At 65.9% G+C, this 42,777-nt stretch carries 35 protein-coding genes; 24 read left to right on the forward strand and 11 right to left on the reverse strand.

Annotated features, from left to right (window positions below):
* The first annotated feature begins 151 nt into the window (after positions 1-151).
* Positions 152-853, forward strand: coding sequence for a DUF2334 domain-containing protein (locus ON44_RS03600; protein WP_040686353.1), 702 nt, complete (start codon positions 152-154; stop codon positions 851-853).
* Between the two features lie 115 nt (positions 854-968).
* Here the strand turns inward: ON44_RS03600 and gad are convergent, their stop codons facing one another.
* Positions 969-2,381, reverse strand: a complete 1,413-nt coding sequence (gene gad / locus ON44_RS03605; RefSeq protein WP_040686354.1) for a glutamate decarboxylase — start codon at positions 2,379-2,381, stop codon at positions 969-971.
* 228 nt (positions 2,382-2,609) lie between these two features.
* Here gad and ON44_RS03615 point away from each other — a divergent pair, with 228 nt between their 5' ends.
* A complete protein-coding gene (locus tag ON44_RS03615) occupies positions 2,610-3,974 on the forward strand; it encodes a dipeptidase (RefSeq protein WP_040686356.1) in 1,365 nt (454 codons plus the stop codon).
* Between the two features lie 73 nt (positions 3,975-4,047).
* Here the strand turns inward: ON44_RS03615 and ON44_RS03620 are convergent, their stop codons facing one another.
* Positions 4,048-4,692, reverse strand: coding sequence for an MBL fold metallo-hydrolase (locus tag ON44_RS03620; RefSeq protein ID WP_040686357.1), 645 nt, complete (start codon positions 4,690-4,692; stop codon positions 4,048-4,050).
* A gap of 95 nt (positions 4,693-4,787) precedes the next feature.
* On the opposite strand from ON44_RS03620, the gene purS reads away from it, so the two are divergent.
* A complete protein-coding gene (gene purS / locus ON44_RS03625) occupies positions 4,788-5,027 on the forward strand; it encodes a phosphoribosylformylglycinamidine synthase subunit PurS (protein WP_040686358.1) in 240 nt (79 codons plus the stop codon).
* Positions 5,028-5,103: 76 nt separating this feature from the next.
* Positions 5,104-5,781, forward strand: coding sequence for a phosphoribosylformylglycinamidine synthase subunit PurQ (gene purQ / locus ON44_RS03630; RefSeq protein ID WP_040686359.1), 678 nt, complete (start codon positions 5,104-5,106; stop codon positions 5,779-5,781).
* A gap of 62 nt (positions 5,782-5,843) precedes the next feature.
* On the opposite strand, the gene ON44_RS03635 is transcribed toward purQ, so the two are convergent.
* Complete coding sequence (locus ON44_RS03635) at positions 5,844-6,920, reverse strand: substrate-binding domain-containing protein (RefSeq protein WP_051181463.1); 1,077 nt, start codon at positions 6,918-6,920, stop codon at positions 5,844-5,846.
* A gap of 49 nt (positions 6,921-6,969) precedes the next feature.
* On the opposite strand from ON44_RS03635, the gene ON44_RS03640 reads away from it, so the two are divergent.
* Positions 6,970-7,395, forward strand: coding sequence for a MarR family winged helix-turn-helix transcriptional regulator (locus tag ON44_RS03640; protein ID WP_040686360.1), 426 nt, complete (start codon positions 6,970-6,972; stop codon positions 7,393-7,395).
* A gap of 334 nt (positions 7,396-7,729) precedes the next feature.
* Positions 7,730-9,028: a M18 family aminopeptidase gene (locus ON44_RS03645; RefSeq protein WP_040686361.1), complete on the forward strand. Its 1,299-nt coding sequence runs from the start codon at positions 7,730-7,732 to the stop codon at positions 9,026-9,028.
* Between the two features lie 198 nt (positions 9,029-9,226).
* Here the strand turns inward: ON44_RS03645 and ON44_RS03650 are convergent, their stop codons facing one another.
* Positions 9,227-10,522 (reverse strand): glycosyltransferase 87 family protein, encoded by a 1,296-nt coding sequence (locus ON44_RS03650; protein WP_051181475.1) that lies wholly within the window; start codon positions 10,520-10,522, stop codon positions 9,227-9,229.
* Between the two features lie 177 nt (positions 10,523-10,699).
* Here ON44_RS03650 and purL point away from each other — a divergent pair, with 177 nt between their 5' ends.
* Together purL and ON44_RS03660 are read left to right on the forward strand one after the other, a co-directional pair.
* The gene (gene purL / locus ON44_RS03655; protein ID WP_040686362.1) at positions 10,700-12,994 is read left to right on the forward strand and encodes a phosphoribosylformylglycinamidine synthase subunit PurL; all 2,295 of its coding nucleotides are present in this window, start codon (positions 10,700-10,702) and stop codon (positions 12,992-12,994) included.
* Entirely contained in the window at positions 12,991-14,769 is a 1,779-nt protein-coding gene (locus tag ON44_RS03660; RefSeq protein WP_051181464.1) for an alpha/beta hydrolase, read from the forward strand. The genes purL and ON44_RS03660 overlap by 4 nt, the downstream gene beginning before the upstream one ends.
* 57 nt (positions 14,770-14,826) lie before the next feature.
* Here the strand turns inward: ON44_RS03660 and ON44_RS03665 are convergent, their stop codons facing one another.
* Positions 14,827-15,117 carry a YiaA/YiaB family inner membrane protein gene (locus ON44_RS03665; protein ID WP_040686363.1) on the reverse strand — a complete coding sequence of 97 codons (291 nt, stop codon included), beginning with the start codon at positions 15,115-15,117 and terminating at the stop codon, positions 14,827-14,829.
* A 300-nt stretch (positions 15,118-15,417) separates the two neighbouring features.
* Here ON44_RS03665 and ON44_RS03675 point away from each other — a divergent pair, with 300 nt between their 5' ends.
* The 3 genes from ON44_RS03675 (at position 15,418) to ON44_RS03685 (ending at position 18,590) form a co-directional block, all read left to right on the forward strand.
* Positions 15,418-17,166 carry an alpha/beta hydrolase gene (locus ON44_RS03675; protein ID WP_040686365.1) on the forward strand — a complete coding sequence of 583 codons (1,749 nt, stop codon included), beginning with the start codon at positions 15,418-15,420 and terminating at the stop codon, positions 17,164-17,166.
* The gene (locus ON44_RS03680) at positions 17,163-17,816 is read left to right on the forward strand and encodes a CPBP family intramembrane glutamic endopeptidase (protein WP_040686366.1); all 654 of its coding nucleotides are present in this window, start codon (positions 17,163-17,165) and stop codon (positions 17,814-17,816) included. The genes ON44_RS03675 and ON44_RS03680 overlap by 4 nt, the downstream gene beginning before the upstream one ends.
* 411 nt (positions 17,817-18,227) lie before the next feature.
* The gene (locus ON44_RS03685; RefSeq protein WP_040686367.1) at positions 18,228-18,590 is read left to right on the forward strand and encodes a sterol carrier family protein; all 363 of its coding nucleotides are present in this window, start codon (positions 18,228-18,230) and stop codon (positions 18,588-18,590) included.
* 170 nt (positions 18,591-18,760) lie between these two features.
* On the opposite strand, the gene ON44_RS03690 is transcribed toward ON44_RS03685, so the two are convergent.
* Positions 18,761-19,828: an acyl-CoA dehydrogenase family protein gene (locus ON44_RS03690; RefSeq protein WP_245566997.1), complete on the reverse strand. Its 1,068-nt coding sequence runs from the start codon at positions 19,826-19,828 to the stop codon at positions 18,761-18,763.
* A 10-nt stretch (positions 19,829-19,838) separates the two neighbouring features.
* Positions 19,839-21,092, reverse strand: a complete 1,254-nt coding sequence (locus ON44_RS03695) for a YhgE/Pip domain-containing protein (protein WP_040686382.1) — start codon at positions 21,090-21,092, stop codon at positions 19,839-19,841.
* Positions 21,093-21,308: 216 nt separating this feature from the next.
* Here ON44_RS03695 and purF point away from each other — a divergent pair, with 216 nt between their 5' ends.
* The 6 genes from purF (at position 21,309) to purM (ending at position 29,966) form a co-directional block, all read left to right on the forward strand.
* Positions 21,309-22,868: an amidophosphoribosyltransferase gene (gene purF / locus ON44_RS03700; RefSeq protein WP_051181476.1), complete on the forward strand. Its 1,560-nt coding sequence runs from the start codon at positions 21,309-21,311 to the stop codon at positions 22,866-22,868.
* 393 nt (positions 22,869-23,261) lie between these two features.
* Positions 23,262-24,818 (forward strand): ABC transporter substrate-binding protein, encoded by a 1,557-nt coding sequence (locus tag ON44_RS03705; RefSeq protein WP_051181467.1) that lies wholly within the window; start codon positions 23,262-23,264, stop codon positions 24,816-24,818.
* 119 nt (positions 24,819-24,937) lie between these two features.
* Complete coding sequence (locus tag ON44_RS03710; RefSeq protein ID WP_245566998.1) at positions 24,938-25,948, forward strand: ABC transporter permease; 1,011 nt, start codon at positions 24,938-24,940, stop codon at positions 25,946-25,948.
* A 35-nt stretch (positions 25,949-25,983) separates the two neighbouring features.
* On the forward strand, positions 25,984-27,072 hold the full coding sequence (locus ON44_RS03715; protein ID WP_085998476.1) for an ABC transporter permease: 1,089 nt from the start codon (positions 25,984-25,986) through the stop codon (positions 27,070-27,072).
* A complete protein-coding gene (locus tag ON44_RS03720; protein WP_085998473.1) occupies positions 27,069-28,754 on the forward strand; it encodes an ABC transporter ATP-binding protein in 1,686 nt (561 codons plus the stop codon). The genes ON44_RS03715 and ON44_RS03720 overlap by 4 nt, the downstream gene beginning before the upstream one ends.
* Positions 28,755-28,886: 132 nt before the next feature.
* Positions 28,887-29,966, forward strand: coding sequence for a phosphoribosylformylglycinamidine cyclo-ligase (gene purM / locus ON44_RS03725; RefSeq protein ID WP_040686369.1), 1,080 nt, complete (start codon positions 28,887-28,889; stop codon positions 29,964-29,966).
* A gap of 336 nt (positions 29,967-30,302) precedes the next feature.
* On the opposite strand, the gene ON44_RS03730 is transcribed toward purM, so the two are convergent.
* The 4 genes from ON44_RS03730 to ygfZ form a co-directional block, all read right to left on the reverse strand.
* Positions 30,303-30,515, reverse strand: coding sequence for a DUF3073 domain-containing protein (locus tag ON44_RS03730; RefSeq protein WP_040686370.1), 213 nt, complete (start codon positions 30,513-30,515; stop codon positions 30,303-30,305).
* Between the two features lie 175 nt (positions 30,516-30,690).
* Positions 30,691-31,635: an asparaginase gene (locus ON44_RS03735; protein WP_040686371.1), complete on the reverse strand. Its 945-nt coding sequence runs from the start codon at positions 31,633-31,635 to the stop codon at positions 30,691-30,693.
* A complete protein-coding gene (locus ON44_RS03740) occupies positions 31,632-32,411 on the reverse strand; it encodes an MOSC domain-containing protein (protein ID WP_083897636.1) in 780 nt (259 codons plus the stop codon). Before ON44_RS03740 ends, ON44_RS03735 begins: the two co-directional genes overlap by 4 nt.
* Positions 32,411-33,526, reverse strand: a complete 1,116-nt coding sequence (gene ygfZ / locus ON44_RS03745; RefSeq protein ID WP_040686388.1) for a CAF17-like 4Fe-4S cluster assembly/insertion protein YgfZ — start codon at positions 33,524-33,526, stop codon at positions 32,411-32,413. Before ygfZ ends, ON44_RS03740 begins: the two co-directional genes overlap by 1 nt.
* A 310-nt stretch (positions 33,527-33,836) precedes the next feature.
* Between ygfZ and ON44_RS03750 the strand changes: the two genes are divergently transcribed.
* The 7 genes from ON44_RS03750 to ON44_RS03780 all read left to right on the forward strand — a co-directional run bounded on the left by ON44_RS03750 (position 33,837) and on the right by ON44_RS03780 (position 42,751).
* Positions 33,837-34,754, forward strand: a complete 918-nt coding sequence (locus ON44_RS03750; RefSeq protein WP_040686372.1) for an aminodeoxychorismate lyase — start codon at positions 33,837-33,839, stop codon at positions 34,752-34,754.
* A gap of 175 nt (positions 34,755-34,929) precedes the next feature.
* Positions 34,930-36,414, forward strand: a complete 1,485-nt coding sequence (locus tag ON44_RS03755; RefSeq protein WP_040686373.1) for a cytochrome ubiquinol oxidase subunit I — start codon at positions 34,930-34,932, stop codon at positions 36,412-36,414.
* 9 nt (positions 36,415-36,423) lie between these two features.
* A complete protein-coding gene (gene cydB, locus ON44_RS03760) occupies positions 36,424-37,455 on the forward strand; it encodes a cytochrome d ubiquinol oxidase subunit II (RefSeq protein WP_040686374.1) in 1,032 nt (343 codons plus the stop codon).
* Positions 37,456-37,457: 2 nt separating this feature from the next.
* The gene (locus tag ON44_RS03765; RefSeq protein ID WP_040686375.1) at positions 37,458-39,419 is read left to right on the forward strand and encodes an ABC transporter ATP-binding protein/permease; all 1,962 of its coding nucleotides are present in this window, start codon (positions 37,458-37,460) and stop codon (positions 39,417-39,419) included.
* A gap of 74 nt (positions 39,420-39,493) precedes the next feature.
* Complete coding sequence (locus ON44_RS52295) at positions 39,494-41,500, forward strand: ATP-binding cassette domain-containing protein (protein WP_040686376.1); 2,007 nt, start codon at positions 39,494-39,496, stop codon at positions 41,498-41,500.
* A gap of 291 nt (positions 41,501-41,791) precedes the next feature.
* Complete coding sequence (locus tag ON44_RS03775) at positions 41,792-42,229, forward strand: hypothetical protein (RefSeq protein ID WP_040686377.1); 438 nt, start codon at positions 41,792-41,794, stop codon at positions 42,227-42,229.
* A 180-nt stretch (positions 42,230-42,409) separates the two neighbouring features.
* A complete protein-coding gene (locus ON44_RS03780; RefSeq protein ID WP_218007516.1) occupies positions 42,410-42,751 on the forward strand; it encodes a Uma2 family endonuclease in 342 nt (113 codons plus the stop codon).
* The last annotated feature ends 26 nt before the right edge of the window (positions 42,752-42,777 follow it).

A 42,777-nucleotide genomic window follows, 5' to 3' on the forward strand; every position in this document is an offset into this window, starting at 1 on the left:
GATGAGGAGGAGTGGAACTGACAGAGCGCTGAGCAGGGCTGTCTTCACGCCGGACATCCTAGGGGAGAGGTGCCGCGGGTGTGGCGCAGTGTTCGTCGGCGGGTCATCCGCCCTGCACGCCGAGTACATCTGCGGCTGGCACCGTAAGGCCATGAACGCTGAGCTGATCGTGTCGATTTCCGGGATCCGGGACACCACGCGGGACGCGGCTATCGAATTCGCGGCCGAAATGGATCGCCGCGATGTGCGGCTTTCGCTGCTGGTCGCGCCCCGGTTGAAGGGTAGCTACCGGCTGGTGGAAGATCCGGCGACGCAGTCGTGGCTGCGCGGTCGGCGGGCCCGGGGCGATGCGATCGTGCTGCACGGCTACGACCAGGCGGCGACCAAGCGCCGCCGAGCCGAATTCGCCACACTGCCCCGGCACGAGGCGCGCCTGCGGCTGACCGCGGCGGATCGGGTGCTCGAGCAGGTGGAACTGCGCACCCGGCTGTTCGCGCCGCCGCGCTGGGATGCCTCGGCGGGCGCCATCGAGGCGCTGCCCGAGGCCGGTTTCCGGCTCGCGCTCGGGCTGACCTCGATTCTCGATCTCGAGCGCAATATCGCCCAGAAGGCACGCGTCTACGGCATGGGCGAGGGTTTCCGCACCGAGCCCTGGTGGTGTCGTGCGCTGGTGCTCGGTGCGGCCAGGACCGCGCGTCGCGGCGGTGTGCTGCGGCTGGCCGTTTCCGCCGCTCAGCTCGGCCGTTCCGGTCCGCGGCAGGCGATGCTCGACGCGGTCGATCTCGCTTTGTTCCACGGCGCGGCCAGCGACGTGTACCGCTGGGAGCCGTTCGCCGCCGTCAAGGCGGCCTGATCGGGTCCGCCGGAAGCCGTGCAGGGGTGTGGTCGGCACCGCCCGCACGAGGCGCCGCCGCCCGTAATGGCGTGACCGGGCGGCGGCGCGCGGCGTAATCGACTCTCCACCAGCGTTATTCGGTGCTGCGCCGGACGGGTTTCGCTTTTCTGCTCGGCACGGCCGCGGTCGCGTTATGCGTGAATCCGCCCGCTTCCTCTCGGGTGAGCGGTTTGGTGTGTGGATGCTTATCCAGTTGCGCCATACCGCGCGCGATATCGGCGAGCAGTAGGTCGGCCATATCGATGCTGAATCCGTGCCGGACCAGTGCGCGCATGATCGTCTCGTTCTCGCGGTCGGCGGGCAACGGATACGCGGCGATCAGCCACCCCCTCGTCCGCAGCCGATCCGATAGTTCGTAGAGATTGAATCCGACATCCTCCGTCAGCCGCCACGACACCGCCGCGATGCCCCGATGCGGATTGCCGTCGTGGATCATCTCGAACGGACCCAATTTCAGCAGGCCATCGGCCAGATGCTGGGCGACGTGGTAGAGCTGGGACTGCAGGCGGGCGTATCCGGTGTGGCCGAGCCGGATGAATTCGTAGTACGAGGTGATCACCTGCCCGCCGGGGCGGGAGAAGTTGAGATTGAAGGTGGCCATGCTGCCGCCCAGGTAGTCCACATTGAAGATCAGCTCCTCGGGCAGATCGGCGGCCTCGCGCCAGATCGCCCAGCCCGAGCCGAGTGGCGCGAGCCCGGTCTTGTGGCCGGAGGCATTGATCGATTTGACCCGCGGTAGCCGGAAATCCCAGATCAGATCCGGTGCGGTGAACGGCGCGAGGAATCCGCCGCTGGCGGCGTCGACATGGATGGGGATATCCAGGCTGCTGACCTCCTGCAGCCGGTCCAGCGCCTTGCTTATCTCGGCGACATCCTCGAACAGGCCGGTGTAGGTCTGCCCGAAGGTCGGCACCACCATCATGGTGTTGTCGTCGCAGTAGGCGGATACGTCGTCGGGACGCATGGTCAGCCGGTCCCCGCGCAGCGGAATCTGCCGTATTTCCACATCGAAATAGCGCGCGAACTTTTCCCAGCACACCTGCACCGGGCCGCAGACGAAATTCGGGGTTCCGGTGCCGCCACCCTTGCGCCAGCGGAATTTGGCGGCCAGACCGCCGAGCATCGCGGCCTCACTCGAGCCGGTGGTGGAGGTGCCGTGCGTGCCTCCCGGATCCGGCGCATGCCACAGATCGGCGACCATCCGCACACACCGCCGCTCCAATTCGGCGGTCTGCGGGTATTCGTCCTTGTCGACGATGTTCTTGTCAAGGCATTCGTTCATCAGCCTGCGCGCCTGGTCGTCCACCCAGGTGGTGCAGAAGGTCGCCAGATTCATCCGGGAGACGCCGTCGAGCATCAGCTCGTCGTGCACGATCTCGTAGGCGACCTGCGGGATCAACTCGTTCATCGGAAATCCGGCCTTCGGCGCCGAACGGCGCAGGCCCGGCAGGGCGAATAGGTCGTCGGGCTCCAGTCCTTCTGTCATCGAACCGCCTCCGAATATGGATCGCGTGATGTTTGCGAAACAGTGGCAACCAGCGTCGACGCTTCAGCATGTCACAGCGGCGACCGGATTTTCGGTGTTCCGATCCGGACGACACAGACCGATCGGTCGGCTGATTTCTTCGTATGCACCGAGCGGTTCTGCCAGAGTGGGCGTGCGGCATGCGGCCGCTTCCGTGTGCTGGATCGGATCTGAAATGAGGTTTCGCAGATGATCGACGACTCCCACATCGCGGCGCTGCGCCAGCGGGTGGCCGCGCTGATGCCGCAGGCGAAAACCGATCTCACCCAACTGGTTTCGTTCAAGTCGGTGGCCGATCCGCGACAGTTCCCGCTGGAGGAGTGCGACCGGACCGCGCAGTGGGTGGCCGACGCGTTCGCCGGTGCGGGTCTGACGAAGGTCGGTCTGCACGAAACTCCCGATGGCAGTAAGGCCGTCATCGCCTCGCGTCCCGCGCCGAACGGCGCGCCGACAGTATTGCTCTACTCCCACTACGACGTGCAGCCGCCGCTCGACGACGATGCCTGGCGCACCCCGGTCTGGGAGCTGACCGAGAAGGACGGCCGCTGGTACGGGCGCGGCAGCGCGGACTGCAAGGGCAATATCGTGATGCACCTGACCGCGCTGCGGGCCCTCGGCGCGGAGTTGCCACTCGGCGTGACGCTGGTCGCGGAGGGTTCCGAGGAGCAGGGCACCGGCGGACTCGAACAATTCGTCGAGGCCAATCCGGAGCTGTTGCGCGCGGATGCGATTCTGATCGGCGACTGCGGCAATGTCGCGATCGGTGTGCCGACCTTGACCGAGACCCTGCGCGGCAGTGTGAACGTTGTCGTCACCATCGAAACCCTCGCAGGGCCAATGCATTCCGGCATGTTCGGCGGTCCCGCACCCGATGCGCTCGCCGCGCTCGTCTACCTGCTCGCCTCCCTGCGCGACGAACACGGCAACACTACGGTGGCCGGACTGCCCAATGATCAGCGCTGGACCGGCGTGCAGTACTCGGAGGACCAATTCCGCGCGGACGCAGGCGTACTCGGCGGCGTCGAACTCGTCGGTGACGGCACCGTCGCCGATATGCTCTGGGCGCGACCGGCTTTGACGGTGGTCGGCATCGACGCACCGAAGGTGGTCGGCTCGGCGATGGCCATCCAGCCTGCCGCGCGAGCCCGGCTCAACCTGCGCATTCCGCCGGGCACCGATCCCGACCAGGCGCTGGAACTGCTGACCGCGCACCTGCGGGCGCATACGCCGTGGCGCGCAAAGATCACCGTGGAAACCGAGGCGACCGGCGCACCGTTCCGATCGGCCAGCGGCGGCCCCGCGCGCACCGCCATGGAAGCCGCACTCACCGCCTCATACGGCCGCGCGACCACCACACAGGGCCAGGGTGGCTCGATCCCGCTGTGCAACGTCTTCGCAGATACCTACCCGCACGCCGAGATCATGCTGCTTGGCGTCGAAGAACCCAAATGCCTCATCCACGCCCCCAACGAAAGCGTCGACCCCTCCGAAATCGAACATATGGCCCTCGCGGAGGCACTCTTCCTCAGCACCTACGCCGAACAGGTCCGCTGAGAGGGTGCTGGACACCTGATCACCATGTATCCCGTTTGCCACCGGGGATACATGGTGATCAACATTCCGAGAGTCAGAGGTCGCGCTGGGTCTCGGGGGAGATGACGGTGAATTCTGTGGCGGCGGGGCCCATTTCGGCCAGGCGACCGAAGTAGATGCCCTGGGCTTCGGGTTGGATGATGCCGAAGTGGATGGGGAAGGCGGTGCGGGGGGCGACCGCGCGCAGGTAGTCGACGGCCTCGCTGATGCGCATCCACGGTGCGGATGCCGGGATGGCGAGGACGCCGACCGGTACCGGTGGCACCCAGAGCGAGTCGCCGGGGTGCACGAGTTGGGCGGGATCGTCCGGGGTGCCGAGTTGGAAGACGGTGTTGTCGATCACCGGGATCTCGGGGTGGATCACCGCATGCCTGCCGCCGCCTCCGGTGATCTGGAGGTCGCCGAGGGTGATCACATTGCCCGCGTGCACCGGCTCCCACGGTTCACCGCGCTGCTGTGCGGTCTGGGGGTCGCTGAACAGGCGCGCATTCGGGTTGTGGTCGAGTAGCACCTCGATCCGGCTCGGATCGATATGGTCGGGATGCTGGTGGGTGACGGCGATGGCGTCCAGGCCGGTAATGCCCTCGAATCCGTGTGAGAAGGTGCCCGGATCGAACAGCACCTTCTTGCCGTGCAATTCGACGAGGATGCAGGAGTGGCCGAAGTGGGCTATGCGCATGGGGCCATGCTATTTGACTCGACCCCGACCGCAGCTCGGACAACCTGGACAACTACGCTGCTCAGGTAACCCCAACACCACCTGAGGAGCAACGCGTGGCACGAGTCGTGGTCGAGGTGATGCCGAAGGCCGAGATCCTGGATCCGCAGGGTCAGGCCATCGCCGGCGCGCTCCCGCGCCTGGGATTCGCCGGAGTGTCGGATGTACGGCAGGGCAAGCGATTCGAACTCGATGTCGACGACAGTGTCAGCGACGCGGAGCTCGAACAGATCGCCGAGGCGCTGCTCGCCAACACCGTGATCGAGGACTGGAAGGTCGTGCGGGTTTCAGCATGAGCGAGCGTAGCGAGCGAATCGAAAACACAGCCGCCTTCGCGGGCATGACGGAGCCGAGCGCCAGCGAGGCGCAGTCATGACCGCGCGAATCGGGGTCATTACCTTTCCCGGGACGCTCGATGATGTCGACGCGGCGCGGGCGGTCAAGCTTGCTGGTGCCGAGGCGGTCAGCCTCTGGCATGCCGATGCCGATCTGAAGCAGGTCGACGCGGTGGTCGTGCCCGGCGGCTTCTCCTACGGTGACTACCTGCGCGCCGGTGCCATCGCCCGGTTCGCCCCGGTAATGGGTGAGGTCGTCAAGGCCGCGGGTCGGGGTCTGCCGATTCTCGGCATCTGCAACGGTTTCCAGGTGCTGTGCGAGGCCGGTCTGCTGCCCGGTGCGCTGACCCGCAACGAGGGTCTGCACTTCGTCTGCCGTGACGAATGGCTGCGCGTCGAAACCGCGAATACCGCATGGACCTCGCGCTTCGAGCCCGGTGCCCAGATCCTCATCCCGGTCAAGAACGCCGAGGGTCGCTACCAGGCCTCCGAGCGGGTACTCGACGAACTCGAGGGCGAGGGTCGGGTGGTCTTCCGCTATGCCGGCGACAATCCGAACGGCTCCCAGCGCGATATCGCGGGCATCGCCTCGGCCGATGGCCGGATCGTCGGCCTGATGCCGCATCCGGAACACGCCACCGAGCCACTGACCGGTCCGAGCGACGACGGCCTCGGGCTGTTCCTCTCGGTACTCGACACTCTGGTCGCTGTGTAGTTGGCCGCGCCTGCGGCGCGGCGTGTTCGCGGCCCCTTGTGTCTCGCGGTAAGTCACCCAACTCAAGTGATCCGGGCGAGGATGTCGAAATCGACGCCGTCGGCCAGCGCGATATAGCCGTGCTGTTGGGCCTGGTTTCCGATGAATCTTCGGGAACCGCCAGGGGTTTCGAGTTGCACACCCTGATCGAGGGCCGCGTGCACGTCGGGTACGTCCAGTGCGCCGACCGTCTCGCCGATCGCGCGCAGGGTGTGGATCGCCTCGTAGCTCATATTGCTGAAGCTGGTCAGTGCGGGTGCGAAGGTGCCGTGTAGTCGGCGGTAGCGAGTCAGCCGGTCGCGGCCGTCGTCGCTGCGTGGGTCGACGAAGAAGCTCGATGCCACGTAGAAGTTGTGGTTGGCCTCGGGGCCGCCGGTCAGCAACACATTCTCGTCGGCGGCCGGGCTGATGCGCAGCAGTGTGTCGGCGCGTCCGGTCGCGGCGAACTGCCGATTGAAGCGGGAGACATCCGCGCCGACCATCAGGATGATGACGGCGTCGGCCTGGTCCAATGCGGGATTGTTGAGGAATTCCCCGAAGTCCGGTGCGCCGAGCGGGACGAATCGCTCCAGCACGATGGCGCTCGGATCGGTCAGGCTGCGCCGTACCGCTTTGGCCGATTCGCGCGGCCAGATGTAGTCGTTGCCGATGATCGCCCAGCGGCGCACACCGTGTTCGCGTTCCAGCCAGTGCACGGCGGGCAGGGTCTGGCCTGCCGGATGTTCCCCGAGCATCAGCACTCCGGGTAGCTCATTGGTGAGGCCCTCGTGTCCGGTGGCGAAAAGGTAGGGCACTCGACTGGCATTGGCGCGCGCTACCGCTAGTCGCACCGCCGAGGTGTGCCAGCCGGTGATCGCGTGCACCATTCCGGTGGCGAGCAGCGCCGAAACCTCCTCGGCGACCTCGCGCGGATTCCGGCCACCATCGATATTCGTGGTACGAATTTCACGGCCGAGGAATCCGGCGCCGGCATTGATTTCGTTGACCGCAAGGGAAATCGCGGCATCGCAGGATGCCGCGACGATACCGCCCGGTCCCTGCATCGGAACTATGTTCAGTATCTCGATCGTGCCGTCTGGGCTCTCGCCGAACGCTGACATTCGGTACTCTTCTTCTCGTTCGAGCGAAATTCATGGCAGGCAGGAAATAATGACGACCATTGTAAGTGGATATTCCACGCTGCATGGTGCGCTGCGTGCCGCGGAACGGCGTTGGCTGGATCACCTCGACGCCGCCCTGTGCGCCAGGCAACTAACAGCCGATCAATGGTCGATGCTGTCGAATCTGTCCACCGAGTTCGGGATCACCATGAGTGAGCTCGCGGCCAGGTCACAGCTACCGCCGTCATCAGCGACCAGGCATGCCGATGCCCTCGCCGAACGCGGCCTGATCTTCCGGGTGGCCGCCGAGGACGACCGCCGCCGCATCCTGATCGGCCTGAGCAGGCTCGGTTCGGATCTGGTCGACGCGGTAAGCGCCGAGGAGGAGCGCGCGGAGCAGGAGTTGCGTTCGCGCATTGGTGTGCGGCGTTATGCCGAGCTTATGCGTTTGCTCGAACTCGTTTCCGCCGGGTAGCCCATTTCGGCAAGGGTAACCTTAATCATCGGATGAATTATTCCGATAAACGTCCCGAACGTTCGGTTTCGAAGGTGTGAGCGTGAATTACCATTCATTCGGTTATGTTCAAAATTGAAGCATTTTGGCGAGCTGCGAGATGACCCGATATCCGACATCGGTGTGGTGACGAATTCGGCTCCCGCTGGTCATCGGAGGGGATAGCGACTGCCCGGAGGTGTGGCTCGATTGCGCGCTGAAGGGCGCGGAACTCGTTGTCGCAGGTGCGGGATTTGGTCGGGATCGAGCCGATCGGGTCCTGAGGTCTGCTGGGGGTCTGCCTAGGATCGCAGGCATGCCCGTTTCCTCTACCGCTGCCACGGCCGCCGGGTTGTGCGCCTTCATCGACGATTCACCGTCGCCGTTCCACGTATGCCGGACGGTCGCGCGGGAACTGGACGCCCACGGCTTCACCCCGCTCGCGGAGTCGGCGCCGTGGCCATCGGATGGGCCGAGCCGCCATTACGTCGTGCGCGGCGGTTCGCTGGTCGCGTGGGCGACAGCCGATTCCGCCGGTGTGACGCCGTTCCGGGTGGTCGGTGCGCATACCGACAGTCCGAATCTGCGGGTGAAGCAGTATCCGGATCTGGCAGCGGTGGGATGGCAGCTGGTCGGGTTGGAGCCCTACGGCGGTGCCTGGCTGAATTCGTGGCTGGACCGGGAACTCGGCATTTCCGGGCGACTCAGCGTGCGCGACGGAAATGCGGTGCGCGACCAGCTGGTTCGCATCGATGATCCGATTCTGCGGGTGCCGCAGCTGGCCATCCACCTGTCGGAGGACCGCCGGGGGGTCACCCTGGACCCGCAGCGGCACGTCAATGCGATCTGGGGTCTGGGTGCGCAGCCGCGATCGTTCCTCGAATTCGTCGCCGAATATGCCGAGGTCGATCCGCACGCGGTGCTCGGCTGGGAGCTGATGACCCACGATCTGGCACCGAGCCGGTTGGTGGGTCGCGACCGCGATCTGGTGAGCGCGCCGCGCCTGGACAACCAGGGCACGTGCTACGCCGGATTGCACGCCTTCCTCGCGGCGATCGCGGAACCCGGTGCGGCCATTCCGGTTTTGGCGATGTTCGATCACGAGGAGGTCGGCAGTCAGTCCGATCGCGGCGCGCAGTCCGATCTGCTGCCGACGGTGCTCGAGCGCATCGTGCTCGCACGCGGCGGTGGCCGCGCCGAATACCTGGCCGCGCTGGCCGGATCCGTCTGCGCCTCCGGCGATATGGCGCATGCGACGCATCCCAACTACCCGGACCGGCATGAGCCCGCACACCGCATCGAGGTCAACGGCGGTCCGGTGCTCAAGGTCAACCAGAATCTGCGCTACGCAACGGATGCGGCAGGTGCGGGTGCCTTCGCCCTGGCCTGCGCCCAGGCCGAGGTCCCGCTACAGCGCTACGTGCACCGAGCCGATCTGCCCTGCGGCTCCACCATCGGCCCGATGACCGCCGCTCGCACCGGCATGCCCACCGTCGATGTCGGCGCCGCGCAACTGGCAATGCATTCGGCCCGCGAAATCATGGGCGCGGCAGATGTTTCGGCCTACGCCGCCGCCTTGGCCGCCTTCCTCACACCTACACTGCTCGACCGGTAGGTGCTGCGGAACTCCGCAGCCCGTATTCCTCATGGGCGCTCACCGAACTCGCCGAGCCGGTATGGCTCGCAGATCGGCGAGTTGTGCTGCGACACTCTCGAGTGGGTCCTGAGCATCGAAGTAGGCCGTGGCAGGTCCGGCGCCAACCGCGACTTCGGCAGCAGGCCCGTCCGTGCAGGCGGAGCGGGCGACCGCCGATCAAACTGCGGCGCTGGATGTCTCGGGGGTTTTGGTCGGGTGGTTGGTGATGACGGCGACCACGAATATCGCCAAGGTGGCGAGAACGTAACTGCTGCCGATGATCTGCTGCCACCAGGCCCAGCCGAGTTCCAGGTCCTTCGAATGCGGCAGGAGCCATTGGGGGCCGATCATGAACAGGACGGTGCAGGCGGCGACGGTGCCGATGAACCAGCGGTTGCGGGTGCCGCGGGCGATGGCGTCGGCGGCGACCAGGATGGCCGGGGCGATCCAAACCCAGTGGTGTGACCAGGAAACCGGCGACACCAGCAACACCGCGGCAGCGTTGACCATCAGTGCGGCAACCTGCTGGCCCGCTTCGAGCAGTCGGCGCATCCATACCGCCGCGAGGGCAATCGCGATGAGCGACAGTGTGATCCAGATCAGGGTGGCCAGGGAATCGGAGACGCCGAGGCGGAAGGCCATGCCCTTGATCGACTGATTGCCCGCGAAATACGGCGGGCCGATGCGGCCGGTATCGGCCAGGGTGTGGAACCAGTATTCGGCCGAATCGCTCGGGAACAGCAGAAATCCGAGTCCGACCGCGACGATCGCGGAGACGATCAGCGTGCCCGCCGCCTTCCAATCCCGGCGTAGCAGGAAGTACAGCAGATATCCGGCCGGAATCAATTTCACCGAGACCGCGATGCCGATGAGCATGCCGCGCGGCCAGAACGGTTTGCGGACAAGACAATCCATGGCGACCGCGGCCATCAGGACCAGATTGATCTGGCCGAAGCCGAAGGTGGCCCGGATCGGTTCGGACGTCTGCGCCACCGCGACCATACCGATGACCAGCGCCAGCACGGTCCGCCGCTCGAGGGTCGGGCGCAGCCGCGCGAGCACCAGCCAGAGCGTGATGCCGAGGCTGAGCACCGAGGTGGCGGTCACCAGCACCTCGGCCAGCGGCAGCGGCATCAGCGCGAGCGGTGCGAAGAACAGGGCGGCCAGCGGGGGATAGGTGAACGGCAGTCCGATTCCCTCGACCGGAGGCATCGGTCCGTACAACTCGCCGTCGTCGAGCCACACACGCGCACCGTTGCGATAGACCTGGAGATCGATATATCCGTTCCACCAGTGCACCACCAGCGAGACGATGGCCGACACGGCGAACATCGCCACGGCGATCAGCAGCCAGCGCACCTGCGGGTTCGACAATGAGAATCGCGGCGAGATGTCCGAGTCGGCTTCGAGCCGGATGTCCTGCGTGGTGACGGGCTGCTCGGCCGGATCCGCAACCCCCGATCGATCGTTCACCGCCAAAGAGTAGCGGTTGCGAGCTCCCGCGATGTGTGCCGACCCGAGGCATCCACGCCCGAAAACCGGCGATCCGGAAGACCGGTCGATGCGACCGGTCGCCCATCGAGGGCCACGGCTAAACTTCATGGCGAATCCCCAGCTTCGCGCTCCGGCCCGAAAGGACCCTGGTACTCCGTGACTCCGCAGGTCGACACCGTCAGCGCAGCCGCAGCAACTCCCGACGCCCCGCAGCCGTACAAGGAGCTCGGTCTCAAGGACGACGAGTACGCGCGGATCAAGGAAATCCTCGGCCGTCGGCCGACCGACGCCGAACTGGCGATGTATTCGGTGATGTGGAGCGAGCACTGCTCCTACAAGTCCTCGAAGGTGCATCTGCGCTACTTCGGCGAGACCACCACCGACGAGATGAAGTCCGCGATGCTCGCCGGCATCGGTGAGAACGCGGGCGTCGTCGATATCGGCGAGGGCTGGGCGGTCACTTTCAAGGTGGAGAGCCACAACCACCCCTCCTATGTGGAGCCGTATCAGGGTGCGGCCACCGGTGTCGGCGGCATCGTGCGCGACATCATGGCCATGGGCGCGCGGCCCATCGCGGTAATGGATCAGCTGCGCTTCGGTGCGGCGGACGCGGCCGACACCCGGCGCGTGGTCGACGGTGTGGTGCGCGGTGTCGGCGGCTACGGCAACTCGCTCGGCCTGCCGAATGTCGGCGGCGAGACCGTTTTCGATGCCTCCTACCAAGGAAATCCACTGGTCAACGCGCTGTGCGCGGGTGTCATGCGGGTCGAGGATCTGCATCTGGCCTTCGCCTCCGGCGCGGGCAACAAGATCATTCTGTTCGGCGCGCGCACCGGCCTCGACGGCATCGGCGGTGTTTCGGTGCTGGCCTCGGACACCTTCTCCGGTGACGAATCCGGTACCGGCCGCAAGAAGCTGCCGAGCGTCCAGGTCGGCGACCCGTTCGCCGAGAAGGTGCTCATCGAGTGCTGTCTCGAGCTGTACGCGGCCAAGCTGGTGGTCGGCATCCAGGACCTCGGTGGCGCCGGATTGTCCTGTGCCACTTCCGAACTCGCGGCCGCAGGCGACGGCGGCATGCATATCGACCTGACCAAAGTGCCGCTGCGCGCCAAGGGGATGACCCCGGCCGAGGTGCTCTCCAGCGAATCGCAGGAGCGCATGTGCGCGGTGGTCATGCCGGAGAATGTGGACGCGTTCATGGCCGTCTGCCACAAGTGGGATGTGCTGGCCACGGTCATCGGTGAGGTCACCGAGGGCGACCGGCTGGTGATCAGCTGGCACGGCGAGACCGTTGTCGATGTGCCGCCGCGCACCGTCGCACATCAGGGCCCGGTGTACGAGCGCCCGGTGCAGCGACCGGATTTCCAGGACGCGCTCATCGCCGACACTCCGGACACGCTGCCCCGGCCGAAGACTCCGGACGAATTGCGCGCCACCGTATTGCAGATGGTCGCCAGCCCGCAGCTGTGCAGCCGCCGGTGGATCACCGAGCAGTACGACCGCTACGTCCGCGGCAATACCGTGCTCGCCGAAAATGCCGACGCGGGTGTCATCCGGATCGACGAGGAGACCGGCCGCGGCATTGCGCTCGCCACCGACGCGTCCGGCCGCTACACCAAGCTCGACCCCTACACCGGCGCGCAGCTCGCGCTGGCCGAGGCCTACCGCAATGTGGCCACCACCGGCGCGACGCCGAAGGCCGTCACCAACTGCCTCAACTTCGGCTCTCCGGAGGATCCGGGCGTCATGTGGCAGTTCCAGCAGGCGGTGCGCGGTCTCGCGGACGGCTGTGTGGCCCTCGGCATTCCGGTCACCGGCGGCAATGTCAGCTTCTACAACCAGACCGGTCAGGACGCCATCCTGCCGACCCCGGTGGTCGGCGTGCTCGGCGTCATCGACGATGTGCACCGGCGCATCCCGACCGGACTCGGGCTGGAGCCGGGCGAGACGCTGATCCTGCTCGGCGAGACCGCCGACGAATTCGGCGGCTCGATCTGGTCGCAGGTAACCCACGATCATCTCGGCGGTGTGCCGCCCAAGGTCGACTTCGCCCGCGAGCAGCTGCTCGCGGAGGTGCTGACATCGGGTTCGCGCGACGGCATGATCAGTGCGGCGCACGACCTTTCCGAGGGCGGTCTGATCCAGACCGTGGTCGAGGCCGCGCTGGCCGGCGAAACCGGTTGCCGCATCCTGCTTCCCGAGGGTTCGGATCCGTTCGTGCAGCTGTTCTCCGAATCGGCGGGCCGGGTGCTCGTCGCGGTGCCGCGCTCGGAGGAGACCCGCTTCACCAAGATGTGCACCGCGCGCGAATTGCCGTGGGTGCGCATCGGTGTGGTCGATCAGGGTTCGGATTCCGTCGAGGTGCAGGGCCAGTTCTCGATTACTCTGGCCGACCTGCGCGAGGCGCACGAGGGCACGCTGCCGAAGCTGTTCGGGGCCAGTGCCGTTTGAGCGCGCCGGAGGCTGGTGAAGTCTCGGCAGTCCTACGCGGGGGCGTCGGCACGCTTGTCGGCGCCGTCGAGCGTTTCTTCCATCCGAATTACGTCGGCCTCATCGTGGCCACGGTGTTCTTCGGCTGGTCGCTGACACCCTCACTGCTGCCACGGGATTGGCTGTTCGAGGGGCTGGTCAGTGGGATCAATGCGGCCATCGGCTACGGCGTCGGCTGTCTGTTCGACTGGGTTTACCGCAAGTGGTTGCGGAAACCGTTGCGCCGCAAGGTCGCTCAGTTGCCGCCTACGGTCACGCGGGCGTGGGCGAAGCGGCCGAAGTGGCTGTCAGGTGCGGTCAAGACCACGATTGTGCTCACCTGTCTCGGCGTCGCCGTTTTCCTGCTGGTCGAATCGGCCCGCTGGCAGCGCGAAATCACCGCGCTCATGGGCATGGAACCCACGACGACTTCCGGCTTCCTGCGCACCGGCGCAATGAGCGCGCTGGTCGGCGCGATCGTCATCGCGGTTTTCCGGACATTGCGGCGGCTTGTCCGTTCGATCGCATTCGAGCTGATCAAGCGCGCCCACTTTCCGCGCCAATTGGCCGTGCCGACCGGTGTGCTCATCGTGGTCGTCGCGGCAGTGCTGCTGTTCAATGGCGTGCTCACCAAAGTTTTCTTCGACGTGGCGAATTCGGCGTTCAGCGTGCGCAATAGCCACACCTCACCGAATGCCGTACAGCCACAGTTGCCGGAACGCTCCGGCAGTCCGAATTCGCTGGCGGCCTGGGACACGCTCGGTTCCGAGGGCCGCTGGTTCGTCTCCTTCGTGCCGACTGCCGCCGATATCAGCCAGGTCACCGGAAAGCCGGCGCGCGAACCTATTCGGGTCTACGCCGGATTGGAATCGGCCGACGGGCCGGAAGCACAGGCCGAATTGGTCGCGGCGGAGTTGGAGCGCACTAAGGCATTCGAGCGCAAGGTGCTGGTCGTCGTGACGACGACGGGCACCGGCTGGGTCGATTCGTCCAGCGCCGAATCCATCGAGCTGATGTACGACGGTGACACCGCGATTGCCGCGACCCAGTACTCCTATCTGCCGAGTGTGCTGTCGTTCCTATCCGATAAGGACAAGGCCACCCAGATGGGAAAGCTGGTCTTCGACAAGGTTTATGAGCACTGGTCGGCCCGGCCGAAGGAAGCGCGGCCCAAGCTGCTCGTCTACGGCGAGAGCCTGGGATCCCAGGGCTCCGAAGGTGCTTTCACCGGCCTGGCCGACATCCGTTCGAAGACCGACGGCGTGCTGTGGGTCGGACCGCCGAATTCCAACCGGCTGTGGAGTGAATTCACCGCCCGCCGTGATCCGGGCACACCGGAGACCCTGCCGACCTATGCCGACGGACTGGTGGTGCGTTTCTCCGACAGCCGCGCCGACCTGTGGAAGCCTGGGGACAATTGGCTGCCGCCGCGCATCGCCTATCTGCAGCACGCCTCCGATCCCGTGGTCTGGTGGTCGGCGGATCTGCTGTTCAGCGAACCGGATTGGCTGCGCGAACCGCGCGGTCCCGATGTGTCGTCGCGGATGGCGTGGTATCCGATCGTCACGTTCTGGCAGGTCGCCGCGGATCTGCCCCGAGCGCAGAGCGTCAGCGACGGACACGGGCACAACTACGGCAACCTGGTATTGGATGCGTGGGCCGCGATCGCGCAGCCGCCGGACTGGTCGGCCGATCTGGCGGATCGGATCCGGAACTATCTGGCCATCTCCTCGGCCCGTGAGCACCAGCTGAAATAAGCACCCACCTGGGCGGGCCCGAACCCCTCGTTGCCGGACTCGCCCAGGTGCGCGCCGTCAGGCGACGGATTTGAACGGGTCGTGCTCCGCCATCAGCTTTTCCATCCGCGCCTCGTCCAAGCGGCGGCTGATGCTCGCCGATTCCTGTTGGTCGCGAACGACCTTCGCCAGGGTGAAGGCGCTCGACACCAGAAACAGCACGGACATGCCGAGGAAGCCGCGCTGTGCGATATCGAGAGGCAGGTAGAAGATGCCGACGCCGGTCCCGAAGAAGCTGACGCCGAACGCGATCGCGGCTTGCGCGAGGAAGGCCGAAGAGGTCTTCGGCCGGGCGTTGGGATTGGTCATGGCATGAAGTCTGCTGATTCGGCGCGCTGCGCAACCGCGTACAACTACTCGAGCGCGTTGGGTGATTGCCGGACGTCGCGGTAAGTGACAGTGCCGCTGGATGATTCGCGAATCGAGTCGGCTGAGTCGGTGGAGCGGCCGTGTGATCTGTGTCGGCAATACCGCGTGGCGCTGTGGGCGACACACCCGTCGACCCGAGTGCACCCGCATACTGTTCGGGTGATGATCGCTACGGACCTGTCGACGCCCGTGCCCGATCCGAACCGCCACGATCCGGGCATCGCGCCGTCGCGCTGACCGATGCTCGAAACCTCGACCACCCTGACGAAGCTGCGTGCGCGCGGCGTCATGGTCGTGCGGCGTGCCGAGGACATCATCGATCTGAACTATGTCGGGCTGGTCTTCGCGACGATCTTCTTCGCACTTTCGGTGACGCCGTCGCTGGTGCCGCGCGACTGGCTGTTCCAGGGCCTGATCAGCGGCATCAATGCCGCGCTCGGCTACGGCCTCGGCTGCCTGTTGGAGTGGCTGTTCCGGCTCTGGGTCCGGCCGCGGCTGGCCAAGCTGCTGCGCGACCGGATTTCGCCGCCGACCTGGGTGCGCTATGCGGTGAAGTCCGCGATCCTGCTCACCGCCGCCGTCACCGCGGCCTTCATGCTGGTGCAGTCGGCCCGCTGGCAGCGCGAGATCACCGCGCTGATGGGCATGGAGGGCACCACCACCCCCGCGTATCTGCGCACGGGATTGCTCAGTATCGCGGTGGGGACCGGGGTGGTCGCGGTATATCGGACGTTGCGCGAGATCATTCGATTCCTGGCCCGCCAGCTCAACCGCTGGGTGCGAGTGCCGCGCGAGCTGGCGCCATCGGCCGGATTCCTGGTTCTGGTGGTGCTGACCGTCACGGTGTTCAACGGCGTCGCCTCACGCGCCTTCTTCGCGGTGGCCAACTCGGCGTTCAGCGTGCAGAACGATCACACCTCGCCGAATGCGGTGCAGCCGCTGCAGCCGGAGCGCTCGGGCAGTCCGGCCTCGCTGGCGAAGTGGGATTCGCTCGGATTCGAGGGCCGCTGGTTCGTCTCGCACGGTCCCTCCGCGGCCCGGATCACCTCGGTCACCGGGAAGCCCGCGCGCGAGCCGATCCGCGCCTATGTGGGTCTGGAGTCTGCGCAGAGCGGCGAGGCGCGGGCTGAGCTGGCGGTCTCCGAACTGGAGCGCACCGGCGCCTTCGACCGGAAGGTGCTGGTGGTGGTCACCACGACCGGGACCGGATGGGTGAATTCCATGGCGGCCGGCGCCATCGAGTACATGTACGGCGGCGATTCCGCCATCGTGGCCTCGCAGTATTCGTATCTGCCCAGTGTGCTGTCCTTCCTCGCGGACCGCGGCAAGGCATCGGATGCGGGTAAGCAGCTGTTCGACGCGGTCTACCAGCATTGGTCGGCGCGGCCCGAGGGGGCGCGGCCGAAGCTGCTCGTGTACGGCGAGAGTCTGGGCTCGCAGGGCTCGGAGGCGGCCTTCGACGGACTCGCCGATCTGCGCTCCAAGGTCGACGGTGCGCTGTGGGTCGGGCCACCGAATTCGAATCGATTGTGGGAGCAGTTCGTTTCGCGACGTGATCCCGGATCGCGCGAGGTCGAACCGCTGTACGCCGACGGCCTGGTGGTCCGATTCGCCTCCGACAGTGCCGATCTCGCGCGTCCGACCACCGAATGGCGGGCTCCGCGCATCGCCTATCTGCAGCACGCCTCCGACCCGATCGTCTGGTGGTCCTCGGATCTGATTTTCTCCCAACCGGATTGGCTCTCCGAACCGCGCGGCTCCGATGTGTCATCGCAGATGCGCTGGTGGCCGTTCGTCACGTTCTGGCAGGTCTCGTGTGACCTGTCCAATGCGCAGGGCGTCACCGACGGGCACGGGCACCGGTACGGCAGTCTGGTATTGGACGGCTGGATCGCCGTGGCGGCACCGCCGGATTGGACCGTGGAACAGTCCGACAAGATCCGGGCCCAGATCGAGGCCGCCGAGGACTACGAGCGCGAGATCAAATGACGTTTATCGGACGCGTTGCGAAAACTGCTGTCGCCGTTGGTATTCCATTGGCATGGAGCAATTGGCTATTGCCGCGCTCGAGGCTGGATCTGCGCGGCCGCACCGCAGCCAATGCCGGATTCGCGACTGGCTACGCACTGGTATTTCGCGGCCGGCCGAACTGGTTGTCCGTGCGAGGGCTCGGTTACGGACTCGCCTCGGCGAGCGTGGTCGCCGCCGGTTATGGTGCGGCCGTTGCCATTCCGGCGCTGCGTGATCGTCTCGGTGGGTTCGCCGACCGGGCTCCGGACGTCCCGCTAGGTGAGTGGGTCGCGGTACATATCCCGATCGGCACCGTCTACAGCGAGGAACTCATCTTCCGTGCCACACTGAACCCGTTGCTGGACAACGAGTTCGGACCCGGAGGCGGTGTGTTGATCGGAGCAGCTACGTTCGGCCTCTGGCACATCTATCCCGCACGCGCTGCGGGTGACAGCGTTCCGGCATCGATTGCCGCGACCGCAGCCGGTGGCCTCCTATTCGACCTGCTGCGCCGCCGCACCGACAGTGCCACAGCCCCCGCTCTGCTGCACTTCGCCATGAACGCCGGAGGTGCGCTTGCGCCGCGAATCGCCGCCCGGTTCGCCTCGGTTCGTGGCCGAAGCAACTGACTGCCGCATCGGCTTGTGTTCGGTGTGGCTGACCGCCGCGTCGGCTTGTGTTCGGTGCGACTGACCGCTGCGTCGGTTCGTGCCCGAAGCAGCTGACTTCCGCGTCGGTTCGTGTTCGGTGCAAGTGACTCCCGCCTCGGCTCGAGCTCGAAGCAGCTGACTTCCGCTTCGGTTCGTGCTCGGTGCAGCTGACTCGCATGTCGGCTTGTGCTCGATGCAGCTGCCCGCTCGACTCGGCCCCGGCGCGCAACAGCTGATCGGCACATCTTCCGCACGCCACGGCAGTGCGGCTGCCGACAGAATGCGCCCCAGATGCGGGACCGGATCCAACCGACCGCTCCATCAGCATTGTCGGAGCCCAGCAGTAATCTCGGCACCGTGGCAGGACGAGGAACGGTGGATCCAGCGGAAATGCGAGCGGCGGTCGAAGCAGTCAGCACCTGGCTGCGCGACGACTCGACATCGGCACCCGCCAGGTCCGAACTCGCGGCCGCGGTCCGCACCACCGTCCGTACCCTCGCCGCCTCCGCACCCGGCCATTCCGTCGAGGTCCGCGTCCCACCTTTCGTGGCAGTGCAGTGCATCGAGGGCCCACGGCACACCCGGGGCACACCACCGAATGTCGTCGAAACCGACCCACGCACCTGGCTTCTACTCGCCACCGGCTTCCTCGACTTCGAGACCGCGGTGGCGAACGGCACAGTGACCGCCTCCGGCAGTCGAGCCGCCGAAGTCGCCCATTGGCTCCCCATCGCCCGCCCTGTCGCGGACTGACACCCGGAATCCGCACCGTGTACCCGGATCTGCGTTCCTGCCGGGACCCGAGGAGCCGAACCCCCGATCGGGTACGAATTCTCGCTAACGCCGCAGGGCCATCTTGATGGTCGGACCGAACCCGAAAGCGGGGGAGGGCGTCGGCTGATCAACCCCAATGGCTTTCGACGTCAGTCGAATCGGGCTACCGCGTGGTCTGGGCGGATCAACTGGTCGAGTAGCGCGGACTTGATGGCCGGCCGCGAGCCGAAGACCAGCGTGAACGTCGCTTCGCGTACTGAGCGCTCGGCGAGGTTGCCGCGGGTGACTGCCCCGCTTCCGACGGCGGTGACCAGTGCCGACGCCGCGCGCACCGCCAGTTCGGAGGCGCGGGCGCGAGCCAGGTAGACATCCGACTGGCCGGTGAGCGCATCGTCGAGTTCGGTTCGGATGCGGGCGGCTTCGGCGGCCGAAGCGGTGGTGTCGATGCCGAGCTGCGTGAGTTCGTCGAGGCAGCGCCGCACGATGCCGAGAGCGAGCGCGCCGTTGCGCCAGGCGGCCAGGATGAAGGAGGCGTTGAAGCTGCGCAGCGAAATCCGGTTGTCCACAGCGGAATCGGGCACCTGGACGCCGTCGAAGGTGAGTGTCACGGTCTTGCTCGCGTCGGCGGCGATGAGCGGGAGCGGGGTGGCATGTACCGCGGGGCTCGGTTCGGCGGGCACCACCACGCTGATCAATGATCCCTCGTCGTCCGCATCGCGCGCCATCACGCCGAGAATGTCCACCAGACCCCACCCGGTGACGAACGGCGCGGTGCCGTCGAGGACATACCCACCGTCGACGCGGCGCGCGATCAAGCCGGGTTGGTCGTTCGCGCCCGCGTAGCTCACACCCGCACGCACCCGTCCGCGCCGCAGATCCTCGGTAAGTCGTTCGCGCAGTACGAGATTCGGTGACGTGGCGACCCGTCGCGCGACCCCGAGATGCTGCGCCCAGACGAAGGTGGTCGTCAGACATCCGGCGACCAGGATCTCACCGGCCTGGGTGAAGGTGGCGATATCCATATCATCGGCCATCGTCGCGCCGTAGAACCCGTACTCGGCGAGCAGGTCGAAATGGGTGCCGGGAATTTCGCCGGTGCGGTCGACCGCGTCGGCCTGTGGTGCGAATATCTCATCGGCCAGATAGCGCGCGTGTTCGATCCACGAATTCACAACACCCATCTTGGTGCATGCCGCGAATCCGGTCGCAGTCGCCACGAGGCTTGCCTCAGCCGCGGGACAGATCGCGCCGATGCAGGCCCCTGTAGTCGTAGTACCGGGTGATGAAGGTGCCGAGTATCAGCCCGATCGAGAGCCCGAGCACCGCCATCCACACCCCGCGTGACAACCCCGCCGGGAAGTTCGCGTCGAAGTAGAGAATTGCGCGCACACCGACGAACACCTGGTGCATCGGCTCGAATTTCGCCAGCCAGCCCAGATATTTCGGCGTCGCCTCGATCGGCACGGTGCCGCCCGAGGAGGGCAGCCCGAGAATGATGAACAGGATCAGGTTGATCAGCAAACCCGCCGAACCGACCGCTGCGAGGATGGACAACCCGGTGATCCCGACCGCCATGATGGCCAACGCGCTATAGAGAAACAGTGTGAGCGGATGATCGATCGGCATATCGAGCAGGCCGGCCACACCGAGGAATACGCCCGCGACGATATTCGCGGTGATCACCATCACACCCCATTTGATCAGCAGCGTATTGAACCGCGAGATCGGAGTGGCCGGAAAATGCACGTACCACGGCCCGTATTCGGTGGGCACGAATCCGAGCGCGGCATCGATCATGGTGTGGATGGTCATCGAGCCGACCAGTCCGGCGAGCAGAAGTAGCAGCGCGTAGAAGAACGCCGTCAAACCCTGTCCGGTGCCGGACGGCAGCGGACGGAACGGCGAGATGACGATGTGCACCGGATCCGCGAGCGCCACCCGCGTCGCACCCGTCAACTCGGGCGCTGCCCCGCCGCTCGGCGGCGTCAACTGCGCATTCACCTGATCGGTCAGCTTCTTACCGACCTGCTCGTTCACCTGGGCCAGCGCCTGGGTGCCGATGGTCGTGACGATATTGGTGACGAACGCACCACTGCGCGGATTCGTCTGCAGCGTCAGCGTCGGGCGCTGGATATCACCGGGCAGCACACTGCCCACGCCGAGAATGCCGAGGCGCTTACTGAAATCGCTGGGAATAAGGATCGCGCCGTACACCGCACCGGACTGCATCTTCAGCTCGGCGTCGTTGATGCCGAGCACCTGCAGATCGACCTTGTCCGCCGGAATGCCCTGCCGCAGCGCATCGGTGATCTGTGTGCCGAAATTCACCTGCTGCCCGCCGACCGTATCGCCGACATCCTGGTTCACCAATGCGATCGGGAAGTCGTGCAGGTTCTGCTCCGGATCGACGACGTAATCCAGATACATCGTGCCGAGCAACGCCATGAACAGCGTGAGTACCGCGATCGGGACCAGCCACATGCGCGCGGTCAACCGTGTATCCGACCCACGGGTGCGCGCACTGTCCGAAGTCGTCACGGCAGGCACGGTAACACCGTGCCGCGCGGAAAAACGGCAGCGTCGCTCCGCGATTGCTGTGCCTACCCGGTGGCGGTGATCGCGGCGCATCATTCACCCGTAGAATGGCCATTGCCCCCAGCCCGCCCGAACAGGGAGCAAACGGTGACCAACGCCGAAATGCCGGTCGAAACTACCCCCGATCAGGTCGAGAACGAACCACGCGAAGAGTGTGGTGTGTTCGGAGTCTGGGCGCCGAGCGAGGACGTGGCCAAGCTCACGTACTACGGCTTGTATGCGCTGCAACACCGCGGCCAGGAGGCCGCGGGCATCGCCGTCTCCGACGGCTCACAAATTCTGGTCTTCAAGGATCTGGGCCTGGTCAGCCAGGTATTCGATGAGCAGACCCTGGCCGCGATGCCGGGTCATATCGCCATCGGCCACTGTCGCTACTCCACCACCGGCTCCACCACCTGGGAGAATGCGCAGCCGATCTTCCGCACCACGTCGGTCGGTTCCGGACTTGCGTTGGGCCACAACGGAAATCTGGTCAACACCGCCGAATTGAGCGCGCGCGCACGCGAACTCGGGCTGATCGGTATGCCCCCGGTCTCCGGTGGTCGTCCCGCGCCGATCACCGCCACCTCCGACTCGGATGTGATGACCGCGCTGCTCGCGCACGCCGCCGCGGATTCGAGCATCGAGCAGGCCGCGATGAAGCTGCTGCCGATGCTGAAGGGCGCGTTCTGTCTGACCTTCATGGACGAGCACACCCTCTACGCCGCGCGCGATCCGCACGGTGTTCGTCCGCTGTGCCTCGGCCGGCTCGACCGTGGCTGGGTCGTAGCCAGTGAGACCGCCGCGCTGGATATCGTCGGCGCCGCCTTTGTCCGGGAGATCGAGCCGGGCGAACTGCTGGCGATCGACGCCGATGGTGTGCGGTCCATGCGCTTCGCCAATCCCGAGCCCAAGGGCTGCGTTTTCGAATACGTCTACCTGGCCCGGCCGGACAGCACCATCTCCGGTCGCTCGGTGCACGCCACCCGGGTGGAGATCGGCCGTCGCCTGGCCAAGGAACATCCGGTCGAGGCCGACCTGGTGATTCCGGTGCCGGAGTCCGGTACCCCCGCCGCGGTCGGTTACGCGCAGGGCTCGGGTGTGCCATACGGACAGGGCCTGATGAAGAACGCCTACGTCGGGCGCACCTTCATCCAGCCGAGTCAGACCATCCGTCAGCTCGGTATCCGACTCAAGCTGAATCCGCTGCGCGAGGTGATCCGCGGTAAGCGGCTCATTGTGGTGGACGACTCCATCGTGCGCGGCAATACGCAGCGCGCGTTGATCCGGATGCTGCGCGAGGCGGGGGCGCTGGAGATCCACGTGCGGATCGCCTCGCCGCCGGTGAAGTGGCCGTGCTTCTACGGCATCGATTTCGCCTCGCGCGCGGAGTTGATCGCCAATGGCGCGGGTGCGGATGACAGTTACGACGACATGGTGGAAGCGGTGCGCCGCTCGATTGGCGCCGACACCCTCGGCTACATCTCCACCGAGGGCATGATCGCCGCCACCGAGCAGCCGCGCTCGCGGCTGTGCTGCGCCTGCTTCGACGGCGATTACCCGATTCCGCTGCCCACCGAGGCGGCCATCGGCAAGAACGTGCTCGAGGGCATGCTCACCGGCCAGTCCGAGGCAATGCTGTTGAGTGAGAACGCGAATGCGAGCGCGCTGAGCCGCCCCTGACGAAAGACGATCGACGAACCCCTCGGCAGTAGCCGAGGGGTTCGATCTTGTTCGGACCAAGTCCCGAGTCTCTGTCCGCCGATGTGCCGTGGCCTACTCGAGACGCATCCAGACCGATTTCGGAGTGAACCTGGTCATTCGTCCGGTGATCCGGCCTTACCTGTGCACGATGCGCAACGTCAGCTAACACCCTCGTGATTTTTCTTTGAAAACGCAACATCCCAGAAATGGATCGTGGGTACGGTGCCCGACATATCGGAAGTTCACCGTGCCCACCGCGGTCCTGTGATCCAGCACACGCGGTGTGGCGCGCTCGAGAAGTGGGGCCTGATGATGAGGGTTTCGAGGAAGCCTGGGCGAGGGAACCGGACGCGACGAATCGCGGCGGTCGGGATGGCGGCGCTGGCCGTCTCCGCGATCGCGGGATGCGGTTCGGGGCGTACCGGAGGTGGTGGTGACGGGGCCGGTTTGGTGGCAGGCACCACGGACAAGATCTTTTCGCTCGATCCCGCGGCCGCATACGACAACGGATCGCTGCTGGTCGAAACCCAGATCTATTCGTATCTGCTGAATTTCGCGCCGGGCGATGCCACACCGAAGCCCGACGCCGCGGAGAAGTGCGAGTTCAGCTCGCCGACGGTGTACACATGCAAGCTGAAGTCGGGGCTGACATTCGCCAACGGAAACCCGTTGACCTCCAAGAGCGTCAAGTTCTCGTTCGATCGCATGCTCGGCATCAATGACCCGAACGGTCCCGCCTCGCTGCTGGGCAATCTCGAGAAAACCGAGATCGTCGATGACCTGACGGTGAACTTCACGTTGAAGGTCGCCAACGATCAGACCTTCCCCGCGATTCTGCCGACCCAGGCCGGTCCGATCGTGGACGAGAAGGTCTTCCCGGCCGACAAAGTGCTGCCGGACGAGGAAGTGGTGAAAACCAAGGGCTACTCGGGCCCATACACGATCGCCAGCTACGACAAGAACAAGCTGGTCGAATACAAGGCGTTCCCGGACTACAAGGGCATCCTGGGCACGCCGAAGACCTCGCAGGTCTCCACCAAGTACTACGCGACCTCGGACAATATGAAGCTCGATCTGCAGAGCGGTGCGCTCGATGTCGCCTACCGATCCTTCACGCCGACCGATATCGAATCGCTGCGCAAGGACAGCAAGGTCAAGGTGGCGGACGGGCCCGGCGGCGAGCTGCGCTACATCGTCTTCAATTTGAACACCATGCCGGGCGGTACCCCGGAGCAGAAGCTGGCGGTGCGCAAGGCCATCGCATCGTCGATCGACCGGCCCGCGCTGGCCGAGGGTGTCTACAAGAACACCTATCAGCCCGCGTACGGCTATGTGCCGCAAGGTATGCCGGGTGCGGCCGAGCCGCTGAAAGATCTCTATGGAGCCAAGCCCAATAAGGATGCGGCGGCGAAATTCCTCTCCGGCGCCGGCGTCGCGACACCGGTGGAACTGAATCTGCAGTACAACCCCGATCACTACGGTTCGAGCAGCTCCGAGGAGTATGCGGCGATCAAATCGCAACTGGAGTCGACCGGGCTGTTCAAGGTGAATCTGCAATCCACCGAATGGGTTACCTACCAGAAGGAACGGGCCCGCGACGGTTACCCGCTCTACCACTTCGGCTGGTTCCCGGACTACCCGGACGCCGATGACTACCTGACCCCGTTCTTCGGCCCCAACAACTTCCTGCAGTCGCACTTCGAGGAGCCGAAGATCAACTCGCAGCTCACCGCGGAGACGACCGAGCAGGACAAGACCAAGCGCATCAAGCTGATCGAGGACGTGCAGAAGGATCTCGCGCAGAACTACCTGCCGACCCTGCCGCTGCTGTCCGGTAAGCAGATCGCGGTGTCGAATCCGAGCGTCAACGGTGTGTCGGACACACTCGACGCGTCCTTCAAGTTCCGGTACACGGTGCTGAGCAAGTGACATCGGGCGAAGCCGGGCCCGACGCTGTTGCCGCCGCTGAAAAGCAGGCAGCGGATCGGGCCCGGCGCTTCGGGCTGCCATGGGTCGGGAAGTCGAGTGGGGATTCCCGGCAGCTGGCGTTGTTGCGGTACTTGGTGATTCGGCTGTTCTTGATCCTGCCGACGGCGTGGATCCTGGTCACCGTCGTGTTCTTCCTGATGCGGGTGATCGGCGATCCGATCAGCGCCGCGATGGGCGGACGGATGACCCAGGAACAGATCGAAGTGCGCAAGGAGGCCGCCGGTTTGAACCGGCCGATCCTGACCCAGTATTGGGAGTACATCTCCGGGCTGATGCACGGGGATTTCGGTCACTCCCAGGATAATCGGCAGATCAGCGAGGTGGTGACAACCTACGGCGCGGCCACCCTGGAACTGGTGTTCTGGGCGCTGCTCGTCGCCTTCGCGGTCGGTGTGCCGCTCGGCAGATACGCTGCGACACACCGTGATTCGACCGCCGACGCCGGGCTGCGGTTATTCGCCATCCTGGCCTACGCGGCGCCGGTGTTCTTCGTCGGTCTGCTGCTGAAGCTGATCTTCGCGGTGAAGCTGGAGTGGCTGCCGGTCGCCGGCCGGGCGAGCACTCCCGTCGAGCTGCAACTGCAGCATGTTTCGCCGAAGACCAACATCATGGTGGTCGACGCGATCCTCTACGGGGACAACAGCTATCTGATCGATGTGCTGAAGCATGCGATATTGCCCGCGGTCGCACTCGGTCTGTTGACGGCGGGGATCTTCCTGCGCCTGGTGCGCGTCAATCTGATCCAGACGCTGCACAGCGAATTCGTGGACGCCGCACGGGCCCGCGGACTTTCGGCGCGGGTGGTGACGGGGCGACATGCCGTGCGCAACGCGATGATTCCGATCATCACGGTGATGGGCATGTATATCGCGACGCTGCTCGGCGGTGCGGTGCTCACCGAGACCACCTTCGAATGGAAGGGGCTGGGTTATCAGCTCGCGGAATACCTGCATCAGCGCGATTTCATCGCGGTGCAGGGCATTGTCGCGTTCCTGGCGCTGGCCGTCGCGGTCATCAGCTTCCTGGTGGATGTCATCGTCGCGCTGATCGACCCGAGAGTGAGGTTCTGATGACCGCTCCGGAATTGGCGAACGAGCCACTGGTGATGCCGCCGGTGCCGCCGACGAGGCGCAGGCGGATCCCCGGATTGCGGCTGTTCACGATGACCGCCGGATTGCAGCGGGTGACGCTGATCGTCGGACTCGGCCTCGTCGCGGTATTCGTATTCGTGGCGATCTTCGCGCCGCTGATCGCACCGTATGGGCTCGCCCAGAACTCTTCGGACGGTGTCGCTTTCGTCGCACAGCAACCGCCGTCGGGGCAGCATTGGTTCGGCACCTCGGTGCGCAGCGAGGATGTGCTGTCCCGGGTGATCTTCGGCGCCCGTACCGCGCTATTCGTGATCGCGATCTCGCTGGTGATGTCGCTGGTCATCGGAGTACCGCTGGGATTGGTGTCCGGGTACATCGGACGTGCCCTCGACCGGGTACTCGTACTGTTCATGGACGCCATCTACGCGTTCCCGACCCTGCTGCTCGCGATCGTCGTGTCCATCGTGGTCGCGGGTGGGCAGTCGAGCAGTTTCGGCGGCGTGCTGTCGGCCGCCGTCGCGATCACGGCGATCTATGTGCCGCAATACTTTCGGGTGGTTCGCAATGCGACCGTCGCGGTGAAGAACGAACCGTATGTGGACGCGGCCAGGGTCACCGGTGCGTCCACCACTCGAATCATGTTCCGGCACATCCTCGCCAACGTCACCCAGTCGCTGCCGGTGATCGTCACCCTCAACGCGGGCGATGCCATCCTGACGCTGGCCGCGCTCGGCTTCCTCGGTTTCGGTATCGAACCGACCCAGGCCGCCGAATGGGGTTACGACCTCAATAAAGCGCTTTCCGATGTGTCCAATGGCATTTGGTGGACGGGCATCTTTCCCGGTACGGCCATCGTGCTGGTCGTACTGGGCTTGACCCTGGTCGGTGAGAGCCTCAACGAGGTCCTCAATCCTTTGCTGCGCACCCGCCGGGCCCTCGCTCCGGCGACGGTCGCCACCGACAGCCTCGGCGCGAGCGGTTCGGTCACCGTCCTCGAAAAGGACGTTCCCGCATCCGAACTCACCGCCGCCGAACTGGATCTGGTCGAAAAGGACAGTGCCACAGATAAAGACGGCTCGACCGGGGAAGGAGCATCGCAATGACGGAAGCGGTAGCCGAGACCAAGCGTCCGGCGCTGTCCATCGACTCACTATCGGTCACATTCGCCACCGACGCCGGTCCCGTATACGCGGTCAGCAATGTCTCCTACGAGGTGTTCCCCGGCGAGGTACTGGCCATCGTCGGGGAATCCGGCTCGGGCAAATCGGTGAGCTCGCGCACCGCGATCGGACTGCTGCCGAATACCGCGCGGGTCGAGGGCCTGGTCACCCTCGGCGCGGACAAGGTCACCTCGATGAGCGAGCGGCAGCTCACCGCGCTGCGTGGCGGCGCGATTTCGATGATCTTCCAGGAACCGGGTCGCGCACTCGATCCGCTGTTCACAGTGGGCTATCAGATCGCCGAAGCACTGCGGGCGCACAGTGATATGAGCCGCAAGGCCGCCAAGGCCAGGGCGATCGAACTGCTGCGCATGGTCGGCCTGCCCGATCCGGAGCATCGGGTGGACTACTACCCGCATCAGCTCTCCGGTGGTCAGAAGCAGCGCGTGATGATCGCGATCGCGATTTCCTGCGAGCCGAAGGTGATCATCGCCGACGAACCGACCACCGCACTCGATGTCACCGTGCAGGCCGAAATCCTGGAACTGTTGCGCGATCTGCGCGATCGCATCGGCAGCGCCATCGTGCTGATCACGCACAATATGGGCGTGGTCGCCGATATCGCCGACCGGGTGGTGGTCATGCGCGACGGCAAGGTGGTCGAGCAGGCGCCGGTGGACGAGCTGTTCGCGGCACCCAAGCAGGAGTACACCCGCAAACTCCTCGCGGCCGTACCGCATTTGGGTACCGAGCAGTTGGAGCACGGTGCGGTCGAGGAGGTCGCCGCCGGCGAGCCGGTGCTCGAGGTGACCGATCTGGTGGTGCAGTTTCCCGGACCGTTCGGCAGACCGCCGTTCCGTGCCGTGGACAACGTGAGTCTGTCGATTCGGCCGGGTGAAACCCTCGGCCTGGTCGGCGAATCCGGTTCCGGGAAGTCGACCATCGGCCGCTGCGTCGCGGCCTTGCAACGCCCGACCTCCGGGGTCGTGAAGGTACGCGGACAGAACATCGCGGAGCTGTCGCAGCGGCAGCTGCGGCCTATTCGCCGCCGCTTCGGATTCGTCTTCCAGGATCCGGCCAGCTCGCTGAATCCCCGGCTCACGGTCGGCGACTGCGTGGCGGAGCCGCTGATCGTGCACAAGGCGGGCAGTTCGGCGGAGATCCGGGCGCGAGTCCGCAAGCTACTCGATGACGTGCAGCTGCCCGCGGGCACCGAACGCCGCTATCCGCACGAATTGTCCGGCGGCCAACGCCAGCGCGCCAGCCTGGCCAGGGCGCTGGTCCTCGATCCGGACCTGCTGGTGGCCGACGAGCCGACCAGTGCGCTGGACGTCTCGGTGCAGGCGGCGGTGCTGGAGCTGTTCGGGCAGCTGCAGCAGGAATGCGGCTGGGCCTGCCTGTTCATCAGCCACGATCTGGCAGTCGTCGACCAGCTGGCCGATCGGATCGTGGTACTGCGCAACGGCGCGGTGGTCGAGCAGGGTGATCGTGATCGCATTCTGCGTCGTCCGGAGCAGGAGTACACCCGGCGACTGGTCGCCGCGGTGCCGGTGCCCGATCCGGTGGAGCAAAGGCGGCGTCGCGCTGAGACGGCCGCATTGTTCGCCACCGAGCAGGGCGACTGAATGCACGGGGGAGCCGTCGCGTTTGTCCTGGTCGTGGCCATCCAGCACGATGTCCGCTGCAAGCTTGTTATCCGGTTCCGGTAGCGTGAGCTGGCATCTATCCGCCGATTCGGTTTGGAGCTCTCCCCGAAAATGACTGAGCAGACCCCCAGTGGTGCCAGTGCCTCGTACGCCGCAGCCGGCGTGGATATCGAGGCAGGTGACCGCGCAGTCGAGTTGTTCGGGCCATTGGCGAAGAAGGCCAGCCGACCCGAGGTGCAGGGTGGGCTCGGCGGATTCGCCGGGCTGTTCGCACTGAAGGGTGGCTACCGCGAGCCGTTGCTCGCGGCCTCCACCGACGGGGTCGGCACCAAGATCGCGGTCGCCCAGGCGATGGACAAGCACGACACGGTCGGCCTCGACCTGGTCGCCATGGTCGTGGACGATCTGGTGGTCTGCGGCGCCGAGCCGCTGTTCCTGCAGGACTACATCGCCATCGGCAAGGTCGTCCCGGAGAAGGTGGCCGAACTGGTCTCCGGCATCGCGGAGGGCTGCGTGCGTGCGGGCTGCGCACTGCTCGGCGGCGAGACCGCCGAACATCCCGGCCTGATGGATCCCGACGACTACGACCTGTCCGCGACCGGTGTCGGCGTGGTCGAGGCCGATTCGGTGCTCGGTCCGGACCGGGTGCGCCCCGGCGATGTGGTGATCGCCATGGGCTCCTCGGGTCTGCACTCCAACGGCTACAGCCTGGCGCGCAAGGTGCTGCTCGATATCGACCGGATGTCGCTGACCGGCCATGTCGAGGAGTTCGGCCGCACTCTCGGTGAGGAGCTGCTCGAGCCGACGGTCATCTACGCCAAGGACTGCCTCGCGCTGATCGCCGAAACCGATGTGCGTACCTTCGCACACGTCACCGGGGGTGGCTTGGCCGCGAATCTGGGTCGCGTGATTCCCGCGGGCATGGTCGCCGAACTGGATCGCGGCACCTGGAATCCGGCGCCGGTATTCAAGATGATCGCGCAGCGCGGCCGGGTCGACCGGGTCGAGATGGAGAAGACCTTCAATATGGGCGTCGGCATGGTTGCCGTGGTGGCGCCCGAGGACGTCGACCGGGCCCTGGCCGTGCTGACGGCACGGCACATCGCCTGCTGGACCCTCGGCACCGTCAAGAAGGCCAAGGACGCCGACGCGGTCCGCGCCGTACTGGTCGGCGAGCACCCGCGCTTCTGAGTCTAATTCGCAGTGCCTTCGGCGCTGCGTGTTCGCGGCCCCCGGGTGTCTCGCGTCCGAGCCGTCGAGACTCGCGACTTCGTCGCATGCGCTTCGACGACTCGGCTGTGTTCGATGGCCGCGCCTTCGGCGCGGACGCGAGACGGGCCGCGAACGGCGCTCGTAAGACTCGCGCGTAGTGGTTCCGTTTGTCGCGCATGGAAATTCACAACAGCGTCCCGCATCGTCGGATGCGGGACGCTGTTGTTGTGCAAGCCTCGAATGGTTAGTCCGGTCACGCGGCGTCAACGGGTGAAGGGGGAGGCCCGTCGGCCTCCCCCTTCGTCGTCTACCGAGTCAGCGGCGCCAGTCTTTGTAGTCGTCGTCCTCGTCCCAGCGGGATGAGGATTCGTCCGCGTCGTGCTCATCGGACAGCACACCACCACTCCGCTGGGAGGTGGGGCTACCCGAAAGCTCGCGCTGAAGGCTCGCGAAGTCAGTCGGCGCGGAGCTGTACTTCAGCTCGCGTGCGACTTTGGTCTGCTTTGCCTTAGCCCGGCCACGGCCCATGGCTGACCCCCTCGCGTCACTGCGGGGCGGCCTGGGGTTTGTTGGCGGCCCCGTTCGAATTAATACTCTTCCTGACAGACACTTTAGCGTGTGTCAGGCGGTCGCGCTTCCAGGAGTGGCGGAAGAACTCCGGAAGTGGCGCCGTTTGCCCGGTTGTCGCCGTCGGGCCGCCCCCTCAGACGACCCCGGGAATCGCTCGGATGACCCCCACCCTGGCACCGCCGCCGAGCACCGGCGGCGCCGCGAGTTCGGCATGCGCGGCGGTCCATTCGACGCCCATGCGATGCAGAATGGCCAGCGTCAGGGGGATTCGCGCACGGTCGTGACCATCGGCGATCTTGTATGCGAAGGCCGTTCCGTCCGGTAGCGCCCCGGCGTGCACACCGTCCGCGCCGATCTTGCAGACCAGGCCGGGAGTGGCCTGCATGGTCAGTAAATCGGGTGCGTTCGTGCCGGAAATCACTCGCGGATTGGCGCGAATCGCATCGGCGACGCGCCGCTCCGGCGAACCGGGCGCGGCGGTAGCCATGGCCGCGAACGCACGGGCCAGATTCACCAGTGAGACCGGAATGATCGGTAGTCCGCAGCCATCGATGCCGAGGTCGGTTTCGGGTTCGCCGGTGAGGTCGGTGATGGTGGCGATCACCGCTTGTTGCAGCGGATGCGCCTGGTCCAGATAGCCCTCGGTGGGCCAGCCGTTGACGGCGCAGGTGGCGAGCATGGCCGCGTGCTTACCGGAGCAGTTCATGTACACCCGACGGGGTTCGGGTAACGCCTCGGCCCGTGCACGCTCCTCCTGCGGCAGGTCGGGCGGGCATTCGAGGGACTTCTCGTCGAAGCCGAAACGATCGAGCAGGCGCTCGACCAGGGCGACGTGATCCGGTTCGCCGTAGTGCGATGCGGTCGCGATGGCCAGCTCGGCATCGTCGAGCGGTTCGAAGCCGTTGCGCAGCAAGGTGATCGCCTGCATGGGCTTGTTGGTGGAACGCGGGAAGATCGGGACGTGCACCTCGCCGAGGGCGAGGGTCGGTTCGCCGTCGGCGCCGAGGATCACCACCGAACCGCTGTGCACGCATTCGCGGAAGCCGGAGCGGACGACCTCGACCAGCTCGACGGTCATAGCTCGGCTCCTGTCGGCTCGCCCTGCTGGTGGGCGCTTGCCGCATCGACCTGCTGCTGGTTGGTGCTTGCCGGATCGGCCCGGTGTCGGCGGGTGCTTGCCGCATCGACCCGCCGCTCGCGGGCACGGCCGGCATTGGTGTGGCGGCGGCCGTGGCGCTCGATCTGCATCCGCACATCATCGGAGATGGTCGGTTCGGTCGCCAGCAGAATCGCGAGAAGGTCCGGATCGTGGCCGGTGAACAGGTCGCGGACGGTGATGCCGTGGTCGGGTGTGTGCACGATGCGGACCTCGTCGCCCGCACCGATCGTGCCCTCGGTGAGTACGCGCAGGTAGGCGCCGGTATCGCTCTGCAACGTGAACCGTTTGACCCAGTGGGACTCGCCGGACCAGTGCTGGAAGGTCGAGCACGGCACGCGGGGCGCACTCACCTCGAGCAGGGTGTCCCCGATGGTCCAGCGCGCACCGATCACCGCATCGCTGACCGGGAGTCCGGCGATGCGCAGATTCTCGCCGAACCAACCCGCGGGCAGTTCGCGGCCGAGTTCCTCGCCCCAGCGCCGCGCGTCCTCCTCGGCATAGGCGTAGACGGCCTGATGCACGCCGCCGTGATGCTTGGTGTCGCACACATAATCGCCGTCGAGACCGTGGGCACGCGCGGCGACGCGATGGGGAACAGGTCGCTTGTCGATGGCTGTCCGGCCTACGCGGGTCGGCACCTCCAGTTCGGCATGGACGACGCACACGGCAAGCACCCGAGCGCTATCGGGCTGCATCAACGGCCACGCAACCGGTCGACGGCGATCCGACCCGCCTGGGGTGCGTCGTCGGAGGGGACCGAATCCGGATCGATGGCGGCGGCGGTCGGGCCCGCGACCAGTTCGGTATCGGCCGGGATGGTGCGTTTGATCAAAGCCAGTGCGATGGGACCGAATTCGTAGTGGTCGATGACGGTGCCGAGTCGGCCGACAGTACGACCGCCCGCAGTGACGTCCTCGCCGGTTGTCGGGCGTTCGTCGGCCGAGCCGTCGAGATGCAGCAGCAACAGGTGGCGCGGCGGCTTGCCGAGGTTGTGTACCCGGGCCACCGTTTCCTGGCCGCGATAGCAGCCCTTGTCCAGGTGCACCGCACCGTGTTCGGCGATGCCGCCGATCCAGTGGGCCTCGTGCGGGATGGTCCGTTCGTCGGTGTCGAGTCCGATCCGGGGGCGCAGTGCCGCGACGCGCAGCGCCTCGAAGGCCCACATGCCCGCCGGTTCGGCGCCGGCGGCGGTGAGGCGAGCCCAGCGGTCGGCGAGCTGGTCGCGTGGGATGACCAGGTCGAAGGAGTCCGCGGTCGGCCACGGCATGCGGCGCAGGAACCCGCCGTCCGGCAGTGGCACCGCGTCGTAGGTCTCCGGGAGGGTGGAAATGCCGAGCGCTTCGGTCATTTCGGTAATGCGTGGACCGAGCAGGCTCAGCACCGCATGATCGGCGGCCTCGACCGGTTTGGCATCAGCCCAGAAGACCATCTTCGCCAGGAACTCCAGCAGCGCCGGTCCGTGCTCGCCTTCGGTGTCGATCCACACCGTGGCGTCCAGCTCGGTGAGCACGAAATGGTGCAGCACCCGGCCGTTGAGATCGAGGTCCAAGTTCTCGGCGGACCGACCGTCACCGAGGCTCGCGATGTGCTGGCTGCTGATGGTGTGCAACCAGGTCAGCCGCTCGGCCCCGGTGATTTTCAGGACGAAGCGATGCGATCGGTCGACGATCGCCACTCGCTCCGCGGCGGCGCGCTGTTCTCGGAAGGGATCCCCGTAATGCCAGGCGACGGCGGCATCCGGTGAACCGGCCGCTCCCGCGACGGCGCCCGGGACAGCGAGGATAGGACTGGGTGCTACGACCACGGACACATAAACCACTCTAAGCGCGAACCCGATTGCTCGCTTTCAGCGGCCTATCGAGTAGTGCGGGACGTGCGTTGCTCAGCGACCACGACGGAGCGAGTCTTACGAGCGATGTTCGCGGCCCGTCTCGCTTCCGAGTGGCCGAAGCGCATGCGACGAAGTCGCGAGTCTCGGCCGCGCCGCTAGCGACTGCTTGCAGGTCGCTCGAAAGGGTCAGCCGCGAGACAGAAGGGGGCCGCGAACACGCAGCGCCGCAGGCGCTGCCAATCCAGCACAGTCCTAGGCGCGGTCAACGAACAGCGCCTACGCTCGACCCATGGTGGATCGAGTTCTTGTAACACTCGACGGCGCCGTCCAGGATCCGGACGCGCCGTTGTTGTTTGCCGACGACATCGGCGTACTGCGCGGTGACGGTGTCTTCGAGTCGGTTTTGGTTCGTGCCGGTGACGCGTGCGCGATCGAATTTCATCTAGGCCGACTGCGTCGTTCGGCGCAGGCGCTCGATCTACCCGAGCCCGAGTTGGGTAAATGGCGAGACGCGGTCGAGACGGCGACGAAGGAATGGGGGACCGACCGGGAAGGCCTGATGCGGCTGGTCCTCACCCGTGGGCGCGATACCGAGCTGTCGGCTCCGTCCAGTGTCACCTCGGGTGACCTCGCGGCCGCGGTGCCGGTGCCGACCTCCTATGTGCTGGTGCTGCCGGTGCCGGAACGGGTGCAGAAGGCGCGCACCGACGGCGTCGCGGTGATGTCGCTATCGCGCGGGATCTCGGTCGATCTGGCGCAGGCCGCGCCGTGGCAGCTGCTGGGTGCGAAGACGCTCTCCTATGCCACCAATATGGCGGCGCTGCGGTTCGCGCAGCGGATGGGCGCCGATGACGTGATCTTCACCAGTACCGAGAACCGGGTGCTGGAGGGGCCGCGCTCCTCGGTGGTGATCGTGCGCGATAAGCAGTTGATCACCCCGCCCGCGAAGAACGGCGTCCTGCCGGGGGTTACCCAGCGCGCGCTGTTCGCCGAGGCCGAGAAGGCGGGGTGGAAGTGCAGCTATGACTCGTTGTTCACCGCCGACCTGTTGACCTGCGACAGCATTTGGCTGGTGTCGAGCATCACGCTCGCCGCGCGGGTGAATTCACTGGACGGATTGCGCATGATGGCGCCGGACAATGCGGGCGAAATCATCGAATTGGTGGACCGAGGAGTGGAGCGGGCCGGGGCCATCGGCGATTGGTGAGGTCGCCGGGCCGTGATCTTCGTCCTACGACAACGTGTAGGAGTACTCGGCGAGCTCGGAAAATGGGTCGTTGAGGGTGGGTTGCGCCGGTGTGTCGTGGCGTAGGACTCCTTGATGGTTCCTTTCCCGGGCGTACTCTTACTACGTAATGTCGTAGATCGGCGGGAGGTCGGTTTTGAGCGTCCTGGACTTATCGCGTTGGCAGTTCGGCATCACGACCGTCTATCACTTCATCTTCGTGCCGTTGACGATCGGTCTGGCACCGCTGGTGGCGGGTATGCAGACCGCTTGGGTGATTACCGGCAAAGAGCACTGGTACCGGCTGACCAAATTCTTCGGGAAGCTGTTCCTGATCAATTTCGCACTCGGTGTCGCGACCGGCATCGTGCAGGAATTCCAGTTCGGCATGAACTGGAGCGAATACTCCCGCTTCGTCGGTGACGTCTTCGGCGCACCGCTCGCGCTGGAGGCGCTCGTCGCATTCTTCCTGGAATCGACCTTCCTCGGTCTGTGGATCTTCGGTTGGACCCGGCTGCCGAAAATGGTGCACCTGGCGACGATTTGGTTCGTCGCGATCGGGGTGAATGCCTCCGCGTACTTCATCGTCGCGGCCAATTCGTTCATGCAGCATCCGGTCGGCGCCAAATACAACCCGGAGCGCGGGCGCGCCGAACTCACCAGCATCTGGACGGTACTCACCAATAACACGACGCTGGCGGCCTTTCCGCACGTGGTGGCCGGAGCATTCCTGACCTCGGGAACTTTTGTGGTCGGCATCTGCGGCTGGTGGATGGTGCGCAATGCGCGCAGCAGTGACGCGACCAAAGTCGCTGAGGCGCAAACGATGTGGCGCTCCGGCGGACGCGGCGGCCTTTGGGTGATCGTCATTGCCGGCGTCGCGCTGTTCTTCACCGGTGACGTGCAGGGCAAGCTGATGTTCGAACAGCAGCCGATGAAAATGGCTTCGGCGGAATCGCTGTGCAATACCGCAACCGATCCGGACTTCTCCGTGCTGACCATCGGCACGCACAACAACTGCGACAGCGTGACGCACGTGCTCGAAGTGCCCTATGTGCTGCCGTACTTGGCCAAGGGCAAGTTCAGCGATGTCACCCTGGACGGTGTCACCGATCTGCAGCACGCGTACAACGCGAAGTTCGGCCCTGGCGACTACCGGCCCAATCTGTTCGTCACCTACTGGTCCTTCCGCGCCATGATCGGCCTTTCGGCCGGTGCGATCCTGCTCTGGTTGGTCGGCCTCTGGCTGACCCGCGGTGGCCGGATCACCGATAAGCGCTGGTACTCGTGGCTGTGCCTGATCGCCATCCCGACCCCGTTCCTGGCCAATAGCGCGGGCTGGGTCTTCACCGAAATGGGTAGGCAGCCATGGGTTGTCGCGCCGAATCCGACCGGTGACCAGAGCCTGCGGCTGATGGTGCAGCAGGGCGTCTCCGACCACGTCGCGGGCACGGTGATCACCTCGCTCGTGGTGTTCACCCTGCTGTACGGCGCGCTCGCGGTGGTGTGGTTCTACCTCATGCGGCGCTACACGGTCGCCGGACCAGAGCCCGCGAAGATTCCGACCGGCGGACCAGACGATACGGGCGGTAGTCATCAGGCCGGAGAACCTGCCGTCGAACAGCTTTCGTTCGCCTATTAGGAGCCGACGATGAATCTGCAACAGTTCTGGTTTCTGCTGATCGGCGTCTTGTTCACCGGCTATTTCGTGCTGGAGGGCTTCGACTTCGGGGTCGGCATGCTGATGCCGATCCTCGGCAAGGGCAGCGATACCCGAAGGCGGGTGGTGCTCAATACGATCGGGCCGGTGTGGGACGGCAACGAGGTCTGGTTGCTGACCGCGGGCGGTGCGATGTTCGCGGCCTTTCCGGAGTGGTACGCGAGCCTGTTCTCCGGGTTCTACATCGCGCTGCTGCTGGTGCTGGTCGCGCTGATCGTGCGGGTCTGCGCCATCGAATATCGCAGCAAAATCGACGATGCGCGGTGGCGGGCCTGGTGTGATGCCGCGATCGGAATCGGTTCCTGGGTACCGGCATTGGCGTGGGGCTGGATATTCGCCAATGTGGTGCGCGGGGTGCCGCTGAACGAGAAGAAGCACATCGCCGGCTCGGTGTGGGATCTGCTGGGGCCGTACGCATTGCTCGGCGGGCTCGCGACCGGATTGCTGTTCGCGCTGCACGGTGCGGTCTTCCTGGTGCTGAAGACCGGCGGCGAGGTGCGCGACGATGCGGCGAAGACGGTGCGATTGTTGCTGGCGCCGACCGCGGTCGTGGTCGGTGTGTTCGGGGTGTGGACGCAGTTGGCCTACGGAACCGGATGGACCTGGATCCCGTTGGCGCTGGCTGTAATCGGGCTGCTGCTCGCGGGCGCGGCGAGCTTCGCCGACCGCGACGGCTGGGCGTTCGTCGGCACGGCGGTCACCACCGCGGCGGCGACGGTGCTGCTGTTCGGATCGCTGTATCCGAATGTGCTGCCGTCCACCATCAGCGACATGTTCAACCTGACCATCGACAATGCCTCCTCGACGCCGTACACGCTGAAGGTGATGAGCTGGGCGGCAGTGGTCGTCACGCCCGTGGTGCTGGGTTATCAGGGTTGGACGTACTGGGTGTTCCGCAAGCGGATTACGGTCGAGCAGATTCCGGCGCCGATCGGCCTGCCGTTGGAAGCCGTCAAGGACTGATCATGGCTCGCCCGCCCGTCGACCCCCGATTGTGGAAGTACGCGCGCTCGGCCCGCCGCTATCTGGTGCTGAGTGTGGCGCTGTCCGTGGTGATCACGGGTTCGATCGTGGTCACGGCCGTCGCACTGGCGAAGGTGCTGGCCGGGGTCGTCACCGATCCCGGTCGGCGCAGCTTCGGGGCGTGGACATTCGAGTTGGTGGTGCTCGTGGTCGCCATCGGCTGTCGGGTGCTGGCCACCTGGGTGCAGTCGCGGATCGCGCATCGGGCGGGGGCCGCGGTGGTTGCGGAACTGGAAACCGCGGTGCTTGCCGCCGGGGCTCAGCTGCCACCGCGCGAACTCGAAACTCGGCGAACCGAATTGGCGGTTGTCGTGAGTACCGGGCTGACCGGGCTGCGGGCATATCTCACCGGGTATCTGCCCGCGCTGCTCCTTGCTTGCCTGGTGCCGCCGATTGTCTTGGTGGTCATCGGGTTTCATGATCCGGTATCCGGTCTCATCGCTGTGGTCACGCTGCCGTTGATTCCGGTGTTCATGGTGCTCATCGGTCTGCTCACGCAGGGCCGGGCGGAGGCCACGCTCGTCGCGACCACGCGGCTGTCGGATCAACTGCTCGATCTCTTTGCCGGAATGCCGACGTTGCGGGCGTTGGGGCGGGAGGGGAGCGCGGGGGGTACGGGTTCGATGGAACACCGTGTGCGTGAGCTCGGGGATGCGTTGCGGCAGCGCACTATGCGTGCGCTGCGGATCGCGTTCCTGTCGTCGATGGTGCTCGAGATGCTCGCCACGCTGAGCGTCGCGTTGATCGCGGTGTCCATCGGTCTGCGGCTCGTATACGGGGAGATGAGTCTCTATGCCGGGCTGGTGGCGTTGATTCTCGCGCCTGAGGTGTATCTGCCGCTGCGGATGGTGGGGGAGCGGTTCCATGCGGCACAGGATGGAATGGCGGCTGCGGACAAGGCCTTTGCTGTTCTGGAGCCTGCTGCGGTTACGCAGGGGCAGGCCGAATCAGGTGCCGATTGTCGGGCGGTCGGCGGGGACGCGGGTGCTGACCGGTCGGTCGCCGGCACTGGTGGGGCAGGTGCCGTGAGACCGACTTCGAGTACGAATGGCGTTGATGCCGTGGCCGGCGTCGGCTCCCAACATGGGGATATCGGCGGCGAGGGTGCTGCGCTGGGCGGGGACGACGGTTGGGATATCAGCGAACTCGGTTCAGTGGCATCGAGTGGCAATCCCGCCGAGGTGAGGCCCGAAGTCGGTAGAGATGGCCGGGGCCTCATCGAGATATGTGATCTCTCGGTACGCGCCCGGGACGGGTTTGCGCCCGCTGGGCTGACGGCGGTGTTCCGGCCAGGGGTGATGACCGTACTGACCGGGCCCAACGGGAGCGGAAAATCGACTGCGCTGCAAGCGATCCTGGGTTTGATCACACCGGAGTGTGGCTCGGTGCAGATCGACGGCACCGACGTACGTGCGCTGGATCTGGACGCCTGGTGGTCCCGCGTCGCCTGGCTGCCGCAACGTCCGGTCCTGGTCCCGGGAACACTGCGCGAGAATCTCGAACTGCTCGGCGCGCGCACACCCGACACCACCGTGAAGGGCGCGGCACGCGTGCTCGACGAACTCGAAGCCGCCTGCATCGCAACCGGATTCGACGCAGTACTCGACGAACTCCCCGACGGCTGGAACACGATCGTCGGCACAGGCGGCATCGGACTCTCCCTCGGCCAGCGCCAACGCCTGGCCCTCACCAGAGTGCTCGCCGCCGACCGCCCCATCCTCCTGCTCGACGAACCAACCGCCCACCTGGACCCCGCCGCCGAAGCCACCGTCCTCACCGCCCTACAGCAGCGAGCTCGCACCGGCGCAACCGTAATCGTCATAGCTCACCGCCCAACAGTCCTCGACGCTGCCGACCACATAATCCCCATCCACTCCACCGCACCCAAGGCAGTCGTCTCATGAACCGCGCGGGAGACACTGCGGTGCCAAGGACAACGGCTCGTCGCGGCCGCGGAGTAGTAGCGGATCTGCGGCGCATGTGGGGCCTGCTCGAGTTGTCGCCGTGGCGAGTTGCGGTGGCGATCGGTTGGGGTGTGTCGGCGCTGGGCAGCGGGCTCGGGCTGGCGGCCCTGGCGGCATGGCTGATCGCACGGGCCTGGGAGATGCCGCCGGTGCTCGATCTGAGCGTTGCTGTTGTCGCGGTACGTGCGTTGGGTATCTCCCGTGGGCTGTGCCGATACCTGGAACGCCTTGCTACCCATGATGTTGCGCTGCGTGCGATGACGACCGCTCGGACAACCGTTTACCGGACCCTCGCCCAATCCGATGCCTGGATGCGGCGGGATATGCGAGGTGGCACTTCGGACGGAGTAGCCAACGGCGGTGACGGTTCTGGCGGCTTACGTGCCGAAGAGGTCGACGGGTCGGTTCGTCGGCTCGGCCGAGACGGTGCGGCTGGCTCGGCCCGCGGCGTGGATCGGCCGATCGCTACGACGGAATCGACGAGCGCGGATGGCGCCGCGGCGTTGCGGCGCGGGGACCTGCTGGTTCGAATCGGCAGCGATATCGACGATCTCGGTGCCGTCGTCGTCCGTGTGTTCGTGCCGATCGCGGTCGCGATTGTGCTGTCGCTGGCCGCGATCGGACTCATGGCCACCATTTCGGTTGGGGCCGCGGCCATTCTGGCCGTATCGCTCGGCATTGCCGGAATCGTCGCACCGTGGCTCTCGGGGTGGGCCGCCCGCGAGGCCGAGCGTGCGGTGCGCGCCGACCGGGCCGAATTCACCGCCCAGGCGCTCACGGTTCTCGACCACGCGGCCGAACTCCGCGTCGCGGGCAAGCTGGATGCCGCGCTGGCGGCCGCCGACCGCGCCGGACAACGTGCGGTCGCCGCCGAGGATTCCGCGGCCGCACGCAGCGCCTGGGCCGCCGCGGCAACGCCCCTCTCGATCGGCGCCAGCGTCTTCGGTGCCCTCCTGATCGGCATCACCAGCTACAGCGTCGATCCGCCCGCAATGACTCCCATGGCTCTCACCATCCTTGTCCTGCTCCCTCTTTCAGCCTTCGAAGCCCTCGCCCCACTCCCCGCTGCCGCCCAGGCACTCACCACCGCCCGCGCCGCCCTACACCGCCTGCCTGTGCTCGAAACCACCACCCGAAACCCCATGGCGCAGCGATCCGACCACCAGTTCGCTGGTTCCACTACGCACCACCGCACCAGTTCGGTGGAAGATCATCTGCCGGGCAACGCGACCGGCCGGGCCGAGCACAGTCGGCCGCGTGTCGCTGACTCGGCACCGACCGGCGACCTGCGGGCATCCGATCGTTCAGGTGCCGACGCAGGCATCCGTGGCGCGCGAGATCTATTGTCGGACAGCGCGACCGGTCTCGCGGACAATGGGTGTGGCATCGCTGGAGACCTGTTGCCCGGCGGCCTCCTCGAGCGTCCCGCGGGAAAGCGGATTGCCATCATCGGGCCGAGCGGTGCGGGAAAGACAACACTGCTCATGGCGTGGGCGGGGCTGTTCGGTACGCCCGTGCCCGGCGTGACGTTCTTTGCCGAGGATGCGCACATCTTCGGTACCTCCGTGCTCGAGAACCTGCGTGTCGCGCGGGGGGATCTCGATGCCGAGGAGGCCGAGAAGGCCTTGTGCGCGGTCGGCCTCGGGGATTGGCTGGAATCGCTGCCGGATGGTGTGCACACGGATCTGGTCGCAGGTGCGGCTGCGGTTTCGGGCGGGCAGCGGCGGCGGATTCTGCTCGCGCGGGCGCTCATTTCGCCCGCGCGGGTGCTGCTCCTCGATGAGCCGACCGAACATGTCGAGGCCGAGGCGGGCGCGCGGCTGCTGCGTGAGTTACTCGATATCGACAGCGGCCTGGTTGAACCGGACCGAATTGTGGTCGTCGTCACACATCAGCTGCCATCCGATCACCGCGCCGAAGTTGTGCTGCAAATCGATGCATCAGGCCAGGTCACGACCACTGGAGGAGTCGAGGAGCGCACCGGTTCAGCGCCCAGCGAAATTCCGTTGCCGACTCACTGACCGCTGACTAGATTCGTTTGTACACAAGGAAGGAGGTGGTTCGAAGAATGTATGTTCATAGGACTCGTGAGGTGGCTGTCCGCTAGCGCCACCGCTGCAACGGATTTCCGTTCGCGCGAACGCTGAGCGAATTCCAGGCAGCCACCCGGCCCCCGAGCTACCGGTCTAGTCCGACCGGGACCCACGCAGGTTTCACCGCCTGCGGGGTATGGCTCGGGGGCCGTTCCTTTTTCGGCACAGTTCTCTCGGACGGTAGAGTCCGGCGACCGGGTTCGACACGAGGGGTAGCCGATGCCATCGGAGGGTCTCGCGGCAGTGGTTGGGCGCCGCATCAGGGCGGTTCGCCGCATGTTCTACGTACAGGGCAGTGATGTCGACCGCACCGAGGGCCCCATCGAATTGACCTTCGACGACGGTTCGGTGCTGCTGCTGGACGCCGGAACCGACGGCGAGGAACTCCTCGTCGCATCGAAACCGTGGCGCGACCCGTTCGCCGGTCTCACCGAACCCGAATACATCGACTACGTCGCCGAATCCGGCAAATACACCGCCTTCGACGTCGGCTCCGAACCCCCCTACTCAGACCTGATCGGCTCCCACATCGCCGCAGTCTCCGAATCCCGCCTGCACGACGACCGCCTCCGCGCCGCCGTCCTCGAGGTCAACGGCTCGAAACTCGCCGTCGAGACCCTCGCTGACGAACTCCTCGTCACCTGGCACCCAACCTGATTCGCCCGCGCACCCAAAGTCCTAGCCGCACGCCCAGTGCAGCGGGTGTACAGCCCACACCGTTGGTGCATACGTGTACCGGTTATGACTGGCGCTACGCTGGGGCAATGACCGGTCGTCGGACTTTTCTGGCGGGACTTGGATCTACAGGCTCCGCCGCACTTGCGGGCCGATCTGAGGATGGCGGTGCAGCTCGGCAAGCGTCAGATGCCGGAGCCGGACGTTCTTGTCGTTACCGCAGAGGCATTCGTCAGCGAGGACCCGTCGAGGTATTACTTCGCCAAGGACCTCGTCCTCGCTGTGGAGGCCGTGTCCCCGGACTCCGAGGAGCGCGACCGCGAGACCAAGCCAGGCAAATACGCCAAGGCCGGCATTCCGCATTACTGGCGAATCGAGCGACGGGATGCGGATGCCGTCGTTTACGCCTACGAACTCGACCCCGCCACAAGAACTTACGGCTTGGTCGGTATCTTCCATGACCGCCTGAAGATCAGCGTCCCCTTCCGATCGACATCGACCTGACATCGATCGGGCAGCGCGGCTAACCG

It is taken from the genome of Nocardia vinacea NBRC 16497 (assembly GCF_000308835.1).
In the GTDB taxonomy this organism is placed as follows: domain Bacteria; phylum Actinomycetota; class Actinomycetes; order Mycobacteriales; family Mycobacteriaceae; genus Nocardia; species Nocardia vinacea.

Coding starts and splice junctions, on each gene's coding strand:
- ON44_RS03600 (WP_040686353.1), top strand. CDS start 152: ATGAACGCTGAGCTGATCGTGTCGATTTCCGGGATCCGGGACACCACG.
- gad (WP_040686354.1), bottom strand. CDS start 2,381: ATGACAGAAGGACTGGAGCCCGACGACCTATTCGCCCTGCCGGGCCTG.
- ON44_RS03615 (WP_040686356.1), top strand. CDS start 2,610: ATGATCGACGACTCCCACATCGCGGCGCTGCGCCAGCGGGTGGCCGCG.
- ON44_RS03620 (WP_040686357.1), bottom strand. CDS start 4,692: ATGCGCATAGCCCACTTCGGCCACTCCTGCATCCTCGTCGAATTGCAC.
- purQ (WP_040686359.1), top strand. CDS start 5,104: ATGACCGCGCGAATCGGGGTCATTACCTTTCCCGGGACGCTCGATGAT.
- ON44_RS03635 (WP_051181463.1), bottom strand. CDS start 6,920: ATGTCAGCGTTCGGCGAGAGCCCAGACGGCACGATCGAGATACTGAAC.
- ON44_RS03640 (WP_040686360.1), top strand. CDS start 6,970: ATGACGACCATTGTAAGTGGATATTCCACGCTGCATGGTGCGCTGCGT.
- ON44_RS03645 (WP_040686361.1), top strand. CDS start 7,730: ATGCCCGTTTCCTCTACCGCTGCCACGGCCGCCGGGTTGTGCGCCTTC.
- ON44_RS03665 (WP_040686363.1), bottom strand. CDS start 15,117: ATGACCAATCCCAACGCCCGGCCGAAGACCTCTTCGGCCTTCCTCGCG.
- ON44_RS03675 (WP_040686365.1), top strand. CDS start 15,418: ATGCTCGAAACCTCGACCACCCTGACGAAGCTGCGTGCGCGCGGCGTC.
- ON44_RS03680 (WP_040686366.1), top strand. CDS start 17,163: ATGACGTTTATCGGACGCGTTGCGAAAACTGCTGTCGCCGTTGGTATT.
- ON44_RS03685 (WP_040686367.1), top strand. CDS start 18,228: ATGCGAGCGGCGGTCGAAGCAGTCAGCACCTGGCTGCGCGACGACTCG.
- ON44_RS03695 (WP_040686382.1), bottom strand. CDS start 21,092: ATGTGGCTGGTCCCGATCGCGGTACTCACGCTGTTCATGGCGTTGCTC.
- purF (WP_051181476.1), top strand. CDS start 21,309: ATGCCGGTCGAAACTACCCCCGATCAGGTCGAGAACGAACCACGCGAA.
- ON44_RS03705 (WP_051181467.1), top strand. CDS start 23,262: ATGGCGGCGCTGGCCGTCTCCGCGATCGCGGGATGCGGTTCGGGGCGT.
- ON44_RS03715 (WP_085998476.1), top strand. CDS start 25,984: ATGCCGCCGGTGCCGCCGACGAGGCGCAGGCGGATCCCCGGATTGCGG.
- ON44_RS03720 (WP_085998473.1), top strand. CDS start 27,069: ATGACGGAAGCGGTAGCCGAGACCAAGCGTCCGGCGCTGTCCATCGAC.
- purM (WP_040686369.1), top strand. CDS start 28,887: ATGACTGAGCAGACCCCCAGTGGTGCCAGTGCCTCGTACGCCGCAGCC.
- ON44_RS03730 (WP_040686370.1), bottom strand. CDS start 30,515: ATGGGCCGTGGCCGGGCTAAGGCAAAGCAGACCAAAGTCGCACGCGAG.
- ON44_RS03735 (WP_040686371.1), bottom strand. CDS start 31,635: ATGACCGTCGAGCTGGTCGAGGTCGTCCGCTCCGGCTTCCGCGAATGC.
- ON44_RS03740 (WP_083897636.1), bottom strand. CDS start 32,411: ATGCAGCCCGATAGCGCTCGGGTGCTTGCCGTGTGCGTCGTCCATGCC.
- ON44_RS03750 (WP_040686372.1), top strand. CDS start 33,837: ATGGTGGATCGAGTTCTTGTAACACTCGACGGCGCCGTCCAGGATCCG.
- cydB (WP_040686374.1), top strand. CDS start 36,424: ATGAATCTGCAACAGTTCTGGTTTCTGCTGATCGGCGTCTTGTTCACC.
- ON44_RS03765 (WP_040686375.1), top strand. CDS start 37,458: ATGGCTCGCCCGCCCGTCGACCCCCGATTGTGGAAGTACGCGCGCTCG.
- ON44_RS52295 (WP_040686376.1), top strand. CDS start 39,494: ATGTGGGGCCTGCTCGAGTTGTCGCCGTGGCGAGTTGCGGTGGCGATC.
- ON44_RS03775 (WP_040686377.1), top strand. CDS start 41,792: ATGCCATCGGAGGGTCTCGCGGCAGTGGTTGGGCGCCGCATCAGGGCG.
- ON44_RS03780 (WP_218007516.1), top strand. CDS start 42,410: ATGGCGGTGCAGCTCGGCAAGCGTCAGATGCCGGAGCCGGACGTTCTT.